The following is a 57,671-nucleotide window of genomic DNA, read 5'->3' on the forward strand; positions in this document are numbered from 1 at the left end:
GAGCGCCTGCTCCGCGCTCACGGCTTCGAGGTCAGGTCGTTCTCATCGGCCGAGGAGTTTGAGGCGGCGGCTGATCCGGCCAAGGCATCATGTCTCATTCTTGATATTCATCCCGACTTGGCGCACCCGACAGGATTCGAACCTGTGACCTCTGCCTTAGGAGGGCAAGCTTGCGCGGCGCTTTCAAACTTTTCCACTGCAAATTTCGCCCGTTCTCAATTTTTTGCCTTCATTTCTCGCGACTCAATTAGCATCCGCTGATGAAACGTCGTCACGCCCTCCGAAGAGTCACGAACGGGTTTTGGGAGGTCTATGATATAGATGACGACGAGGTTGTCTTCACAGACGGGGTAGCTCTGACAAATTTGCAGGGGGAAGAGGCACTCGACGCCCTGGAGCTACTAAAGGGCGGGTTCCTGATCCCGAGCAAGCGAAAGTATTCCCGATACTGACCCGGCGGTGAACTGCTGTCCGACAAGGTGCAGCATGGAATTGCCGCGCATTCCCGATGCGCGACAATTCCTGTCGGCGCTCAGGTGGCAAGGTTTTTCGCGCATCTTAGATGCGCGATATTCTTGCGCAGAGATCAGGCCGAGCGGAGCCCGCTCTCTTCGGAGATCGCGACAGCCAACACCGCTCGGATGCATCCTAACGCTGCTAGGAGTGCCCCGCCTGGTGTGAGCTTCACCAAAGCAAGTCTTGCTAAACTTCTGCTAGGCCGTTTCAGGGGAATGGAAACCGTGCCTATTGCCTGTGGACGTTGCGACACAGCAGCGATTGGGGCACATTCCAGGCCATGTGCACTCTCTACAATATCACGACCAGCCAGGAGGCCATCCGCCAGTGGACACGCGCGCTGCGCGACATCCTCGGCAATCTCGAACCCTCCATCGACATCTATCCCAACCAGCCCGGCCCGGTGGTGCGCAACGCGCCGGAGGGCGAACGCGAATTGGCCAATTTGCTGTGGGGCATGCCGACGCCACTGGAGCGCGTGAAGGGCAAGGCCGACTATGGCACCACCAATATCCGCAATCCGCAATACGGCCATTGGCAGCAATATCTCGGCATCGAGAACCGCTGCGTGGTACCCGTCACCAGCTTCGCCGAGCTCAGCCCGACGCCCGGCGACAAGGACCCCGAGACCGGCATTCAGCGCAACTACTGGTTTGCACTCGGCGAGGACCGCCCGCTGTTCTTCTTTGCCGGCCTGTGGACGCGCTGGCAGGGCATTCGCAAGGTCAAGGACGGCCCCGCCGATCACCAGGTCTATGGCTTCATGACGACCCAGCCCAACGCGCTGATCGCGCCGATCCACGAGAAGGCGATGCCGGTGATCCTGACCACGCCGGAAGAAACCGAGACTTGGCTCACCGCGCCATGGTCGGAGGCAAGACACCTGCAGCGCACAGCGCCCGACGATGCGCTGGTGATCGTCAAAAAACCGGCGACACAGATTAAGTTCGCGGCAGCGCTTGAACAGGCGTGCGCGCAAGGGTCGCTGTTTTAGGTGTGACACTCATTCCGCCCTTAAGCGAACCGGCCTATCGCGCCGTCGCGCTCGCCCTTTGGCGCCCTGTATGATCTCATGAACTAGCGGTGGTCGGCTGTTCGTGAATGCTTCCATGCAGTTGGCATACGTCACGCAACCAGTTCGCATGCATCGAGAAACGCTTGCACTAGATTGTCGGCAGAGCACCAACCAAGATATCCGTCATAGTGGCCGTCAATTCAAGGAAGTTCCTCCTATTTCGGAAGTGCAGGAACTTTTAATTGTTCGCGGGTTCAAGTATGCTTATTCGGTTGCCACGCGGAATGCGCGGCCAGGGAGGAGTAAGGCATGCTTCGGATTGCCACTCTTGCGACTTTCAGCATTGGCCTTGCCGTCTTCGTAACCCTATCGGCGCCGCAGTCCCAAGCCGCACCTTGCGGTATTGTGCACAAGCAGGCACGCCAACCGCTGAATGACCAAAATTTCTCGCTGCTCGCTGAACATGACGGCAAGGCCTTTGTTGACCAACGCACTTGCCTCGTCGCCAGGATAGACAGGCTTGATCAGCCTGCCACGCTGAGCGATGCGATGGGGTATTGCGCTACGCTCGGACAAGGCGGGCCGTACGGCGACATGGGCTGGCAACTTCCGACGATGGCGGAATTGACGAGCCTCGATTCGGCGGACTGGCCAAGGCAGCGCGAAGCGTTCGCGCAATACAAGCTGCCACCGCTCGCACGAAGCGAAACCGAATACTGGACCCGCACTGAATGGCCAGGGCTGGCAGGATCCTTCGCGGTCGTCACATTCAGTGCTCCCACGACTCTGGTGCGTCCGCTTGAAGCGACCAAGAAGGCAAGCGTATGGTGCGTTTTTGGGGTGCCGGCCACAGGCGTGGACTAGCTACATGGCGTGACTATTAAGCTTATGCGAGGCTGATATTTCCGCGATCGTGGAAAGTTGCTACCGACAATTCGGCCCCTCTGACGACAAGTTGAAGACAATTATGAAGTCGTTACGCACTTGCCAAATTGGCGATCGCCAGGCGATCGCTGGAGGTTGGTCTGCTCTCCCTCAACGCAGTTCTTCGGCTTTCTCAAACCAGATCGTGACCTTCCGCACTCGAACAGTAGGCGCCGACCGACGCTTGGACGAGGCCAAAAGAGAGCGGAAAAGACAATTCTTTACGATATGTTAACTGCCTCGACACTTAGGCCGGGTTTTCTGGGACGGAATGCAAAAAGTCAGCTGTATTGACAGACAAAACGTTTTAACTTACTTTATTGAGGCGTATTATAGCGAATGTGAGGTTGAATTGGCCACGCTTTCGGCGGCCAATTTTCGCTGTAACGAGCAAATACCAAAAGTAGCCTGCTAGATATTGCCAATAAAAAGCAATGGAGCCGCCGCTTCGGCGGGAGGGGAGGCTTTTGTGCATTTTCCTTTGGTCGTTATGTTGAAGAGATGTGTCTTCAATACAGCGATCATCTTGGCCGCGTCTCTTGTGTACGGCGGAGGGGTTGACCCCGCGGCAGCCCAGCAAATCTGCGGCCCCACGCTATCGCAGTGCGACCTGCAGACCGACCCCGCATGTGTTGAACGCACCTATGCGTGCGGCGAATATGATACCGTTATCCAGTCACTCTTCGTCGAGCGGTTCGAACCGACTCCCGACCAGAAATACTTCGTCGGCGCATCGTTCTACGGCCGCCACATTCGCGAACGCGCCGCCGGCGTGCAGTGCGAGATGGTGAAGTTCGCGCGCGAATACCTGACTGACTATCTTTCCGGCGTCGAGGCTGAGTTCACCACCAGCGGCTCGTTCGGCACGGTGCGACAGATGGATCAAATCTACCATGCCGCCCAGATGCTGACTGACCTCGGCGACGTCACCGGCTGTCCGGAATCGGCGCTGACACGCGCTACCGTCGAGGACATTGCCCGCAGCGAAGCCGTACGCTATGCGCGCTCGGTATTCCTGCAGCCGCCGCCGGAAGCCCGTTCCTCGTTCGACACGCTGCAACTGGCGCTGAGAAGCTTCGTCAGTCGAGCGTCCGATCTCGAAACAGGCATCGCTCTGCGCCGCGTCGAGATCAAATCGGCCGATACGCACTTGAAGGCGATCCGCGCCATTTTTGCAGAGATCTTCGGACCGGTGAGCGGTGCGGGCGCGACGCTGGTCGCCAACACCTCGATCCTCGACGGGCTGGCGGCGAAGACGACGCAGATGCTGCGTTCCGTCGAAGTCTCGGAGGGAGAGTTCAAGCGGGCGCTCGGCAACGTCACGCCTGAGCAATACGCCAATCTCAATCGCGACACTGTCGCAAACGCCGAGGACTTTCTCAAAATCTCTGCCTTCCACATCAACATGATCGGGGTGCTGCTCCCGACCGATCCGGCAAAGCCCTTCTGGGGACTGGACGCCGAGGTTCATGCCGACAACGCGGCACAGGGCGCATTCAACGATCTCGCCAAAATCAAGGCTGACTGGAAGGCGCACGGCGCGGCGACCGGCATCTGCGCCCAGGCTGGCGCGGCCGACAGGGTGTGGTACTGCCGATGACAAGCTTCCGAGCCATCGCGATGTCCCTGATCGTCAGTTGCCTCTTGGCCGGCGAAGCCGGCGCCGCATCGATCCTGGAGCGCGCTTACACATCGGAGAAACTCGACGGTTTCTGGAACGCGACGCTCTCGAACGCAACGCCCGACACCACCCGGTTCAGCCTGCTCACCCCCGGTCCCGCCGCCGTCGAACCGAGCCACGAGGCGACGCAGCCCGATTTCGGCCTGCCGTTCACAGGCGAGGTGGTCGGCGAGGCGTCAGGGACCTCCGGCAGCAGCCGCAGCGTCGGCTTTCCGGTCATCCCGCTTTCGGCCGATGACGCCTCGGTGCTGATGCGACGCCTAGCCTGGTCGGAGATCTACCTCAGCCGCTACCGCTTCTTCGCCCCAATCTCTACCGACAGCGCCGAAGAGCTCGCCGCGCTCGTCGGCCGACAATACGCCGCCGCCGTCGAGGCCTACCTGATTACTGGGCGGCTTTATTTCTCCGGGGCCGACTTGCCGGAGAAATGCCGGCACCTGACGCGGATGAACGAGATCAATGTCGGGCCTTTGTCAGGCGCCAGCCTGGATTCGCTGCCTTCGGCCTGGCGTCCGCTGTTCCCGATCGTCGAGGCGGTGCGTGCGCGGCTCGGCTCGGACGCTCTGGCGAAACTGGTCTGTTCGGTCAAGCCGATACGCGGGCGGGCCGAAACGACTGGCCTGATCGAGACACGGGTGCGCGCGCAAATCGTCAAGGCGGTCAGGACCAAGGTCGACGACACGCTCAACCTGATGAACGCCGCTTCGACCGAATACCAGTCACTGGTCAACGAGATGGACGTGTCGATCAAGTCGGCCGAGGTGATGGAGCTGGAGCGTGTGCTCGGCAACGCGCAGGCCAACATGGTTCTCGTCAAGGAGGATCAGTTGAAAGCAGCAGAGACGATCGCCACGCTGCAAGCGGTCGATCTCTCCAGCCTCAACCAGCCGGATTCGCTGAAGGAGTTCGAAGACGGCAAGGCAAGGATGGCGCAGATCGTCGGGCAGATCGAAGGGGTGATGACGGCTCTGTCGGGCCTCACGCATGTCGTCGACGATCCCGCGATCACCGCTGAGCTTTCTTCCTGCGCAGGACTGGGCGGAGCGTATTCGGCGCTCGACCTCACGCTCGACACTGGCGCGCTGACCGCGATGATCAATGGGCCCTACGAGGACTGCATCAACCATGCCCGGGCGGCGGTCGGACGGTTCCAGAATCCGTCGCTTTCCAAGGCGCAGATGGCCGAACTTGCCCGGCATGTTCGCCAGATTTCCGAGGTCTTTCTGACGGCGGGGCAGCCATGAGACGGTTCTTCCTGTTTTGCGGGCTGGTCGTCAGCATCATCTTTGGGGCTGCCGGAATGGCGCGCGCGCAGGGCTGCATGGCGCTCGATGTCGACGCGGCGGCCGGCCATGCCGGCGAGCTGACGACGCTGCTCAAGATCGCCAACTTCCGCGCCGATGTGAAATATATGGGTGAAGTCGCAACCGAACTCGAACAGTTCCTGACGACCTGCGGCGACGAGACGACCGGACGCCTGGCGATCGTATGCGATTTCGACTGCCACCTGCAACTGGGGCGCTATCGCCTGTTCCTCGCGGCCGACATGCCCTTCCTGTCGTCGGCGAGCGGCGTCAGTCGCAACGATACGCCGGTTTCGCCGCAGGCGGCGCAGGAATTCGGCCGGCAAGGCATCGAGATCGTTGATCGCGGCCTTCGCATTCTCGCCCGACAACAAGGGGGTGACCATGGTACCGCGGCGGGAGAGGATGCGAGCTACCGCACCTTCGTGCGGCAGCTCACGGGGCTGTCTTCGCTGAAGATCCAGCTGCTGATGAATACCGGCGACGTCTGGTACCAGACCCTCTCGGAGGCGCGCGTCAAGGCGCTCGACTTCCTGGTCAGCGATACGCTGGGCGCCGTTGGAGGCGCTGGTCTCAACAGCCAACCCAACCTCTCCAAGGCCTACACCAATTACGAAGCCGCTATGTGGGTGCTGGTCGAGACGCAGATGGATATTCCGGGCGAGTCCACCTACGACGACCTGCGCGCCGACCTGCTGCTGCAGCAGAGCGACCTGAACGCGCGCATGGAAAGCGTGCGCAAGGGTTTCCTGTTCCTCAATATCGACCCGATGCAGTTCACGACGATCCCGTTCGAGGAACTGCAGCAGGCACTGATCGAGAGCGAACAGCGGCTGATCGATGTTGAGCGCAATGTCGAGACGCTGGTTGACCGATGGTACGCCGACAAGGCGGGCGAAGCGACGCGCGCGATCGACGAGGAGCGGACGATCCGTAGCCAGGAAGTCAACCTGATCGCCCATAAGATCGGCAAGCTGGAGCACGAGGCGCAGACCTTCGCCACCACCGTCCAGCAAGAGATCAGCGCGATCGACGCCGAGAAGGACACGTTCGGCTACCGCCAGCAGATCAGGTCTCTGGAGATCGAGCTCGCCACCAAGATCGCCGAGTTCGAGAACCAGCGCCGTCAAATCAACGACCGGCAGGAACTCGACCTGATCGTCCTCTCCAAGGAGGCCGAAACCGAGCGGCGCAACGAACTGCGCTGGCTGCTGAACTGGGAAATGACGCAGATGAACCTCGATCTGCAGATTTCCTCGCTCGAAAGCCAGATCACCGAATATGCCCGCCAGACCGAGCGCAATGCCAACCAGCTCGAACAGGCGGTTCGCCAGCGGCAGATCCTCCAAACACAAATCACCAACAACCAGGGTGCGATCGCTCGCGCGAACGGCGCAATCACTGAACTGCAATTGCGCCAGACCGATCTCTATCAGCGCCGCCGGGCCGTCGACCGCGAGCAGCTTTGCGGTATCGAGAACCAGCTTGCCTTGATCGGAGAAACGCCGGCCCATCCGTTCACTCCGCTACTGCCGGGTGAACAGCCGTGCCAGACAGTAACGCCGGCCTTCACGCGCAACCAGTACGTGGCCCAGATGTGCGGCCCGGACGGACAATCAGGCCTCAGGGCTCAGCTCCTGACCACCCAGACCCAGGCCAGGGCTTTTCTGATGAAGTGCGTCATCGGTGACGCCGATTTCGCCGACGTCGAGCCGCTGATGTCCGATCAGCAGATGATCACGTCGAACATCTCGCTGCCGCAGGAACTGGCGAACGTCAGTTGCGGCTCGTTCACCCAGACGGAAACCGACTTCGCCAAGAAACTCTACCAAGCCGAGCGTGACGTCTACACTAAGAGGAAGGCAGATCTCGAGGAGGCACGTGACCAGGTCGACGGCCAGCTCACCGAGGTGATCGCCTGGTTCGCCGCGTTCAACGGCACGACGCAGGCCGCGCAGATCACACTCACCTCCATCCAGGCCGCCTACGCGATCTCCGCGGCGATACCCGAGGTCAATGTCTGCGCCTGCGGGCTCGCTAGCGGCGCGGCGACCAAGATCGACACCTCCAAGGTCGTCAAGGCATCGCTCGAAGCGGCGCAGTCGATCCTGTCGACGATCATCGCGACCGGCCGGGTGACGCAGGAAAACATCAACCAGATCAACGGCCTGAAGCAGCGGATCACGCAGCTTCGCCAGACGAACGAGGAACTCGACCTCGACAAGGCGCTCAAGGCCCGCGCGCTCATCGACACCCACTTCCAGCTCGCTGGTCGGCTGGCGCAGGGAGCCGAGGAGATCAAGGAACTGACGCTGCAGGGCTCGATGGCGGCGGTCGACTGCCAGAGCCAGGATCTCGGCATCGACGAGCAGGTGGCGCGTCTCACGTCAGACCATGCGCGCATACTCGCCGGGCTCGATCTTCAGGGGCGCGAGAACGACTTGCTCAGTTTCCAGATCACCGACCAGCAGCGCACGATCGACCGGCTGACCAACGAGATCGCGATACTCAACCTGGAACTCGACAAGCTGTCCCTGTCGGAAGCTCAGCTCAACGAGGACAATGCACGTGTCGCCGAACTGGTCGCGGCAACCAACGGTCGCATCGACCGCGTTCGCGCTGCGCAGACGACCGTGGCCGGCCTCGCCGAGGAATCAAATGCCTCTACCAACCTGATCAACGAACTGCGCGACCGGCAGAAGGATAAGATGCTGGCGCTGAATGATGCCGAGCTCGCCTTCGTCGAGCAGCGCATTACGCAGTCGCGCGGCAATACCGAGGAACTTGTCGCGGGGCTGAACCAGGCCAAGGACCTCGCTCTGAAGAGCCGCGCGCTGCAGGACAGCATCCTGAAGTTCCAGAGCAACGTTCAGGCCGAGGTGACAAAGCAGCAGGAGGACATGACGAAGCTGGTCACCCAGATCGACGATCCGGCGAGGAGCAAGAACCTGTTCATCGCGACCCAGGACACTGTCGCCGAGCTGATGAAGGGCATCCCCGAATATCTGGTGACCAAGCGCCGCGTGCTCGAGACCGCCAACCGGCTGATGCACCTGATGCGCCGCCGCTTTGAAGTGGTGCAGGCCTTCACCGGCGAGGACACGACTGTGCCCGTGGTCTATGTGCGCAACGCAACCCAGCTCCAGGCGATGATAGACGACATTGTTGCCAAGCGCTTCTTCGACGAGCGGCAGATCAACATCGATGTCGCCCAAATCGTCGTGCCCGCCAATTCCGGTTTCGCCCGCAAGCTGGCGCTCGATGAGAATGTCGAGTTCGAGGTTTCGCCGTTCGCGTCGACCGACGCGCTGATGAAGGCAACCGGCTATTTCGCGCTGTGGGCGCCCAACAAATTCCGTGAACGCAAGAACCTGACCCTGATCGATGTCTTCGTCGGCACCGACTATCAGTGCACTGGGGCGCAATGGAACCGCTTCGCGTTGCAACACCGCGGCAGCGGCTTCGTCCTCAAGCCGCTGACCAAGGGGTCGAGCGAGGTTAGCGCCGACATTTCGATCGGGCCGGAGCGGGTCGCTTTGCAGACCTTTTTCAACCAGGCCGACAGCGGCGACGAGATCACCCGGATCATCCGCTACTGGGTCCAGGATCGCTACCAGGCGCGCAAGTTTCCACGCGCGCCCGGACCGTCGAACGACACCAGCCTGATCCTGCCCTATCTCGGCGCGCCGCTGATCGGTTCGTATCGGTTGTCGCTGCAGCCGAGCGACTGCCCGTTCGACGGCGCTGTGTTCACCCTCTATTTCATCTTCGCGAGCGCGCCGTGAAAGCTATTGTAGCCACGGCAGTGCTCGCTCTGGCGCTAGGCGCGACGGGAGCGGTTGCGCGCGACCTGTTCGTCGACAATCTCGCCGGGTATACGATCGAATCGCGCGTTCTCGAGGCTCCCAACTGCGAGGGGCCGGCCATTGCGGACGGCACGCTGAAGACCTTCGAGCAAGGCCTCTGCGTCTTCCACCGCCCGGCCCGCAGCCCCGACGACAGCCAACGCGCGGCCAACCTGATGCGCGAGGCGCAGACACGCGGACTGCCGCCTGTCCACCAGCAGCTCGCCGGCCTGATTTCGGGCTTGGCCAACTGCGCCGAGGCGACGCGTCATCTCGACGCCTACCGCGCTTCGGGCAACCAGAGCCGGATGGAACAGACGCTGTTTTGCCGCGACCGGCGGCACAGCCAGGCCGACTTGAATGCGATCGAATGGAATCATGCGTTGTTCGAGTATGCCGACAGGCTCGGTTCGAACCGGACGCTAGACCAGAGGCTGGCCGAGATGAGCGCTTGCGAGGCCGGCCCCTTGAGTGCCGATTTCGACGGCCAGTGCGGCCTCATCTCCAATTTGTCCGACACCGAGATCGATGCCTTTTCCGACGGCGCGGCCGGCAAGGTGATCGAGAGCTACTTCGCCAGCGTCGAGAGCCCGATCACGGCGATGTTTTCCCGCAAGCTGAAGCGTGCCGAGGGCCTGGTGCAGAGTTCGCGTGCCGGCATCGACGACATCAAGGCGGGTGCCAACGCAGTGAACAAGGAATACGCCGCGCTAAACCAGGTCTACGAGGCGGCGCGCGACACCAAGATGGGGCCGATCTACATCGCCTACCGCGAGGCGATCCTGAGGGCGACCTCGATCCTTGACGAGTTCGACCGCTGGAAAGGCGGGCTGTTCATAACGTCGGAAAACATCAACCTGATGCCAAAGATCACCGAACGGTCGGGTGAGATCGCGGGCGAAAAGACGCGCGTCGAAGGCCTCGCCTTCGAGGCCAAGGCGAGCGCGCTGGTTGCAGACATCAAGCGTATTATCAATGCCGACGCCGAGAACCGCGCCACGGTCGCCGCGCTCTGCCGCATCTACTTCTGCGAACTGACCAACCGTCGCGCGATGGCCGACGTCATCCGTACCTGCCGTCGGCCGGCGCTTGCCAACAATCCGCTATGCGTCGGCCAGAACGGGCAGATCACCAATGGAAATCTTACGGTCGACTTCCAAGGGCCGCACTCGGTCTCGGTCAAGGAGTTGTGCCAGTCGGCCGGCCTCGATCCGTTGATGACCGAGGTCAACATGGACCCAGCCCGCGCAGCAAGCTGCCTGAGCGAATTGCGATGAGACAGGCGGCCGCCTTGCTCGCCCTGCTTCTCGCGGGCGCTTCAGCGGCCCGCGCCGAGCCGCAGCTTGCCGCTTTCGTCACCGACCAGAACAGGGACGTCTATGTGGCCCTTTTCGACGGCAAGGCGGTGGAACTCGCCGGCTGCGCCAGCGCGGGCCAGGCGAAGCGGCTGCTGCACCTGCCCGACACCGCCGCTGTCTCGCCGGCGACGCTTGCCAAGCTCCAAGCTGAAAACGGCTTTGGGGTGCAGCCGCGGCTGCCATGCCTTGGCACCGCATTTGACGTCGACTGGCCGGCGACAACCGCGATCTGGGCCGATGTCGAGGCATCGGGCAATTATTATCTCCCCTCCCCCTCGGGCAGCGGCTATTTCGCTGTGCCCACCGCCTGCGCGGAGATCAAGGCGGCGCTCGCCATCCGCGAGCGACTGCAACTGCCGGGGGTGCTCCAGGGCTTCGTCGCGCCGCCCAGCGTTGGAACACCGTTCGTACTCGATTGCGGCCGCGGAGATCTCGGCGGCCCGTCGGACCTCGCGGTGGCGAGCGTGGCCCGCTGGAGCCTGCACCGGTTTGAAACCTTCCTCAGCGCCGACAGCATCGGCGACACGGTCTATGTCGTGCGCTACACGCCGCCCGGCGAAGGCGCGCAGCCCTCCTATCTGCCGGTTGTGCGCCTCGACGGCAGGGCGACGCGCGACATCATCGTCGATGCGGCTGCGGCGGAAGCGGCAGAGAAGAAGTTGCGGGCATTCTTCGGAATCGCCGAGGCCGAGGCCGTAACCCTACTTGGTGCCGACGCGGTGGCCGCGCTTCGTTCGGCGCCCTTCGTCGACCTGTGTCTGTCGAATTGCGATGGCTATCAGCGCGAGCACGCGGCCTTCGCGCAGCCCGGCATCGACCTCGGCCTGTCGCTGCTGCCAGCCGGCCCGTCCATCAGCTCGCTTGACCCCCTCGGCAATGCACGGCTGGACTGGACCTTCGCGGAAGGGCGAAGCCTGTCCTTCACGGGCTGCCCGCTTCTCACCTCGGCGCTCGGCCTTTCTGTCCCCGGCATTGGCGACTGGATGGGCGAGACCGATCGCGCGCTGACAGCCGCTCCGCTTCCGGGTACCGGCTTCGACTGTCGGGGTTCGGCCAACGATACGTGCGTTCGCCGCATCAATGATGGCGGCACCCTGACGCTAGAGCAATTCTCCGCCGAGGGCGATTGCGCCGGCCGGGCCAATCTCAGACTCGAACTGCCCGCATCGGTCCAGACGCCGCACACCCTGATACTGAAGGGATTGCCGTTCAAGACGGTGCACGTGGCGCCTGCCGCCGGCGTCGCCCGCTCGCGGCTCGTCGGCACCGCCAACCGGGTGCCAGCCGGCACGTCGTCATGCATCCTGTCGGCGACTGGCGTCATTATCGTCGCGGATGGGTTGCCGCGGCTCGACCTCGAACGGATCGACCTGGCGCGGGCAGCCGATCAAACGACCGACGAGGTCGTCGCCATCATCGCGCAGAATGGTGCTGTCGCGCTCGACGATGTGACTATCGGCACCGTGGCGGAGGGACTGTCGCCGATGGCGCGCGGCGCGTCGCTGTGCCTGGCTGACCTTTATGCGCGCGGGCTCCGGGTTGAAGCAGACATGCTGGCGATCCAAGGCGTTCGGGCACGGCTGCTGATCTCGGCCCAAGCGCCCGCCCGGTCCAGCATTGTCCGCGCGCGCTTCGGCGCGGTGCTTACCTCCGACAGCCTGATGCGGATGGACTTCACCGACATCGCTGCGGCCAATCCGCTGGTTCTGCGCGGGGCGGTCGTGGCCGGCCGCTCGGACGGGTTCGCACCGACGGCCGCTGGCCTTGCGGTCGGCTCCGCCATCCAGCTCGAGCGTGGCTCGTCAGCGAATTTCACCACTTCGACGGTATCCGGCTTTCGCTGTGCGGTCAGTTTCGCAGACAGCGGCTCAAGCGCCAGTTTCCTGCTGCCGGGCAACGACATCGCACGCGACAATACCAGCCGGGCTTGCGGGCCAGGCCGCTTCAGCCTGGTCGAATAGAGCGGAAAGGAGAAACCAGATGAACCGCATCGCCCGATCGCTGCTCCTCCTGCTGACGCTGCTCGTGGCGATCGATGCCGGTCTGGCCCGCGCCGAGGAACCGAAGGTCGTCCTGTTGGAGGACCCGACGCTGAACGCCACCCGCTTGCACTATCCCCTGCTCATCTCCGAGGGACGCGGCTACCGCATCCGCTGCAACGACCAGGCTGACGAAGAGGCGGTGATCCGTGGACTGGGCTTCGCCACCGTTCCGTCGCAGGTGCTGACGGCCGTCGACAATGCGATCATCGCGGCCGACCCCGCCGCCAATCCGCTGTTGTGTCCGTCCGACGAGAACTACCCGATCAAGGTCTTTGCGCACGACGGCGGCAGTGGGCTCGTCTACTACCTGCAGTTCCCGACCGATTTCGGGTCAACATCCTTTTCCGACCAACTCTACATTCCGGGCTGCGCGCCCCTGGTCGCGGTACTGAAACTTAACCTCAATCAGGCGATAGACGCCGACCCCGCCCCATTCTTCGCCGGAAAGGTCCATACTATCGCATGCGTGGCCGGCGCGCCGCTTGTCGGCAGGCCGACGACCTTCGTCAGTTGGTGCGTCAAGGATGACCTTGATCCAACCCAGCAGACGACGGTCGAGGAACTGCTTGCCCTGACACCCGGCGGTGCCTCAGCGTTAGGCAATCCGGCGGCGTGCGCAAGCGCGCAGGATTTTCTCGCGTCGAGCACAACGCTCGACCTTGCCGGACGACGACTGACAAACCTTGAGCCGCTGGCGACACTTACCCATCTGACGAGCCTGACCTTGTCCGGCAATGAAATTGCCGACACGCGTGATCTCGAAAAACTGACCGAGCTCACGTTCCTCGATTTGTCGCGAAACAGGATCAGCAACATCAACGTGGCGGCGGTGATGAAGAAGCTGGCCGACGTCGACCTCAGTTCCAACCAGATCGCCGACCTGCGGCCGCTCGCCTCGGCGCGGGCTTTGATGCGGCTGGTTCTGGCCAACAACAAGGTCACGGACGTGTCGCCGCTGCGGTTTCTGCAAGAACTCACGGTGCTCGACCTGTCGAAGAACCGGATCGCGGATGCACGCGCCTTGATGGGCTTGACCAAACTTACCGCTCTGAACCTGCGCGCCAACCGCCTGGCCACGGTGCAGTCCGTCAGCGCCATCCTGCCATTCAACCCTTCGCTGGACGGCAATCCGGTCTGCATCAGTCGACCGGAGCATTCAACCGTCGCCTCCGGGAAGATTTTCGAAGCCTGCATCACGGCAATCAAGGAGGCCGACGTGGTGCTGGCAAACATGCAGACCGGCAAATGCCTGGCCGTTGCCGAGGGGCGCCTCGACAACAACGCGCCGGCCGTACAGTTCAACTGCGACGACGACCAGTGGCGACGCTGGAAGCTGGTCGAGACGGACGACGGTTTTCAGCTGCAGAACGTGCGGTCCGGAAAATGCCTGACCATTGCCGGCGGGGTCAGCACCGACAACAATATCCCGGCCCTTCAGTTCAACTGCGACCGCGACCCGTCGCGACGCTGGAAGCTGACCGCGACCGGCGACGGCTTTCAGGCTGAAAACGTGCAGACGAAAAAATGCCTGACAATTGCCGGCGGGGTGAGCACCGACGACGACATCCCTGCCCTCCAGTTCAACTGCGACCGCGATCCGGCACGGTTCTGGAGTATACGGGCGGCCGACGCCGAGGTGGTGCTGGTGAACCGGCAAACCGAAAAGTGCCTGTCGGTCGCGCAAGGAAGAACCGACAATAACGCGCCGACGGTGCAATTCGAATGCGACGGTAGTCAATGGCAGCGCTGGAGGCTGGTCGAAACAGGCGATGGTTTCCAGGTGGCGAACGTCCAGACCGGCAAGTGCCTTACGATTGCCGGCGGAGTCAGCACCGAAAACAATATCCCGGCCCTGCAGTTCAACTGTGACGGCGATCCTTCACGCCGCTGGAATCTAGTCGAGACGCGCGACGGAGTTCAGGCGGAGAACGTCCAGACAGGCAAGTGCCTGACGATTGCCGGCGGGGTTAGCAACTTGAACAACATCCCGGCCCTTCAGTTCGCCTGCGACCGCGATCCGTCGAGCTATTGGACCCTCAAGGCGGCGGACGAGAGGTAGCGTCGCTAGTGGTTCGAGCTGATTGAGCCGCATCGATCAGCTGGAGCCTCGAAAGGAGAAACCAGATGAACCGCATCGCCCGATCGCTGCTCCTCGTCCTAATCCTGCTCGTGACTGCCGGCGCCGGCCCGGCCCGAGCGGACCAGCCCAAGGTTGTGCTGTTCGAGGATCCGGCGCTGGAGGCGAACCGGCTGCATTATCCGTTGCTTATTTCCGACGGGCGCGGCTACCGTATCCGTTGCAAGGACCAGGCTGACGAGGAAGCAGTGATCCGCGGACTTGGCTTCGCGACAGTTCCCTCGGAAGTGTTGACCGCCGTCGACAGCGCGATCGTCGCCGCGGATCCCGCTGCCAACCCGCTGCTGTGCCCGTCAGGCGAGACATATCCGATCAAGGTGTTCGCGCACGATAATGGCAGCGGCCTAGTCTATTACCTGCAATTCCCCTCAGATTTCGGCGCGACGACATTTTCCGACCGGCTCTACATTCCCAGCTGCGCGCCGCTGGTCACCGAGCTGAAGCTCAATCTCGACCAGGCTCTGAACGCCGATCCGACGCCGTTCTTCGTCGGCAAGATCCACACCATCGCGTGCCTCTCCGGCGCGCCGCTGGTCAGCAAGCCGACGACCTTCGCGAAGTGGTGCGTCAAGGGCGACCGCACGCCGGCTGAAACGGCGACCGTGATGGCGGTGCTCGATTCAACGCCCGGCGGGGTGTCGGCGCTCGGCAACCCCGCCGCATGCGACGCCGCACAGACCTTCCTGGAATCAATCACGACGCTAAATCTCAACGGCAAGGGCGTACAATCGCTAGAGCCGATTGCGGTTCTAACGAACCTCGCCAGCCTGTCGATCGCCGAGAACTCGATCGCCGACCTGGGGCCGCTGACCAAGCTCAAGGCGCTGACCTTCCTTGACATTTCCGGCAATCACATCAGCAACATCAACGCGCTGACGCCGCTGACCGCGCTGACCCGGGCCGACCTCTCCGACAATGACATCACCGACATCCGCGCACTGTCAGCGCTGGCGCTGCTCACAAACCTTTCGCTCGACAACAACAAGGTCGCCAGCCTTGAGCCGCTGCAATTCCTGCAGGCGCTCTCGACACTGTCCATTGGCAACAATGGCCTTACCGGCGACATGCTCGAACCGCTCAGCGCGCTCGGCGGCCTGACCAGCCTCAACCTTGCCAACAACAAGATCGAGACCTTCGCCAATCTCGGCAGCTTTCCCTCGACGCTAGCCATCAATCTCAGCGGCAATCCAATCGTAGCGGGCGGCGGGCAAAGCTTCGTTGACCTGTGCGTGCTGCACCGCGACGCTGCGACCCCGCTTGGGCAGACCATTCGCGCCATGGTCGAATTGGAGGGCGGCGGAACATGCTCGGCGGTCGGCAACAAGCTGCTGGCGACCACGGCGCTCGACCTGTCGTCCAAGATCGTCAGCGACCTGCGTCCGCTCGCCACATTGCCGCAACTCACTTCGCTCAACCTGTCGAGCAATGACATCACCGACATCGCGCCGCTCGCCGGTCTGACCAATCTCGGCATACTCAACCTGTCAAAGAATTCGATTGCCAATGTCAGGCCGCTGGCGGCGCTGTCGGGCCTGATCAATCTCGATCTTTCCGACAATCCTGTGCAAGCGACCGATTTCCTGTCGGCATGCCTGATGCGCAACCAGACCGACTTTCTGACCCCCGCGCAAGCCGCAGAAGTGAACGCGCTGCTGTCTATCTCGGGCAAGACTGTCTGCGGCAGAGCCTATGACGATCTCAGCTCACGCCAGTTCGCCGATGCCAAGAACCGCGGCTTGACCAGCGTCTCCCTCTTCCCGGTGATGGGCAATCTGACCTCCATCGACCTGTCCGACAACCAGCTGTCCGACGTCTCGGTGCTGTCGGCAATACCGGGGCTGACAAAGCTTTGGATTCGCAACAACCAGATCTCCTCGATCCAGGGGATATTGCAACTGCGCCGCCTCGAACAACTGAATGTCGAGGGCAATCCAGTGTCGAACCTGATCGGCATCGGGCTACTCAACAAGCTCACCAAGCTCTATTTCTCGAACACCCAGGTGCAATCCGTTATGCCGTTGGCGGACCTGCCGTTGCTCGACGACGCCGGAATTCGCAACCTGCCGCTGCAGTACGCCAGCTTCGCTGAATACTGCATCGTCTACCGGTTCGATTCGATCGCGCTCGGCGACTCGCGCGGCTTCATGGCGGCACTCGACAGCCGCATGCAGGCCGACCACGTCGACAGCACCGATTGCAGCGCAGTGCAGAACTGGGCGCAGTCACTGACCAGCCTGACGCTGAACAAGAAGTCGATCATCGCCGTCAACCCTGTGGTCTATTTCCGGGCGCTGGGCGAACTCAACCTGTTCGACAACCTGATCACCGACGCGTCGCCGATCGCATCGCTCACGGGACTTCAGAAGCTGAACCTCGCCACCAACCGGCTGTCGGCCATCCCGCGCTTCGGCTCGAGCGGGCTCAAATACATCTACCTGAATAACAACCAGATCACCAATGTCGGCAATCTATCGAGCATGCCAGCGTTGTCGGATGTCGATCTGCGCAACAACCGCGTTTTCAATGCGCTGCCGCTCGGCACACTTCCGGCGCTGTCGGTCGTCGATCTGAGGGGTAACCGGGTTGAGAATTTCGCTCAGGTCCATCCGGTGATCGGAAAGTCCTATCTCGGCAACAACCCGATCTGCTCGTTCCCGCAGCCGCTCCTCCAGCAAGTCGCCGAAGCCTGCAAGCGCGAGCCGTTGCGCATCTTCGATGGAAACATTCACCTGCAAGACGCGATCGCCGTCCAGCCCTCGGTCATCTGTCCACGCCCGAACTGCTTGCAACTCATCATCGTGAGCCCGCACATTCATCAGTAATGCCTGCATCCGGAGAGGTAGTCCCATGTTCGCAAAGACCTTTGCCACTCTCGCAGCCCTGACCGCCGGCGCCGCAGTACTCGGCTCCCCGGCTCGCGCCGAAGACAAATCAGCGACGTCAATCGTGCAGTTGCCCGCGGCGGGCGGCACCGTCTCGCAAGAGGAGGGCAGCTTCTCGCTTAACAACAACACGGGATCGGCGAACTTCACCTTGCCGCTACCCAACCTGCCGACGCGCGGCCAGTTCGGGCCGCAAATCAGCCTCACCTACAGCCAGTTCGCGGGCGATACCGGCAACGGGCTCGGCATCGGCTGGCAGTTCAACACCCAGGCGATCGCCGTCAATGACGATCTCGGCACGGCCTTGCCCGGCACCAAGCCGGGCGGCGATTTCTTCTCCCGCCTGTCATACATGGGCGCGCGACTCGTCTTTCTCGGAAACCACAACGGCGTCTGGGAGTACAAGCCCGAATACGCCGAGGATTTCGTCAAGATCCTCTACCACACTGGCGCGTTCGACGTCGTTTCGCTCGACCTGACGGGCGGCCTGCACACCGATACCATCCCCTCGGGCTTCGAGGTGATCAATGCCAACGGAATGCGGCTGATCTTCAGCGGCGATCCGTCCGTGGCGGAGGGCAATTTCGATATAGCCGCCCCCTACGTCACGAAATGGCCGCTGGTTTTGCAGCTCAACGCCAACCGCGAAGCCGTCCGCTACGACTACCAGCGTTTCGGTGGACGCAGCTATCTCACAAAGGCCAGCTTCGCCGGCGGCCAGAGTAGCTATCAGTTCGACTTGATCGAGACACAATCGACGCTCGTCAGCCACACCAATGGCAGCAGACAGGAGAACGCCCGGCTCTACGGTAAGATGACAGCCAAGTTTAAGGACACCGTCTACGGCCAATGGTGCATGGGATATGTCGGCCGTGATACCAGTGACACGTCGAAGTTCATCGTCCGGGCGCATCCGGACTGCCTGGCGAAGGCTCAGGCCGACCTGACACCGCTCATCGACACACAGTCTGTCAATGTGCTCGACCAGCTGCGCGTGCTTTATCGCTATGGCGACACTGGCGGCGAGGCGCTGGCGCAATCGACGCTGAAGTTCCCGGATATCCATTTCGGCTATTCGTCGTGGACGAGCGCCGAGCTTGCGTCGCGCCCCGTCGTGTTCGAAGCGCCAAAGATGGCGTTCGCTGGCGACATCCCCCCGCAGAATTTCGAGTTGGCCGACCTCAATATGGATGCGCTGGTCGACATCGTGCAGAGCAAGGATGATGGCGCGACCGTGCATCTTGGCAGCGGCGACCTGAACAGCGCCTTCGGCGACACGACCCAGCTCATCCTGTCGCGTCCGACCGAGGCTGGACTGATGCGCCAGATCGCGCCGCGGCTCACTGACAACCGCTTCGCTTTTGCCGACATCCTTGGTGACAGCTTCGTCGACATCGTCGAAATCGAAGATGGGTTGATGCACGTCTATGACGGCAAGGCCGACGGGACTTTCCCCTATCTCGGCCGCTCGATCCCGCTGCCTGGCGTCTCGCCGACGACATTCGCTGGCGGCAACGGCCGCTTCGCCGACGTCAATATGGACAGCCTGTCTGACATCGTCACGACGCGCCTCAACGCCGATGGCCGCACCGAATGGCGGATATTCCTCAATCTGACACGGCGACAGGCCGATGGCGGTTACAGCGTCAATTTCGGCGCGCTGACCAAGGCGTTCCCATTCAACAGCCAGGACGGCCAGATACTCGGCCGCAACAATGTGCGGATGGTCGACATCAACGGCGACCGGCTGCCCGATCTCGTCGTCATCCGTCCAGCCGACCAGGGCTTCTGCCTCTACGAGAACCAGGGCAACGCCTTCTCGAGGGACTCGAATGCGTTGCTGTTCGGCGATGCCGGGATCAGCGATCCGGTCTGCGGTCACGGCACCTTCTCGAAGATTGGCGGCATGCTGGCCGGCGATAGCCTCGCCACGATGTGGTACATCGACGCCAATGGGGACGGCATCATCGATTTCGCGTCGATGGGCGAGCGCACCGACCAGATGCGCATCTGGCTCGGCTTTGGCGACGGCACGTACCTGAAAGATCCGCTCAGCATCACGCTTAATCTGCGGGTTCAACTAGGCACGTCGACGCAGACCTTCGGTTCGCGCGTCGCCGACATCGACGGCGACGGTCAGAGCGAAATCATCGTGTTCCAGAAGCCGTCCGGCGATGAGGTGAAGCCCGTCGTCGTCATTGACTTCAACCGCACCGACACGATGCAGCTCGTCAAGGCCAACCTGCTCACGGTCGTCGACTTTGATTCCGGCCGGCGGCACGACATTCGCTATGCGACCTCGATCGACGAGATGCTGCGCGACCGCGCCAACGGCCAGCCGACGCGCAACTTGCACTTCCCTGTTGTCGTCGCCAAGCAGCTCGTCACGTCGCAGGGCATACCGGGCCAGGCTCGCGACCAGGTGCAGACGGACGAATATTTCTACCACAACCCATTCTACGATGTGATCAATCGCCGCTTCATCGGCTTCTCGGACGTCGAGAAGGTCGCTTACGGCGACGAGAACGCGGCCGGCCAGCGCGTCACGCAGCGTTCAAGCCTCGATCGAGAACAATATTACACCTTCGCCGAAACGGCGGCTGACCTGAACCTCGCCGGCAAACTGAAGATCCGCAAGACCTATGAAGTGAAGCCCGAGGCGACACTCGTTGCGAGCGCGGAGACAACCGAGACGCTTGATCCGTCGGCGGCGGCGCTGCACTCGCTGTCGACTGCCACGCGCAGCCAGAAGCTGCCGACGACCGGCATGATGCTCAAATGCGAGGCTTCGATCTGGGAAGCCCACCCGAACGGCGATGGCTCGTCCTACCTCAGAAAAGTCAAGGAAACTCTAACCGCGTCCGCCGGCGAGGCCGAACAGCAGGAGCCGGCGGATCCCGAATGCAAGGATCCCGTTAAAACCCAGACCTATACGGATTTCGACGAATTCAATATGCCCGCCTCGGAAACGGTGCAGGTTCGCGATATCCCGGGACCCGCGGGTTTGACCGTCCAAGGCTTTAGCCGCACCACCCAGACCGGGTATGCGCAATCGCGGACCGATCTTGCCGCGCTCGGCATTGTCAACGCCGCCTCCGAGCGCCGCATCCTTACCGGAACGCGACTGCTCAGCCGTGAAAGCTTCACCTATCTAGCCGACGCGGGCGGTCGCATGGGCACCCGCACGCTCGAGGTCTTTTCAGGCCTCAGCAGCTTGCCGGCGTCGCTCGAGCAGTTCCGCAATGCCACCCGCACGCTCACCAAGAGCATGGCCTATGACGTCTTCGGCAACACCACCGCTCTGTCGGACGACCTAGGGCAGACAGAGGCCGTTCTCTACGAGCAGACCGGCACCCTGCCGCTGAGCCACACCAAAATGGCGGGCGGTGCGTCCGAGCTCAACCAGGTCACGTTAATGACCTATGACGGACCACGGGCCGGAGCTGTGCGGACGATGACGACTCCCCTCGGCATGGTCGTCACCAACGACTATGATGCGCTCGGTCGCAGGACGCACGAGGCGGCAGCCGACGGTGCGGAGAAATTCTACAGCTATAAGATCGGCGAGAGCGGCCTGCCCTCACTGATCCTGACATCGAAGCGCCGCTACAAGAGCGCAGCTGAAACGCCGGAAGGCGAGAGCGAGTTCATAGCCGAACTGGCGGCATATAATGCGCGCGGCAACCAAATCGCCGAGCTGGAAAGCGTTGCCGAGGGGGGCGTGCGGGTCCGCAACTTCGCGCTCTACAATCGCAACGAGAAATTGGTGTTCCGCTGGACGCCATTCGTCGTCAGGAGCTTCGGCGGTGTCGAGGACCTGAACCTGCAGAAGGTCTTCGACCTCGGCGACGTTCCGCGCCCGGATCACGAAATCGGCAACGCATATACATACGACGCGGCAGGCCGCATGGTGCGCGAGTCCTATCCGTCGGGTAAGCTTTCCGAGATGACCTTCGGGCCTTGGGGCACCCACACAATCACGACCTATGCCGATCAGTTCGACGGTACAGTGCGGAGCGAGGAATACTCGCTCAGCAACGAGAACGGAGTGACCGGCTTCGTCGCCGCCAACGGCGACGGCGTAATGCATATCTCGCGCTTCGTGCGCGATTCCTTCGGCTATTTGAGCGAGATTTGGCTGCCGGGCGAAACCACTCCTCGACGGCTAGTCTACAATTCGGTCGGCGACATCGAATTCCAGTCAATTCCCGGAATGGGCGACCGGTACGCGTTCTACGACGCGCGTGGCCGGCAATCAGCGATCGCGCGCGTCGGCACGAACGGCGAAGCTTCCGTGCAGACGTCCACGTACGACTTCCTCAACCGCAAGCTCACTGAGGTCGACGATGGTGTCCTCCATCTTGAATACCGCTACGACCGGGGCGTCGACATCGCCTCTGCGGACGGGTTCGAACTGCCGATCGCCTTGCCGCTCGACAAAATAACCGAGGTCATAATCCACGATCCCAATGGCCTGTTCGACGCGGTCGAACGCTACGCCTACAACGCGAATGGCCGTATGACGGCCAACGAGGTGGACATCAACCACGCAAAATATGCCGATCGCTTCCATCACACGCTCGATGGCCGGATTGACTCATCGATCGGCCCACGCGGCCTCGCGTCGAAATTCGCGCTTGGACCGGACAAGAACCTCCGCTCCGTGACGGTATCCCATCCAGACTTCGCCGGCCCGCAGAAAGTGATCGAGAACATCACCTACAATCCGGAAGGACGCATCGAGCGCGTCGACTACCGGCTCGGCGCCTTCACGCAGATGACCTACGATCCCACGACGCTGTTCCTGACGCATATTGTCTCGCAAGCGGGAGGCGTTCCGCTGCAGGACCTGGCGATGGCGTTCAATTCGAACGGCTCGATCACACAGATCGTCGATGCGCTGGGCAGTGGTGCCGGCGGTGCGACCCACGTCGACCGCTCCGGCAGCTTTCACTACGACTTCAAGAACGAGCTCGTGAGCATCGATCGCTACGGCAAGCACGCCGAATTCGGATATTCGCCGGCCGGCACCTTCGCCCGCAATGACGAGCTCGATCCCGGAGCAGGGATTGTCCCCGCGGCAGCCAGCGCGACCGGCCTCATTCCAGCCGGCAGCGCGTCGAAGTCATATGGTTTCGACGGCTTCGGTCAGCTGGCGACGTCGCCGAACCTTACCGGCACTGTCTTCGACATCAACGGCAGGCTCATCCGAGCGCAGACCGCAGCGAACGACGTCTTCTACGGCTACGACCAGACCGGTCGGCGCCTATACAAGAAGGTCGTCACTCCGGACGGATCGAAGCCTGACCAGCTCTATCTCTATCCGGTGGAGACATTCGAGGTCGGCCCAAAGGGCGAGGAGAGCTACGTCAACATTGCCTCGACGAAATTGGTGCGGCTTGAGCACGGTACCGGTAAATGGTTTTACTACCTCAAGGACCATATCGAGAGCAGCGACTATGTGATCGCCTCGGGCGGCACCCCGGTGGAGCAGATGCTCTATCGGGCATACGGAACCGAGCACAAGCCGGAGGTGCTGGCTCCCGCCTGGGCCGATCACCTGACGAATGTTTCGGGTGAGTTGCCGCGCGAAAAGACCCACCATCGGTTCACCGGCAAATATCTCGACGACGATACCGGGCTCTACTACTTTGGTGCCCGCTACTACGATCCGGCCCTTGGCCGCTTCGTCTCACCCGACCCGCTCTATGTCGGCGATCCTGAGCGCTGCACCGGCAACCCGACATCATGCAATCTCTTCGCTTATGCCAACAACAATCCGATGGCCTATATCGACCCGACAGGTCTCAAGGAGATCGTCGCCGGCGATGCCGCCTATCGGCGGCAGGTTGAGGAGGATATCCAGCGTACCGACCCGACTGCCCGAGTCGACAGCAAGACCGGCGAGGTTTCGCAAAGCTGGCTCCACGGCGCCTGGCTCGACGTCAAGGACTTCTTCGTGCCCGGTACTGGAATGGATACAGGGCGCGAGCTCACCAAAAGGATTGTCGACAGCCCAGAAACGGTGACGATTCAGAACGTCGCCGGCCGTACGGGAACCGATCTCGCCGACCCCACGAAGAACCCGATGACGACACCGGGAGGGGCGATCATATCTTACGATCCGGCCGCCGCCCGTATCCGCACGTCGAGCGAGTTCGACAAGTCGACCGGCACGGTCGCGAAAAACCCGGCCGACCCTGGCATCGTGCTTGCCCATGAGCAGATCCACGCTTCCCACATCCAGGCGGGGCAGATTTCCGGCATGGGGCCAGCCACCTACAACGGGCTTGATGGAAAGCCGCATACCTCTATGGACGAGGAAGCGCGGACCGTCGGTGTCGGCGGAACGCCGCGGCCTGACGACATAACAGAGAACCAATTGCGCGACATGCTCGGCATCAAGCCGCGCAACCACTACAACTGATTCGCGGCAACGTAGAAGGACGGAGGCATGACATGCGAAACTTCCCTCTCCTTACGGCGGCCCTGGCCGGGCTGGCGATGCTCGCCACCGCGGGGGCCCTCGCCCAATCCATGAACCCGCAGCTGAAGGAGCCGCAAGCGATTCCGCTCGATTTCCTGACCTGGATCGATCGCGACGCAGATTGGCTGCAGAAGCAAATTGCAGCACTTGGCGGGACTGGAAAGCTCACCATCAATGGCAGCATTCTGGAGACGACAGACCTTGATACCTTGAGGGCAGCGAACCGGATTCGTGCCTTTGCCTACCTCGCGACCAAGGGCCTAAGGCCTCCCTATTTCGATCTGACGATCGCTGCGGGTGATGCGACGGCGCGGTGCGTCACACAATTTCCCCACAGCATAGCGCCAAGCATCGGTCCCATGGATTTCGCAAGGAAGAGTTTCCCGGCTGACGCTGCCGACCAAACCGAACTGAAATCCTGCACCGTCGCGGGTAAGGGCGGAGACTATGCAGGGCTTGACCGGGCGAGCTTTCGAGATCGTTATTTTGACGCGTCAGGCACATTAAAGCCGGAATTCCAGGACCTGGGCTCCGATCCCGCTTTCAAAGCCAAGGCGATCGATGAGGGCTTCTTCCTGACGACGGAGGACTATAGCGGCCAGTTGCAGTTGGACCTGCGGTAGACGGTTGTGGCTGGCCGCGACGGCGAAGGGGCTAGCCAGGCGGCGCGTTCTGGCTGGTGGCTTGCCTCCTGCGCCAGGCACCGCATGGCTCGGCAACCTGTGGACTCTACTGGGTAACAGGTCACTAATATGGCGAGCTGAAGGTGCCGCTCGTGGCATCTCGACTTAACGCGAATGGCGCTTCTAGCCACACTCGACGATGAGCAGCATGTTGGCCTTGGCGCGCCCCAACCTGTCCATCGGCCCCGCTGTGGTCATTTCCGCGTGGAGTAGTTCTCCGGGAGTGGTAGAAGACCAATGTTCGGCATGCGGTAGTCAGGCTCCTTCTCCGCGACAGTGGCCAGCACCTCGTGCAATTTGTCGACCAGCCCACAAAGTTGCCAAAACAACGGGCCGTTTGCTTTCAGGTTGAGTTGCGCAGAAAGCACCGCGTCGCGGAGGCTTAGTGCCTCCCTTATGATCTCCTCAGCGTCCCGAGCAAACAGTCTATCGTACCGGCTTTTTCGTCTGCCCATGCGGCTCTCCTTGGCTGTAAGCACCCGCCCTACGCGCCGTCAAAAAAGGAATATATTCCTCGACAAGTCAATTCGCTATTGACTTTTTGTTCCGTTTTTGTTCTCTTAGCAAAGAAGTTTTGGAGCAACGGCCATGGACACCATTGTGAGACTGGACAGCCGCCGGGAGGCTGCGCTGCAGGCGATCGCCGACAAATTCATCGCCCAGCACAAGGGCGACGCGGTGAAGGGGCTCAAGGAAATGATCGTCAATGGCCGCCTCCAAGACCGTCTTGACGAACTCTCGGCTCCGCGTCGGGCAAACATTAGGAGGAACGACAATGGGCATTATTCGCCTAGACGCTGAAGCCAAAGCTGAACTTCATTCTGAGGCGGTCAAGCTCATCGCTCGATACGACAGCCCCCTTGAGACCGTTAAGGCGCTCATGGCGTATAACTGCCTAGCTTGAGACTCAAATTCTGGCTCTCGCTCACCGGCACCCTGGACTGATAGCGTTCGGGTACGACGACACGCTGCCAATCTTGGGATGAGCCATGGACGTCGCAACGGCCGCCATGCCGCCCGACCGGTATGGTGATGACGGCGAGTGACTCAGGATCTTCGAGGTGAATGAACCCGGACGATTCGCGGCAAATATGCCAACCGGGGCAGCCGAGCCAGACGGTGACGATAGCTCGCTTATTAGCAGCACGATGGGGTCGAGTTGACCATGCAGGATCTTATCAGCTTTTTGGAAGCCAACTCCGCGCTGATGCTGGCCAACCCGGCCGTCTTTGCCAGTTTTGCGGTTCTTTTCGGAGGAGGCGGATTTGCGGTCGGCCGCTATTTGTTGACCGAGCGGCTCGCCAATCTGGAAAGCCGCATTGCCAGGCGTGACGAGGAAATCGCTGAGCTAAAGACTGGGAGGAAAATGCAAGATGACGAGCCGGCCATGGTGCCTATAGTCGGCACTGCTGCAATTAGTCCAATCAGTCGAAGCGACCCTGGAGCTCTGGCCATCGGATGGAGCCCAACGCACCGGCCCGGCAACGGCAAATGAAGAACGACGAGCATACTGAAGGCCAGCCATCCTCTCTCTCCAAAAAGCGCCGAAACTTGTTGTGTCCTTATTGCCTTAGACCCGATGAAAGCCGCGGCCTTGGCCAATCACTATCCAACCGAGCAGCAGGGCAAAGGCCGGATGCCATGCACCGAGTGATACCAATGACACGCCGATCTGTTGCTGAAGATCTCGAAAGCGCAGCTGAGCGCATAGCCGACATGTCTCGCGCGGATTTGCAGATCCTCCTGCGTCGCGCTGCTTTGATGCTCCGAAACGTCGGTGGCGTGCCGCTGGAGCCCGCGACCGCAGATGCACTCGATTCCGTAGCAGCAGAGATGAAAATCGGCAGGCCAGACCTTATTCAGATCATTTTGCGAGAATGGCTGGAAACCAATGCCTATTTGCCGGTTCGGGCGATCGACGAGGAAAGCGAGACGGACGGGAGCGCGTAGCTACCCTCAGCTAAACTCGACGTCCGATCGCTGACCGATTTTCCGTGTCTTTCCAAGTGTCCTGTTCAAAGCGACCGAGAGGTGGAACGCGCAAGCTCTCACCCCGCTGCCGTTCCAGTCCACATAGGAGGCGAAAACGCGATCGAGGCTTTCAGGCTTGGTCCAGTCCTTGGTCCAGCGAGGTTGCGATTGCCTTTGGACGTCAACTTAACTTTTGGCCGTGGGCGGGGCGGATCCGATATCCCCGTTGGCCACTGTCCGTGCAAAGGTTGCCCGCCGGTGGCGCCGCCACCACGGACCCGGCGCTCGAAAAGGAAGTCACGCCCAGTTCAAGACAATGCTAAGTCGGGCCGGGTGACAGTTCCGCATCCCAGGCGAGACATCCCGATCGGCACTCTCAAAAGTATCGAAAAACAAATCCGGCGTGAAGCTGAGGTAGAGAAATGCGCAACTACATCGGACTGATCCACAAGCAAGCGGACAGCGACTTCGGCGTCTCCTTTCCCGATTTTCCGCGCCTGCTGACAGCTGGCGTCAGCCTGGATAATGCCGGCGCCATGGCCGAGGAAGCACTGGCCTTTCGTGTCGAGGGGTTGGCCAAGGACGGCGAGGCCATTCCCGAGCCGTCGTCCCTCGAGAACGTAATGTCTGACAAAGACAATCTGAGCGGTGTCGCCATCCTGGTTCCCTTGAAAGCCGAAGCGGCGAAAGTCGTGCGCGTCAATGTCACCATTCCCGAAGATGTCCTCGATCAGCTGCGCATCAAGATCGATTTCCTGCCTTAGATGGGAGTCTATTGGCAATGAGAAGATTCGTCTCGTCTCGTGATACGTTACTATTGACTGGTCTGAACGTATCATGCGATGATGCTTTAGCTGGAGATGGCAGTTGATACGTTCGTTCAAAGATAGAACCAGCGAGGCTGTTCGGGAGGCAAGGCACCGAAAGGTTTCCCGTCGGACCTCGTCCGTCCCGCTCAGCGGAAGCTGTTCATGATCGACAACGCTGCTGATTGGCGGACCTTAAGACGCCGCCAGGAAACAGGCTTGAGGCGCTGAAAGGCAATCGTGCCGGTCAGCATTCAATCCGCATCAATGATCAATTCCGTGTCTGCTTTCGGTGGGTAGATGGGGCGGCAGAGGATGTAGAAATCACCGACTATCACTAAGGATATCGCGACTGTCGATGCCCTTGGCAAACAACCTAAGCAAACCAACCTATCGCTCACTGCCAGGAGCTTAACAATGTTGAACCTCGACACCCCGATCCATCCGGGAGAAATCCTTCGCGAGGAATATCTCGCACCACTTGGCCTGAAGCCCTATACGCTGGCGAAGAAGCTGCATGTACCGCGCACCCGCATTGAGCGCTTGACGCACGAGGCGACCCCGGTCACTCCGGATACCGCTCTGCGCCTGGCCAAGTTCTTCGGCACCACGCCGCAGTTCTGGATGAACATGCAGGCCAGCTATGACCTCGCCGTCCAAGGCAGAGCGAAGCAGGCCGAGATTGCTGAGATCGAACAGCTCGAAGTCGCGGCCTGAACAGTTTTGCAGTCGCGGCACCCTACTGGAGACGAAGCGGCCTGGAGCCGGCATGGCGCGCACAGCCAACTAAGCGAGGCCGCATCTTAGGCACAATATTCGCCTTCCGGTCTGCAGCAGCCGTGGATGTCATCGGTCAATCCAGCGCGCGCAGATAGCGGATGGGGCGCCCACCAGCAATCCGTTCCCCGGCTGTCGCTATGGAATTGGCGTCGATTCCGAAGTGCCGGTAAAGATCACCGATTGTCCCCGACTGGCCAAAGTGCTCGACGCCGAGACTACGCGTGCGATGGCCGTACACCGAGCCCAGCCAGCCGAGCGCGGCCGGGTGGCCGTCGGCGACGGTGACGATGGCACAATGGGCTGGAAGGTCGGCGAATAGCCGTTCGACATGGCTTCTGGCATGAACAAGCCCGCGTTCGCGTGCGCGGCTTGCCGCCGTCCAGCCTGCGTTCAACCGATCGGCCGAAGTCACTGCCAAAAGACCGACGTCGCGACGATCCTCGGCCATCATGCCGACCGCCTCGATGGCTTCCGGCGCGACGGCGCCTGTATAGGCGACGATGACTTCGGCATTCGGACCCGGATGTCGCAACCAATAGCCGCCGTCGACAACGTCCTGCTCGACGTCCTGCGTCATGGTACGAATGATCTGCTCAACCGGGCGCGTCGAGAGCCGCAGATAAACCGAGCCGCCGGTCTCGTCGCGCAGCCAGGTGCGCTCCGACTGCACGGCGTCGCCGTCGCGCTGCATGTAATCCAGTGCAAAACGCATGATGACGCTCAACTCATCGACGAATGCCGGCTCGTAAGCCGCAAGCCCGTCCTGCGCCATGCCGATCAACTGGGTGGCGATCGACTGGTGCGCGCCACCCTCCGGCGCCAGCGTGACGCCCGACGGGGTGGCAGCAAGGAGAAAGCGCGCATCCTGGTAGCAGGCATAGTTGAGCGCATCGAGGCCGCGCTGGATGAACGGATCGTAGAGCGTGCCGATCGGCAACAGCCGTTTGCCGAAGACCGAATGCGACAGCCCGAGGGCCGACAGCAGGATGAACAGATTGTTCTCGGCAATGCCGAGCTCGATGTGCTGGCCGGATGGGCCGAATTCCCACTTCTGCGCCGACGCTATGCGTTCACTGCGGAACGTATCGGCGAGCGAGCGACGCGCAAAAAGGCCGCGCCGGTTGACCCAGGGTCCGAGATTGGTTGAAACGGTGACATCGGGCGATGTCGTGACGATAGCGTCAGCAAGCGGCCCGCCCGCCCGTGCAATCTCGTCCAGGATCCTGCCGAATCCGACCTGGGTGGAAATGCTGCCCTTGGCTTCCGGGCCGAGGCGATCGGGGACGAGGATGCGTTGGGCGTGCCGGCGGCGTCGGCCTTTCGCGGCAAAAGGTACCGCATCGAGGAAACGTCTGAGATCAAGCTTGCCGATATCCAAGCCCTCGAACGCATCCCACTCCCGCCCCTCACTAATCGACATCGAGCCGCGAAAGACTGCCATCTGATCCCTGGTCATCAACCCCGCGTGATTGTCTTTGTGGCCGGCCAGCGGCAGGCCGAAACCCTTGATGCTATAGGCGATGAAGCAGGTCGGCTGGTCATTGCCGCGCGCCCTCTCGAAAGCTTCGATCAGGCACTGCAGGTCGTGGCCGCCGAGATTTGTCATCAGCGCGGCGAGTTCGGCATCGGACCGCCGCTCGACAAGCGATTTCAGACCCGGCTTTTCGCCGATGTCGGCAAGCAGCCGCTTGCGCCAGGCGCCGCCGCCTTGAAAGGTCAGCGCCGAATAAAGCTGGTTCGGGCAGCCGTCGATCCAGGCCTTCAGCGCCTCACCGCCCGGTTCGTCGAAGGCGGCCCCGAGCAGCGAACCATATTTCAGGATGACCACATCCCAGCCGAAATTCCTGAAGACGCTTTCGAAGCGTTCCCAAAGGCTTTCGCGCACAACGGCATCGAGGCTCTGGCGGTTGTAGTCAACGATCCACCAGCAATTGCGCACGCCGTGTTTCCAGCCTTCCAGCAGCGCCTCGAAGATGTTGCCTTCGTCCATCTCGGCATCGCCGAGCAGCGCCACCATGCGGCCCTCGGACATGTTTTGGTCACGAGCGCCAAGATAATCCTGCACAAGGGAGGCAAACAGCGTCTGCGCGACGCCGAGACCTACGGAGCCGGTGGAGAAATCGACGTCGTCGACATCTTTGGTCCGCGACGGGTAGCTTTGCGCGCCACCGAAGGCGCGAAACGCTTCGAGCTTCTCCCTCGTCTGATTGCCCAGAAGATACTGGATGGCGTGAAACACCGGCGAGGCATGCGGCTTCACCGCGATGCGGTCGTCCGGCCTCAGCACAGAGAAATAAAGCGCGGTCATGATCGTCACAAGCGAGGCCGAGGACGCCTGGTGTCCGCCAACCTTCAAGCCGTCCGTGTTTTCGCGTAGGTGATTGGCGTTATGGATCATCCATGTCGACAGCCAGAGCACCTTTTTCTCCAGCGCCGAAAGTGCCTCCAGTTTTTGTTTGTCCATGCTGCAAGACTCCCGGTTGCGATCGTCGCAATCATAGGGCTGAGCAGAAACCAATTGTCGCTAAACTTGAATGAGATTGGCAGCTGCGTTAGCTGGTTTCGGCAATATCGACCAATGGAGTAAAGTTCCATGCCAAAACGCCGACTGGACGATATCGACCGAAAGATCATTGCCGCGCTGCAGGTCGACGGCAGGATGACGGCGCAGCAGCTTGCCGAGCGGGTCGGCCTTTCGGCCTCGCCCTGCGCCCGCCGGGTCCGCCTGATGGAGGATATGGGGGTGATCACCGGCTATGCCGCGCTGATCGACCAGGACATGGTCGATCTGCCGATCTCGGTGTTTGCCTCAATCAAGCTCGAGCGCCAGCGCGAGAACGAGCTGAAGCGGTTCAATGCGGCAATCGCGCGCTGGCCGGAGGTGGTCGATTGCTATCTGATGACTGGCCAGCGCGACTATCTGCTGCGTGTGGTGGTGCGCGACCTGCACGCCTATGAGCGCTTCCTGAAGGAAAAGCTGACGCGGCTCGATGGCGTCTCCTCGATCGAGTCCAGCTTCGCGCTTGCGCAGATCAAGCGGTCGAACCGGCTGCCGGTCGAGGCCGTCGTTGAAAATTGATGGGACGGCGGTCGCCTGTGGGCGAAAAATGACGCTCCCACAACTCGGGTTCTGACCGTCGTCGCGAGCATCGTCGTGACTTGGCCCATCGCATAGGGTCAGACTAGTTCTGTCCAAAGGCCGACTGAAAGTCCTTGGTGTTGTTGCGATTGGGATAGGACTGGTCCGGTACTGGCACACGGAGATGCCGACAGAGCCGCGTCCATCCATCTCCCAGATCGTGGACGAGCAGCCGACCCGGCGGCACTGTCGCAATGACCGCCCTTACATTGGCTTCGTAGACGGCGATTGCATTGGCGCGATCGTGCGGCCGGCCGCCGAAGACCTGCCTGGAGATCAGGAAGTAAGGCCTAGCGACTCCTGATCCTTGCTCTGGCTGATGCCTGCTAGGATCGTTTTCTCGAAGCTTTGCCACCAGCTTTCCGGCGATCGGTATGTCAAGATGACCCGGGCGTCCGGATAGAATTCAATCAGATCACGCCGATAGTGCGCCGAAGGCCAGTCCATGCAGGACGCGTAGCCCGCAAACAGCTGGTTCCAGTCTGGTGCCGCGCCCTCGCCAGCGCACGCCAAAGCCGCTTCTGGTCTTCATTGGCCATGACTTCGAGCATGTGGTGACAGAGGCCGAAACCAAGGATCGTCAGCGCCTCGCGCATCGAATCCGTTCCTGTCCGGCCAAAGCCCGTTCCGATTACCCTCATCATCACAGTCCCCCGGTTCATGTCTGCTGCCGTCAGATCAGTCGCTTGCGAGCACCATCCGCAGGCGGTTTCCCTCAGGGTCGGAGAGGTCCACCGCCCTGTTCGTTTGCAGCGAGGCACGTGCGCCTCGCCGAGACGTCGCGCGACAGCCCCGAGGTGTTCCCGGCTGGGAAGCACGACGGTAAAATGCTCCAGACCTGCCGCGCCAAGTGGTGGCTGCTTCAGCTCGTCGAGAGCCCAGATGTTGAATGCCACCATGTGCGGACGTTCCTCGGTGCCGCAGTCGAACAGGCCAAACATTGCAGACTGGATATGTGGCTTGAAGCCAACCACGCCGACGTAGAACGCCATCAGCATTTCGGGCGACCGCGCGCGCATATGAATGTGACCGATGAAGGTGTCCGCCGCCAGCGGAACTCTGACACGGTCCCCCGGGTCGAGCTCCTGCAGCAATCGATCGATATCCAGAGGTTCCAGCCCGGAATTCCTTGTTCCGTCCTTGGCGACAAGCGAAACACCGCCGCCAGCCATCTCTTCCGTGGAGGCGAGGCGCCCGGCCGTATCGAAGCAGATCTCGATGCCGTTGCCTGAAGGGTCAGAAACATAAAGGGATTCCGGATCAAATGATCCTGGGCGCTGTGCCTCAGGCCGGAGGCACGCAGCCGGGGGCGACCCGGGCCAATTCCTTGCGTGTCGTGACATGAATGGCGACATGAACCAGATCGCGGGACTTTGACGGCAGGAGGGTTGTTGCTCCGGCGTGCAACACGATAAGGGTCTTGCCGTCGACGCCGAGTTCGGCGATCCGGCCGTCCTTCGTCAGCGTCGAGAGGCCGACCACGTCACTCCAGACCGACAAGGCGGCTGGAATGTCGACCACGCGCAGATGAACCGGGCCGAGACCGGTGTTGTTGGCCAGTATTTCCTGGCTCTTCATCGGCGGTTGTCTCCCTGCAGCGCTGGAACATTAGCTGTGAAAAATATGCCTTTCTTGCGCATAGTTCGGGTCGACCGCTCCAGACGCGCCTGCGACATCCGGCGCGGCCATGGGGAAGGACGAGCAGTGCACTGCCAGGCTCTGTTCACTTGCTATGCCTAGAAATGTGCATATATTGTGCCTATGGGAGAGGTCGGAGATTTGTCATGGCCCACGCGCAGTTCGCACGTTCGAAAGTGATCTCAGGTTTTGTCGACAGCCTGCAGGAGCCGCGAACGCCTTATATCTCGCCGAAGCGCCTGTCGCAGGCGCTGGGCGTGAAGGTGGCCAACCTGGCGCAGTTGACCGGCGTCCATCGCAACACGCTCCGTAACCCATCATCGGAGCGACTGCAGGGTCGGATGCGTGAGATGGTGAAGGTGATTTCGGCCGCAACGGAACTCACCGACGACGTCAAGAAGGCGATCTTTTGGTACCGCAATGAACCGATTGCCGACTATGGCCATCGTACGGCTGCCGAACTCGTCGCGGACGGCCAGGTCGAGGCGGTTCTGGCCTTTATCCGGGATCTCGAGAATGGAGCGCGTGGGTGAAGATCACCCGACTCGGTCCAGACGAGATCTTCCATCGCTATCTGACACCCAAATGGGCTTTCCTACCCACGAGTGGCGCAGGAGCAGCGATCGACGGCGGGCGCTTTAATCGAGCCGGCGTCGAGGCGCTTTACCTGTCCCGCGCGCCTCAGACGGCGTTGGAGGAATACAAGCAGGGCGCTAGCATCACCCCGCCCGCCACCCTTGCCGCCTACAAGATCACGCTTTCCGAGATCGCCGATCTTTCGCAGGGGTTCGATCCAAATGCCTGGGATAGTGTCTGGAAGGAATGGGATTGTGCCTGGCGCCAGATCGCTCGCATTGACAGAAATATACCTCCATCCTGGAAGCTTGCAGACGTGGTCATTACGACCGGGCTTCGCGGTATCCTGTTTCCGTCGCTGCGCCATGCCGGCGGCACCAACTTGGTGATCTTTTCAGCCAACCTTCTCGAAGGCGACAAGGTCGCGGTCCATGATCCCGATCACCGGCTGCCGCACGATCAGTCATCGTGGCCCTGAGTTGTTAGCTATCGTAAGCAACCCGTTTTTCGATCAGTCCAGGGCGCCTCATCCTCAACGACGCCTGTCGTTGGCTCGCCCTCTTCGCTGTCGCCCTCCCCCCGGCCAAGACCGGTCGGTATATCCTCGGCCAGCAGTGTCTCCTTCGACAGCAGCCCTGCGTCCTCGAGCGCCTCGAGATCCGGCAGCTGGCGCAGCGTGTCGAGCCCGAACTGCGACAGGAACGTCTTCGTCGTGACATAGGTGTGTGGCGCGCCTGGCTGCGGGCTGCACGCTCCCGAGGCGGTAAGGTCCTGCGCGCGCAGCACGCCGATCAAGTCGCGCGACACCTCCTTGCCGAAAAAGCTCGACAACTCGCCCATGTTCGTTCGAGGCGTGACGCCTCAAAAGCGGACGGCCCGCGGTCAGGCCAGCCGCTTGAATGGCGTTTCGGCCCAAAGCACTGCGTCAGTTATGCGATAAAATTGTTGCGTCGCGGCCAAGGCAGACGGGCCGACGTCGACCATCACGCCGATGATGGTCATGTCGTCGCATTTGAATGAAGGTCCAAGCTGCCTTGGGCACCAGCCGATCGATGCCAGGCGGTCGAACCAGTAGTCCTCGCAGACAATCGTCAGATTGCTTATGCCGCTTTGAATGCAGAATTCCAGAATTCCGCAGTAGATCACGCCGGCGGCCTGGCAGGGTCGGCCGGGCTCGCGAAAATCCCGGGCTACGAAGAATCTCGTCCACTCATAGATATCGGCTCGGCGCGGAACGCCACCGTCGGCAAGTTGTGGAAAAATTTCGCTCATCAGATGCGGTCTGACGCTCGGCACCAGGCGGGATCCGGCAACGACACCTCTTCCCGGCTGGATGCCGAGCAGATGAATTGCTTTTGGCGTATCAAAGAGATCGATCTCGCGACTGTCGGGGCGCCTCAGCTCGTGCCAGCCACGTTCATCGACGTAGATTTCATGTCGCAGGCGGAAGTAACTGTCGAGATCTCCTCGATAGGCAAAGCTGTTTAACGCGTCGACGACGTGGACCTGAATCATTGCGGTTCCTCGAGATGGAACCCCATCCGATCACGCGACGATTGCCCATGAAATACCCAGATACGAGGATGGATCAAAGTTCGATTTCGCGCCTGCGATAAGCCTCGACGATGGCGTGCACGACATTGGCGGTGCTGAGCTTTTGCTTGATGTTGCGCAGGTGGGTCGTCACTGTGTTTTCCGAAATGCCAAGTATTCGGGAAACTTCCCATGCGGTCTTCCCTCCCGCGACCCACTGCAGGATTTCACGCTCCCGTTGGGAAAGCTTTTGTCTCGGCCGCCTGAGCGAGCTGCCAACGAGTCGTTCGGCAGCTGAGTAGGCATGGCGCGCAAGGGCATGAACGGTGCAGCGCACCGTCGGCGCCAAATCAATTTCGCGTCCGGCAACCGTTACGCAGGCCGGATCGCCAAATGAAGCCTGGATTGGGATGCAGATCCCGTCCCAAAGCCCAAACTCTTTTGCCTCATCCATCACCTTCCTGGCATTGCCGTTCGTCAAGCCGTGATGGACGTCCCTCCAAAGGAACGGCCCGATCGCACCACGGCACAAAGCAACGCAAGGGTCATGACGATAGTGCCCGGCAGCCATGTAGTGGTCGTACCATTCCCCCGGCCAACCGTTGACGAGGATGTGTCCATCCAGAGATCCGGTGTCCTGGCGTGGCAATTCGGTGACGAGACAGGCTGCGTAGCCGTGACGTTCGATGCTCTTGCGCAGTTGCCGAATGATTTCGGCGACGCTGCTTGCACGATCAATCAGCGCGGTTGCTTCAAAGATTTGCGTTAACTGGTGCTGTAAGACGCTCCCATGAACTGCCGGCATTTCACGCCCCTTCAATGTACTGAGACAAAGAAAGAATAAATGAGTTAGCCCCGACCGCAACATGCGGCATGACGTTTGACTACTATAGTAGGTGGCACTAAAGGGCACGTTCTGACTGCCTCGCCGCATGAGGCTGAGGTCGGTTTTTGCCCGCAATCTGAGGTTGCTTCGCCAAGGTACCGGCTTGTCGCAGGAACAGCTCGCGGACCTTGCCGGCCTTGATCGCAACTATGTCGGAAAGCTCGAGCGAGAGGAGAACTCACCGACCCTCGATACTTTGGAGGTACTGGCGTTGGCCTTGCAGGTTGACGTGGAGCAGCTCGTCCGTCGCAACTCGCCGTGATCCACCGGCCAGGAGGCCAGGGAAGGATCAGGATTTTCTGCTGCGTCGGCCGCGTGGCGTCACGACTGGAGCGTCCTTGCCTGGCCGCTTGGTCAATTCCTCGAGGTCGACGCTCAATGCAGTGGCAAGCTTTGCAAGCGACAGAAGTGTCGGATTGCGCCGGCCGGCCTCCAGACCACTCAGATAGGCGCGCGTGAACCCTGAACGGAACGACAGTTCCTCTTGAGAGAGGGCTTGTGCGCGCCGAATCCTCTGTACGTTCAAGCCGACAACCACCCGTAGGTCCATGACGGCATGGTCGTCGCTGCGTACACTTTAGGACGACACACTATAGTGAACATTCGTCATTGACAGACGCCGCCATTGCTGCTTTTCTCATCATATTACGGAACACCATTCCGAAATAAGGAACGCTAGTGACAGGAAATCTTTCGTTGGAACGTGGCCTTGCGGTTCTCAATGTCCTCAAGGAAGCGGACGAAGCAGTCGGGGTGCGCGAACTCGCCCGCCGGCTTGAGCAGAGTGCTCCCGCCGTGCAGCGAATTCTGAATACCCTGGCAGAGCAGGGCTATGTCGAGCAGTCGCCAGACTCGCGGCGCTACCGGCTCGGTCACTCCGTCCTGGCGCTGGCGCGGAAGGTCATGGGCAGAGATCGCCTGGTTGGCTTGGCAGAAATCGAACTGCAGGCGCTGGCCGCCGAAGGCTGCTTCAACGCATTCCTCGGCATCAGACGGGGCAATCGCGGAATTTATCTCCTGACCGTGCAAAGCAAGAGTCCGGTCGTCATTCGCTCGTCACCCGGCGAAACGTTCCCCTTGCACTCCACCGCCTTGGGCAAGGCACTCCTGATGGAGCTGAGCGGCGAAGCAGTTGTCGGAATTCTCGGACGGGGTCCGCTGGAGCAGGTTGCCGTACGCACCGTCACGGACCCGCACAAACTCGTGGCTCAGATCAGAGCCTCCGAACCTATCGGCTACACAACCTCCCTTGACGAGAACTTTACCGGGCTGATCGCGGTCGGCGCACCACTTCGCGATGCATCAGGCATGATCATAGCAGCGATAAGTGTGGCCTACCCCCGGTCTGTGGGGCCGCATGTGGAGATCGCCGACGTTGGAGAGGCAGTAATGGCGGCTGCGGCGCGCATCTCTGCCGGTCTCGGCTTTCCGGAAGCAAAACAGGCTCGGGATTCCCACCATGCTGCTTAACGAGGCCCGCCTGAAACAATGCATGACGGCGGCCAGGCTTGATGCCGTAATAGCCACGACGCCGGAAAACGTGACCTATATGAGCGGCTTCTGGGCTCTGCCGCAATGGATCCGTCGTGGCCCGCAGGCCTATGTGGTGTGGCCGGGTCCTGAAAAGGGCACGCCTGAAATCATCGCCAGCACCAGCACCCTTGACCTCCTTGCCGATCAGGAAGTCTGGGTAAGCAAAGTGCGGCGCTACGGCGACTTTTACGCCGATGTCGGTTCCTCGACCACCGGTGACCGCGCGAATGAACGACACCTCGAGCTTCGCGACCTGCCGAGGCATGGCGATGCCATTGCGGCCTTGATCGCCGCATTGGAAGAAACCCAGCTCGGCCGTGGGCGGATCGGCATAGACGAGGCGGGGCTCGCGCCAGGATACCAGGAAACCCTCAGAGCCCATTTTCCCAATGCGTCGTTCCTGCCAGCCACCGCGTTGCTTCGCGAGGTTCGCGCCGTAAAGACGGCAGCTGAAATCGAACGGCTCGGCCAAGTTGCCCAGATTGCCGAACACTCCATTCAAGCAGCACTCGCCGTTGCTAAGGAAGGCGCCACCGAAGCAGATCTGGCGCGGGCTTTTCACGTCAGGACGGTAGAGGAAGGCGCCCTGCCCGTCCTGGGATGCATCGGCTTTGGCGAGCGCAGCGCTCTCATGAACGTCCAGCCGTCTGAGCGCAAGTTGCGTGCTGGAGAAATCATCCGCTTCGACGTAGGTGGCCGGTTTCGGCACTACCGCGCCGACATTGCCCGCATCGCCACGCTTGGCGAGCCGCCGCCGCAGGCGCATCGGCTTCAGCAGGCGCTGCTGCGCGGCGTTCAGCATGCCTGCGACATTATCCGGCCCGGCATGCCGGCAGCACAGCTCTTCGAGACGGTGGTGCGCGTGGTTCAGCGCGAAGGAATTGCCCAGTACGAGCGCGATCACGTCGGCCATGGCATTGGCCTTGATGGTTATGATGCGCCAACGCTCTCGGCGCGCAGTACAGACGTGCTTGAAGAAGGAATGGTGCTGTGCGTGGAGACCCCCTACTACGAAATCGGCCGCTGGGGACTCCAGGTGGAGGACATGGTGGTTGTTCGCCAGGGCGGAGTGGAGCGGCTGACGCAGACGAACGATGCAATCACCCGGGTGCCGTCATGAGCCGCGCGGCAGGCTTTTCCTGTATTCGATGCGGCGCCTTGTTCCGGATCGATACCAAAATCGACTCACGCGGCTGCCCGATATGCTGCGCCGAGGCGCCGGCCAATCTTAAGGTCGTCTACGATCCATCCGCAGCCACATCGGCCGCTTCCGCAGCGGGTGCCGCGCTGCCCTCGCTCTGGCGCTATGCCGACATGCTTCCTTGTGGGCTCAGCGATGCAATCTCCCTGGGCGAGGGCCTGACGCCGCTGCTGAGCGCCGAGAGGCTGGGAAAGCAGCTAGGCGTCCCCAGGCTTCTTATCAAGGACGAGGGCGCAAACCCTACGTGGTCCCACAAGGACCGCTTCTCGACCGTGGCGGTGTCCATGGCACGTTCGAGTGGCGCACGCGTGGTGGCGACTGCTTCGTCGGGAAACGCCGGGGCCTCACTTGCCGCCTATGCCGCACGGGCGGGCCTGAAATGCGTCGTTGTCACATTCTCAGGCACCGCCGGCGCAATGCTGGCGCAGATCCGCAAATACGGCGCAAGCGTCGTATCCCTGGCCGACAAGTCCCATCGCTGGCCATTGCTTGCCGCTGGTGTCGAGCGCCTCGGATGGTTTGCGACATCCCCGTTTCACGGCCCCGTGGTCGGCAGTCATCCGGTCGGAATCGAAGGCTACAAGACCCTGGCTTACGAGATCGTCGAGCAGATGCACGGAGCCGTGCCGGACTGGTGCGCCTTGCCTGTTTGCTATGGCGACGCGCTTGCCGGGCTCTGGGCGGGATTCAAGGATCTTCTCAGCCAAGGCAAGATCGATCGGTTGCCGAGGCTCTTGGCGGCGGAAGTGCACGGATCTTTGGCCAAAGCGCTTGCCGGCAAGGCCGATCTGGTCGCCGAGGTTCCCGCGGGTTTCGACACGCTTGCCATCTCGATCGGCACCACACGAAGCACGTTTCAGGCGCTCAAGGCGCTGCGTGAATCCGGCGGCATGGCGATGCCGGTCGGCAACTTCGGCCTGATAGACCTGCAGCGGCAGCTTGCGGCCAGCGAGGGAGTGTTTGCCGAGCTTGCCTCGGTGACGCCATTTGCAGCTATTGAGTCCTTGAGACGCGAGGGCACGATCGCGCAGTCGGACAGCGTCGTTGCCATCGTGACAGCGAGCGGGCTCAAGGATTTGGATCGTTCGACCGGCGCGGACCAAGCACAAAAATCGTTTTGGTCAGTTGCCGACGCGTGGAAACACCTTACCGGGGACTGTAACTATTTCACGCCCTCTCATGAACAACGCGCGACCAAGATGTCCTGAAGGGAAGATAGAGACGATCATGAACAGATGCGATTTCTGATCGACTGATCTCGTCCACCACTGGACGGCATTGCGACTTCCAAAAGCTATCCACGAGAGGCAATCAACTCGCTTAGCGAGCGGACCTCGATTCAAACATGATGAAAGGGGAATTTTCATGCTTCGCAAAATGCTCATCGGCTGGCTCGCAGCCATCGGTATCGCAATGGCAACTCAGGCGATGGCTGAGGAAACGCTCAGAGTGGGCGTCACGCCAACCGGGGTGCCATTCACGTTTGTCGACACCGCAACCCGAAAGCCGACTGGCGCGATGGTCGATCTGGCAAGCGCGATTGCCGCAAACCTTGGTACCACCGCCGACTTTCAGGTAAACGCTTTTCCCGCCCTGATCCCGGCATTGACGACCGACAAAATCAATCTGATTTCCGCCAGCATGTTCATAACCGACAAGCGCAAGCAGGTGATCGATTTCAGCACGCCGGTTTACGCCTATGGCGAGGCGATGTTTGTTGCTGCCGGCGACAGCAAGAATTACACGATCGAAGAGCTGAAAGGTGAGACCGTCGGGGCGCAGATCGGCTCGACCTACGCTGAGGCTCTGGAAGCGCTTGGCGTCTTCGGTCAACTCAAGCTCTACGACTCAATCGCTGACATGATGCGTGATGTGGTCCTGGGCCGCATCAAGGCCGGCTTTGGTGACGCCCCGATCGTCGCATATCAGCTTTCAAAGAACCCTGAACTCGGTGTTCGCCTCGTCGACGGCTATCGGCCGATGAAAAAAGGCGAAGTCGCGTTGGCGGTTGCCAAGGAAAATCCACTGCTTCTCGAAAAGGTGAATGCCTCCATCGCCAAGCTGAAGGAAAGCGGCGAATTAAGCCGAATATTTGCCAAATATGGCCTCTGAAGCCATCCCGCATTGACCTAGAACAAGCGCCGGCTGGCAGGACCACAGGATCGCATCGAATGACCGGCTGTGACGGCCGGGGTACGTGCCAAGAGGAAGCCGGCCATGACCAAGTTCATCGCGCACGCAACGGAATATCTACCGCTTCTTCTTCAAGGCGTTTGGCTGACCGTCATGATAACGCTTCTTGCGCTGTGCCTTGCGACGGCGCTCGGCCTTGTCTGGGCGCTGTTCAGGACATCGGGGATACGCTGTCTCAGCGTGCCGACGCGGCTCCTTGTTGACTTCGTGCGCGGCATACCACTGCTGGTGGTTCTCTTTTATATCTACTTTGTCGCGCCTGAGATCGGCATCAATCTGACTGCGCTCCAGGCTGGCACGATCGGGCTCGGCCTTGCTCACTCCTGCTATCTCGGGGAAACCTTCCGGGCGGGCATCGAGGCGGTCGACAAGGGTCAGGTCGAAGCGGCAAAATCGATCGGGATGAAGCGTGCGTTGATGATGCGCCGCGTCGTGCTGCCGCAGGCGGTCAAGATTATCCTGCCGCCTTACGCCAACAACATGATCATGCTGCTGAAGGACTCCTCGCTTGTGTCGGTGATTTCGGTTCAGGAGTTGACCATGCAGGGTAAGATGCTTGCGTCGTCCACATTCGACAACATGACCGTGTTTACCTTGGTGGCACTGCTCTACCTGTGCCTGACGGTTCCGCTGAATCTGTTTATGCGCAGAGTCGAGAGCTATCTTGGGGCGGCGGGATGATCACCTTCGAGGACGTGCACAAGTCCTTCGGCGCCCATGAAGTCCTTAAGGGAATCAACGCCGAGATCGCCAAGGGACAGGTCGTATGTTTGATCGGGCCCTCGGGTTCCGGCAAATCGACGCTTCTACGATGTGTGAACGGGCTTGAGACCTATCAGCGCGGTCGCATCAGCATCGACGGTACCGTGGTGGATGCCGCCTCGCCCCACGTTCACACCATCTGCACCCGCGTTTCCATGGTTTTCCAACGCTTCAACCTGTTTCCGCACCGCACCGCCCTGGAAAACGTCATGGAAGGTCCGCTCTACGTGCTGAAGGAAAATAGGAACCAGGTCCGCGAGCGGGCCATGGCATTGCTCAATCGCGTCGGCTTGGCCGACAAGACGAATGCTTATCCCGCGTCACTGTCGGGCGGCCAACAGCAGCGCGTGGCCATCGCCCGCGCCCTGGCGATGCGCCCACAGGCCATTCTTTTCGACGAACCCACCTCCGCACTTGATCCGGAAACGGTCGGTGAGGTCCTGCAGGTTATGCGCGCGCTCGCAGACGAGAACATGACCATGCTCGTGGTTACGCACGAAATTCAGTTCGCCCGCGAGGTTTCCGATAGCGTCCTCTTTCTCGACGGCGGCCGGATCGTCGAGCAAGGCCCGGCCAAGGAGCTCCTTCGACATCCGAAACACGAACGCACTAGGGATTTTCTTCACCGGGTTATGCACCCTGTCTGAGTCCTGGCCGATGTCGGTTTATCGCCTAGCCTGAATTCGAACCTGTCACTGCGTAGGGGACAGGCCGTCCAGCCCTGCGAGGATGGCGTCTAAAGTTCTGCGGTCCCAAGGCAATCTCGTCCATGCCGTCTCTTCGGCCGGACGAATTTGCGTGAGAACAGTTGGTTCAAGAGGAATTGAGATTGGCCAATCCTTCAAACCGGCGAGCCAGTCGGGGTTGTAGACCGTATCGGAATGACGATGCCCTTCATCTGGCATTATCACGACGGTGGAGGCTTCCGGATTTTGCCTGGCGAACCAGGCGCCGACCAAGGCTGCGGCGCCGCTGGTCGGACCCATGAAGAGCCCGTGATCGCGAAACAGCCCATGCGCCATCGCGTAGGCCGGCAATGCGCCCACCCAATGAATATCGTCGATCATCTCATGACGAACATTTTCCGGCAAAACACTGTTGCCGAGCCCGCGCAACATGCGACGTCCGACAGGCTGGCCAAAGAGCATGCTTCTGTGGGTATCGACAGCAATCATCCTGAGATCAGGAAAGAGCTCACGAAGGAAGCCTCCGGTTCCACAAAGCGATCCCCCAGTGCCCACGCAGCCGACGAGGCAATCGATGCGGCCTAATGATCGAACGATGAGGTCGGCCAAGCGCGCGTAGGCAAGGCGGTTTTCCGGACTGTCGTATTGCCGAGGCCAATACGTGCCCGGGCTATCTTGCAGGGTCTGCTGAAGATACTGGAGCCGACCGCGCTGATTGCCGTCTCCTTGAGGATCGTCGATGGCCATGACTTTGGCACCAAGTTGTTCCAGTCGCCGCCTGAGTTTCAGGTCGATGAGGCTGGAGGCCGTGACAAGCGTAAGCCCATAGCCACGAGCCGCAGCCAGCATGGCGATGGCGAGGCCGAATGTGCCCGATGTCGTTTCGATGATGTGACCCTCCCGCCTGAGGCGCCCTGACGCTTCCGCCTGATCGACCATGAACCGGGCGGGGATCAGCTTCATGAGGGAAAAGCAGGCGGCGTTGAGGTTAGGTGCGAGTTGGGCAAAACGCGGCGTCTCGTAGGCGCGTAGATAGTCTTGCGCCGCGCTCACTGGATTAGCCCCGTTTCGGCATTAAGGGCAAACGTGTGGACGCCTTGGAGGCCTGCGCCACTCACCTGCCTAGCGAGTTCAGCAGCGCGCATGGCCGCCTTGGGCGCAGCTGCATCCAGAAGGATGCCGATCAATGTTCCGCTGTGGGCCACCTGCACACCGCACGCGTCATGCGCCCGTGCTATATCCAAAACGGTATTGAAGGATGCCTTCGGCAGATGCCTCTGACTGATACTGGCGCTGATGGTTGCGACACGTCCAAGCAGGCGGGGATCTTGCTGCCGGATGGAGCGGTTCGCCAGCCCGCGCAGAACACGGAACAGCCCGATTTCCTCACCATCGTAGCGTGCCCGCGGCATGGTTAGCGTATCGATCGGCCGGGCACTGCCGTCCCTGAAACCTACCAAGACAAGGGGCGGGAACTCGCCACCGAAGTGTTCGATCGTACGGCCTTCCCGGTGGGCGAACAGGATAGGTTGGTCGCCGTAGGCAATGGCGTCGCTTGCCCCTTCGGCGGCCACCGCCAGTCCCGCAACCGTTGATTGGCGCAGCGTGAGGCCCGCTGCAGCTGCTACCGCACGAATCGCCGCAATGACGTCTGCGGTCGAGGAACCATAGCCATGCCCTATCATAATAGGGCTTTCGATCGTAAGCTCTCCGCCTCCTTCAGCCATTCCGATATGCTCGAGCGTGAGGGCTGCCGCGCGAGCCGCTTTGGTCCGGTTTGCAGGCCGCGGTCGAATCCCATTTTGTTCATGCGGCCAGAAAGTCGCTAGCGACTCTTGCGACGTGAGCGGCAGAGTTACGAGTCCGCGACAAAGCCTTCCGTTTTCCCCTTCAAAGACGCCCTGGAGGAATTCCCCGTGATGGGCGTGCGCTCGTCCGACTCCTACCGCCAGAGGCAGCCTAATAGTCTCGTTGTTGATGTTGTCCGAGCTTGTCCGATGGCCGGATCTCGGCATCTCCGTCTTCATCACCACGTCATCTCCTCACCTGGAATTGGCAGATGATGCGTATGACTGATCCATTCTGTCACTCGCCAAATCTTGGTAGTGCCACTGGCAAGCGCATCATGCAAAGATAAGGGCAAGATCGACACCACAAATTGGCGCGCCCAATACTGTACTAGACACAGCAGCAGCGCCGAGCGCGGTTGGCCATGCGGACAACCGTTCCAAAACCGGTGCGCTATGCACCGTGTCTTCATTATTGTTCTTGTTAAGGAGGGTTGGACTGCTCACCTTGTGTCAATACTGAGATTTGGCGATAGCCGGCAGCGGCCAAAAGCGCTCAAACGCATTTTGTCGCCAACTTCACTTTGAGCAGAGATGCGGAGCTCCATCCAACTTGCGACCCTCAATTATGCACTTGTGGTCGCGGAGGAGGGCAGCTTTCTTCGCGCCTCGCGACGTACAGGGATCGATCACACCGCGCTCAGCCGGCGCATCCGCGATCTGGAATACGCGGTGGGTACGAGGATATTTCATCGCCATGCCCGCGGCGTCGGCCCAACCCCGGCCGGCGAGCGGTTCCTGGAGCGTCTGCGCTCCGTGCTGCTCGAGCTCGACAACACGCTCGCGCTGGCCAGGTCCGGCACCAGAGATGACCAACAAAAGCTTTCCATCGGCTCCAATGGGATCATTCTTGCCGGGCGAGCCCTGGATGCAATCATCGAGTTCGGGCAATCTCATCCCAATGTGACCGTCAGCTTGACAGAGAGTCCTTATCCTTCGCCTGAGGCTGCTCTGGGTGCCACCCAGGTCGACCTGGTCGTGACCTCCTCCTCCCGGTTTACCGGCGGCGCGTTCGAATTGACGTTATGGAAAGACACTCTGGCTGTCGTTCTTGCCTCAAATCATTCTCTCGCCAGCCGCTCCGTGATCGAGTGGCACGAGTTGCACCAGGAAACGTTACTGGTGCGCAGGGGCGAAGCATTTCAGCTCGCCGACGCTGTTGGACGCGGGGTGCAGCTTCCTCCAATCGTCGAACATCACGTCAGTGCGGGCATCCTTTTGCGCCTTGTCGGAAACGGGCTTGGCGTCGCTCTGATCCACGACCGAGATGCCGACAGTGTTCCTCCGGATGCGGTCTGTCGTAAGCTGCGGATCGGGGGCAAACCAATCCAGATCTCCAGTTTAGCCCGTTGGCGCCCCGACAACGCCAATCCTGCCCTGCCGACCTTCATCTCTTTCCTGCGCGATCGGTATTCGTCCTGACAGTCCATCCGACCGGCATGACCCGAACGGTCACCCCGTCTCAGAGTGCGTTGGAGCCTAGCGACGCTCTGTTGTTGTCATGAACCATATCAGCATCGGTTTGGAGCGGTTCGGGGCCAATCTCACCAAGGCGTCGGCGCTTTAACGCCGCTTCCTCTGCCGACCGCCTCGCACAGCCTGCCGCGATTCTTCCTTGCAAAACTGGAATTGTACTCCATAACTGCAAGGATGATCGAACGCCGCATCAGCACAGAACTGACCGAGATGCTGGACAGCATGCCCGCCGTGGCGCTGCTCGGGCCGCGTCAGGTCGGCAAGACAAACGTGGCGCTGGAGATAGCCGAACGGCGTCCTTCCATCTATCTCGACCTCGAATCGGATGCTGACCGCGCCCGGCTTGCCGAGCCGGAGCTTTACCTGGCCGAGCATCAGGACAAGCTGGTTATCCTGGACGAGGTCCACCGGCTACGAACCTGTTCCAGAACCTACGCGGGCTGATCGACCGCGGTCGGCGTGGCGGCCGCAAAGCCGGCCGCTTCCTGCTCTTAGGTTCGGCGTCGATCGATCTCATGAGGCAGTCCGGCGAGACCCTTGCCGGCCGCATTGCCTATCTCGAAATGCATCCGATCGACGGTCTCGAGGTCGGCGCTGCCGACCTTGGGCCGCTATGGGTACGCGGCGGCTTCCCCGACAGCTTTCTGGCCGCGAGTGACCGCGCCAGCCAGCGATGGCGGCTGGATTTCATCCGCACCTATCTGGAACGCGACATCCCCCTCCTCGGTCCGCGCATCCCGGCCGAGACGCTGCGCCGCTTCTGGACTATGCTGGCGCACCACCAAGCCGGCCTGCTCAACGCTGCCGAGTTCGCGCGCGCACTTGGCGTCGGCGGCAAGACAGTTGCGTCCTATCTCGACCTGCTCCTGATCTCCTGCTGGTTCGCCGGCTGGAACCCTGGCATGTCAACATCGGCAAGCGCTTGGTTAAATCTCCGCGCGTCTATGTCCCCGACAGCGGCATCACCCATGCACTGCTTGGTCTCGCCACGCAGGAAGACGTGCTTGGGCATCCAGTGGCCGGCGCCTCCTGGGAAGGCTTTGTGATCGAAACCCCTGACCGCCGCCGCCCCGCCGGCACGCTGAGCAATTTCTATCGAACAACCGCAGGCGCGGAGATCGACCTGCTGCTCACGTTGCCGGGCCAACGCCTCTGGGCTATCGAGGTCAAGCGCAGCCTGACGCCGAAGGTGGAAAAGGGTTTTCATCAGGCCTGCGAGGATCTTGCTCCGGCACGGCGCATCGTCGTCTTTCCCGGATCGGAGCGGTTTCCGCTCCAGCATGGCGTCGAAGCGATGCCCGTGCAGGACCTAGGCCGGACGCTGCTTGGCGAAGCATGATGGGATAGCTGTGGCATTCATCCCGTCACGGGGGCTCAAAAGACCCTCTCGTCCCACGCTCGGCGCCATGGTGAGGTCGACGGTTCTCTGACGATTAGGCCACCTACAGGTCCGTCGGTCCGCTGTTCTGCTGTAGCTCTGCCAGGTCTTACAGTGTTCGATGCAATCTTGACCTCCACCCGGACAGCAACGCTGATCTTGACCAGATGCGGGTGGCCCTCAGTGCGGACCCTTCAGGCCGAGCCGACAACCATCAGGCCGATCGCTGCCTTTGACTACCCTGACTTCGTGTGGGAACGCATTCGGCCAAACGCCCTGTCCGTTGCCATGAATCGTGCCAGCATCGGCGCGATCAGCTTTGCCGGATCTGCGATTGCCTGGCCGCTTTCACGGCCAAGCACATCGGCATAAGCGACAAGGTCGCGATGAACGGTGCCAGGCAGTTCGACCGTGATCTTGACCGGACGGTCATCGGGAATGGCGGAAAGTTTCAGCTTGGTCATGATGGATCCTTCGGCGTGTCGTAAGGCACAAGAACAAGGTCGCGATTGACAATCACGCGAACCGGGAAACCGGGCCGCACGGTGAGCGTCGGCTGGACGTTGAGCTGATTGCGCACGAGCTGCTGGCCAATATCGGAGGCCGAATCCTGCGTGCTTTCGCGGATGGCCTTGGCGATTTCGCTTTCATCGTCGCTGGACCCAAGCGATGTCCCAATGCCCAACAATGTCGAGAGTGCTGCGGCACGGAACATCTGGCCCCAATGATGGTCAACCTCGTCTTCAAGTCCGGAAAATCCTTGCGCGTCTGCGCCCTGCTGGCGCTCCAGCACGATCGAGGTGCCGTCAGGCATGATCAACCGATTCCACACCAGCAGCACGCGCGACTGGCCGAAGGCAACGTGGCTGTCGTACTGGCCGATCAGCCTCGCACCCTGCGGGATCAGGAGATGGGATCCTGTCGGGCTGTCGTAGACATTTTCGGTCACCTGAGCGGTGATCTCGCCGGGCAAGTCGGAGCGGATGCTGGTGATAAGGGCCGCCGGTATGACGGTACCGGCTTGCACCACATAGGGCGAGGCCTTCTCGGCGAGCCGATTGGGACTGACGGTGCGGCGGTCTGGCTCGGCATTGACGAAGGCGAGCTTGCGATCCTGCATGTTTTGCGCGGCTCCAGGATCGATCGGTGGCGGCCCTGAGGGCAGAGTCAGACCAGATTGGGGGTCCGGTTCAATAACTCTGCTGCCAGCATCCTGTCGTGCGGGACCAGCTGGCGTGTTCGTATCGGTGAAGAGCTTCGCCACTCGTGCGGCCTCGATCTCGGCCAGTCGGCGCTGCTCCTCCGGATCGGCGCGCGGTCCACTGATGTTGGACGCCCCAACCGGCATGCCGCGCTCCTGGGCACGCAAGATCGGCCGACCCAAATCGCCAGGCAGCGCGGGGCCGAGTTGCGGAACACCGGCATAGTCCTTCGGCAGCTTCTGTAGCCCGTCGGCCGTTGAGCGGTTTTCGGTGGTGAAGAGCTCGGGCGGCTGTTCGGTTCCGCGCCGTCCGGTGTCGAGCGCCCAAATCGACGTGCCGAGGATCGCAGCGCTGGCAACTCCACCAGCGCCTATCAGCACCTTGCGCGACAATCGCGTGACCCTGGCCGGTTCGGGCCGCAGGCGCAGTTCCGCTCGAATGTCCTGGTTGGGTGCATTTGCAGGGTCGCTCATCGGAACAGCCTCGTGCCAGGCGAGGATCGTTTGCCGTCCGTGCGCACGATGCGGACGCGCTTTTCGCTTGTTTTGTCGCCGAGCCTCAATTCAGCGGCGGCAAACAGCCGATCAACGACGTAGTAGTTCTGGCGAGCACGGTAGTTGACCAGTTCCGAGCCGCCCGATGGGCCGATGACAAAGAGCGGCGGCATTTCGCCCTGCCCGATTCCTGACGGGAACTCGATGTAGACTTTTGCACCGTCGTCGAAGGCGCGAAGCGGCCGCCAGGGCGCCGTGTCGCCTTCGATACGATAGCGGAAATTCAGCTTCTGGATGTCGACGCCGGAGGCGACCGGCTGTGCGGCGGAAGCCTGCGCGTTCTGGCGCCGCAGCGCAATCAGCTGGTCCTGCGGATACTGCCAAGAGACGGAAGCCATGTAGGTCTTTTCGGTCGAGCGCAGCTCGAGATGATACGTGCGGCGGTCGCTGTTGATGACCAGATTGGTCTGGAGATCTGGCCGTGTCGGCTTCACAAGAATATGGACCTGCTGGCGCTCTCCTGCCCCGCTTTGTGTGTCGCCGATGATCCAGCGCACCGTGTCGCCGGCGGCAACAGGCCCGGCGCCGATAAGTTGCTCGCCGGGCTGCAGGGCGATGTCGGTGACCTGGCCGGGCGCGGTATAGATCTGGTAGAGCGCGCCCTCACTCCAGGGATAAAGCTGGATGGCATTGACGAAACCGTCGCGAACCGGCTGCATCCTTGCTGCCTCATTCGCCTGGCTGATCCGCTGCTTCGGATCGGTGGGCTCCGGCTTCACCTTCCCGGCCTCGACCGGTTTCAGCTGACCCGGCAGCGGAAGCGTTTTCGGCACTTCCACCACCTTGACCGGACCGGGCGGGTCGACCCTGGGCACGGCAGGCACCGCATCATCGTAGGCGATTTGCGGCGGAATGTATTTCTTCGAAGCACAGCCGGCGAGCGCCGTTGCCGACAGCAGTACCAGGACAAGCATGCGTGCCTTGGGCCGATTGCGCATGGCCGGTCTCGCGGATCTTCTTGCTCGTGCCGCATGCATCATGAAAGCTCCTTCGACCAGTTGATGGCGTTGACATAGACGCCGAGCGGATTGGCTTTCAGCCGATCGGCGTCGCGGGGTTGCCGAATCACGATTGTGAGGATTGCCGTCCAGCGCTCGGTGCCGGCCAGGTTGCCGTTCTCGTAGCGGCGCTCGATCCAGGCGACGCGGAAGGAATCGGGCGAAGCACGGATGACGCTGGAAACCTCGATCGCGATCTGGAGTTTGCCCAGTTTGGCAAAAGGATCACTCGAGCGAGCGTAATCGTTGAGGGAAGTCGCGCCTCTGTCCGTGGTGTAATCGTAGGCGCGCAGCCAATTTTGGCGGACGATGACCGGGTCGGCAGGAATGCTTCTGACCTGTTCGATGAAGCGGGCCAGATGCCAGGCGATCTGGGGATCCGTCGGCCGATAGTCGGCAACGGCCGGGCCGACAAGCTGCGCCTCGCCAAACTTGTCGACCTGAACCACCCAGGGAACAACCGAGCCGCGTGTCGATTGCCAGACCAATGCGGACGCAAAACCGCCCGCCAGGACGAGCGAGCTGAAGGCCATCAGCCGCCAGTTCTTCGCCTGGACGCGAGCCGAGCCGATGCGCTCGTCCCAAATCTGGGCTGCACGCTGATATGGCGTCTCAGGGTGAGGCGTTTTCGCGTAACGAACGAAAGGGCGTCTAAAGGGGGTCATCGGCGGTCGTCCTGATCGAGGGAAACATTCATCGAGCCGCCGCCATCGTGGCTCGAGTGGACCGAATGGGCGGCGACGCTGGCGCCATGGCTCATGGCCTGGCTACGCTTCATGCGTTTTGCCCATGCGGGCGGAGAGTCGGTACTGGCCTCGGTGGTTGGCCTGTCACCGGAGGAAGCCGTGCCCGACGAGTGCTCTCCACTCGCCGCAGTCCAAGCCGCAAAGCGCCCGGCCTCATAGCTGTCGGACAGGGCCGACGCAGCACGCGACATGGCCTGCCTCACCGGTCGAACGGCAGCGCTGGCACCAGCCTTTGCGACCCCCGCCATGCCGGCGGCGACCGAGCCTGCACCGCCTCTTCCAGATGCCGCTGCGCCAAGTTCCCAGGCGGCCGAAGTGCTGCCGGCCAGGTGTGCGCCGCCGCGTGCGGCTGCTGCCGACATGCGCCCACCGGCACCGAGTGCGCCTGCAGCACCGGCTATTGCGGCGTGGGCACCCATAGCGCCGGCCGCGCCAAGGCCGCCAGCGACGAGGCTCGTGCCAACAGCGGCACCTGCGCCCAGTTGCGGGGCACCGGAGACCAGCCCCGTCGCAATGCCGGGACCGAAGATCGACAGCCCCATCAGCGACAGGGCGCCGAGGACAAGCGACAGCGCATCCATGATTGTGGGCTGTTCGGCGCCGAACCCTTGAGTGAACTCGCCGAACAGGCCCGAGCCGATGCCGACGATGACGGCAAGGACCAGGATCTTCACGCCGGAGGCAACGATGTTGCCGAGCACTTTTTCGGCAAGGAAGGCGGTCCGGTTCAACAGCGCAAAGGGGATCAGCACAAACCCGGCAAGCGTCGTCAGCTTGAATTCGACCAGAGTGACGAAGATCTGGACGGCCAGAAGAAAGAACGCAATCAGCACGATCGCCCAGGCGATCATAAGCACTATGATCTGGACGAAATTCTCGAAGAACGAGACGTAGCCCATCAGCTGGCTGGCGGCCTCGAGGATCGGATTGCCGGCATCGATGCCGACTTGCGCGACGCGGCCCGGCTGCAGCAATGCCGAGCCTGAAAGTGCCGAGCCTCCGGCCTTCAGGCCGAGCCCGGAGAAGCTCTCGAAGACGATGCCCGCGAGACGGTTGAAGTTGCCGATGACGAAGGCGAAGAAGCCGATATAGAGCGTCTTCTTCACCAGCCGATGCAGCACGTCCTCGTCAGCCCCCCAAGCCCAGAACAGGCCGGCCAGTGTGATGTCGATGACAATCAGGGTCGAAGTGAGAAATGCAACTTCCCCACCGAGCAGACCAAATCCGGAATCGATGTAGCGAGTGAAAGTCTCGAGGAAGCGGTCGATGACGCCGGTGTCGTTCATGGCGCCACCGTTTCCGGATAAAGCCGGTCTTCCGCCGGGGACGGCGTTGGCGGTTGGAGCGGCGGCAGGCGGCTCGTGTCCTCTTCGATCGACGGAGCCGCGTTTGGCACGATCGGGCGGGATGGCCTTAGGAAGCGTCGGCGGCTTTCAGCCCAGGCTTTCCTGCAGGCGTCGTCATCAATCGCCGCCATGCCAATATCCCGGCATCGGGCAAGCTCGACCCTTGCCGGCTCGCCGCCCGGATGTGCTGGGCGCGGGGAGGACGCGTCCTGCGAGCCGTCGCCGCGCAGCGCCATGAAGGCGGCGGTCATGGCGGCGCCAAGGGCGAGAACGGCTGTCATCCGGGCGACGATCTTGAGATCCATGCGGTCTTCGCATCAGTCGTGGAACATTTTTACGGATGACGGGCTGTAGCTGCTGCCCGTCATGAAGCGGCTGAACTGTTCCCGTGCCTGCTCCTGGGCGGCAGCCCTCCTCGCTTGCTCAAGGGCCTCGGCTCTTCCTTGTGCCGCCAGCATCGCGGTGAGATGGGCAACTTGCTTGGCCTGAACGGCAAGGAGTTGATTGCCGGCCTGCATCGCCTGCAGCACGCCGACAGCCGACTGGCTGGCGCTGACCAGCGAACTCGTCTGCTCCTGTGTCCCCGCGATGTTGTCGACTGCGACGGCACCGGTTTTCAGCGAATGCTCAAAGGCAGACACCGAGGTCTGCCAGCGCTGACGCGCGCCCTCGACAAGCTGCTGGCTGGAGAGTTCCGAACCGAAGTTCTTGTAAGTCGACGTAAACTGGCTCTCGATGTCCTGGACGCTATAGGCTAGCTTCTCGGCCTCGCCGAGCAGGGCTCTCATCTCGGAAAAGTTGCCCTCTATCTGCCCAAGCAGCGAGGTCGGCAGCGACGTGAGATTCTTCGCCTGATTGATCAGCATCTGCGCTTCGTTTTGCAGCGAGGTGATCTGGTTGTGGATCTGCTCCAGGGCACGCGATGCAGAAAGTAGGTTTTCGGCATAGTTCCTGGGATCGAACACGATCAGCGCTGATGCTGGTGCCGATGAGAGCGCCATGGCGACGGCGATCGCGCCGGCTGCCGCCATGCGACGGATTGGGCTGCCTGCAAGAATGGAATTCATGACGAAATGTCCTCTGTGGATTGGTCGATCACGTTGGTCAGACCTGGGACGAGGTCGGCCGCCCAGGAGAGATCGCGCTCCGCTAGCCAAGCCTCGAGGAAATGGTCTCGTCCGGCCTCGGCGACTATCCGGTCGATCGCGGCCTGGTCCGATTTGGACGATGTGGCGCAGAGCGCCAGCGCGATCGGACCGAGTCCCAGTTCGAAGAGACGGTTGCCGCGGCGGCTTTGACAGTAATAGTCGCGCTTCGGTATCGCCCGGGCGATGATCTCGATCTGGCGATCGTTCAGACCAAAGCGTCGGTAGATCTCGGTGATCTGCGGCTCGATGGCGCGCTCATTCGGCAAGAACAGCCGCGTCGGGCAGCTTTCGATAATTGCCGGCGCGATTGGCGATCCGTCGATGTCGGAAAGCGACTGCGTGGCGAAGACCACGCTGGCGTTCTTCTTTCTCAGCGTCTTCAACCATTCGCGCAGCTGGTCGGCGAAACCGCCATCGTCGAGCGCCAGCCAGCCCTCGTCGATGAGCAGCAGTGTCGGCCGGCCATCCATCCTCTGCTCGATGCGGTGGAACAGATAGGCAAGCACCGCGGGAGCAGCACCCGTGCCGATCAGGCCCTCGGTTTCGAACGCCTGGATGGAGGCTTCGCCGAGACGCTCGTGCTCGGCATCAAGCAGCCGGCCAAAAGCACCGCCGATGCAGTAGGGACCAAGCGCCTGTTTCAGCGGGGCGGACTGCAGCAGCACGGACAGGCCAGTCAGTGTCCTCTCCTGAACTGGCGCAGAAGCCAGCGACGTCAGCGCCGACCACAGATGCTCCTTGACCTGCGGCGTGATAGCCACGCCTTCGCGCAGCAGAATGTCGAAAAGCCAGTCGGCCGCCCAGGCCCGCTCTGGCGTATGATGGATGCGGGCAAGCGGTTGCAGCGACACGGTATGAACGTCGTCAGACAGATCGGCCAAGGTGAGCAAGGGCAATGGATCGTCAGACCCCTGCCCGTTTTCAGCATTGCTTCCGAGACTGTGCCAATCACCATTCATGGCGAGCATGGCAGCGCGGATTGAGCCACCGAAATCGAAGGCAAAGACCTGGCTGTTCTCGTAACGCCGGAACTGAAGCGCAATCAGCGCCAACAGGACAGACTTGCCGGCGCCCGTCGGGCCGATGACGAGGGTGTGGCCGACGTCTCCAACATGCAGACTGAACCGGAACGGTGTGGCGCCCTCCGTCCTGGCGAAGAACAGCGGCGGGGCTCCAAGATGCTCGTCGTCGATCGGACCTGCCCAGACCGCGGAGAGCGGAATCGTGTGCGCGAGGTTGAGCGTGGAAAGCGGCGGCTGGCGAATGTTGGCATAGACATGGCCAGGAATACCGCCCAGCCAAGCTTCGACAGCGTTAACGCCTTCGGCGATACAGGTGAAGTCCCTGCCCTGAACGACCTTTTCGGCCAGACGCAGCTTTTCGTCGGCAATCGACGGATCGGCATCCCAGACCGACACGGTAGCGGTGACATAGGCTTCGCCGATCCGGTCAGAGCCCAGCTCCTGGAGCGCCGCGTCCGCGTCGGCCGCCTTGTTGGCGGCGTCCGTGTCGACGAGAACGGACGCCTCGTTGGTCATCACCTCCTTGAGGATCGCGGCGACGGATTTCCGTTTCGCGAACCATTGACGGCGTATCTTCGTCACCAACTTGGTCGCGTCGGTCTTGTCCAGCATGATCGCCCGCGTCGACCAGCGGTAGGGGAAGGCAAGCCGATTAAGATCGTCGAGAATCCCCGGGAAGGTCATCGTGGGAAGTCCGGTGATGGTGAGTGTGCGCAGATGCGCATCGCCAAGCCTCGGCTCTAACCCGCCGGCCAACGGCTGATCCACAAGCAGAGCGTCGAGATGCATCGGGGTTTCTGGCACGCGAACGCGATGCCGCTTCGTCGAAATGGTTGAGTGCAGGTAACTCAGCGACTCTCCATCATCGAGCCAGTCAGCTTCGGGAACGAAGCCTTCGATGAGGTTCAGCACGCGGTCGGTGCGATCGACAAAACTCTTCAGGAGCTCCCAAGGGTCGACGCCGGTCTTTTCCCGGCCTTCGTAGAGCCAGCTCTCCATGCGCGACACTTCCTCGGCCGGAGGCAGCCACACGAAGGTGAGGAAGTAGCTGCTTTCGAACAGCACACCGGAGTCTTCGAACTGTTCGCGACGCTCGATGTCGAGAAGTGCGGATGCGCAATCAGGGAACCGGCTGTCTGGGTAGCCGCTGGCAGGATTGCGCTGCGCTTCGACAAAAATTGCCCAGCCGGAGCCGAGCCGGCGCAGCGCACCGTTAAGCCGCGCGGTCGTGCCGACCAGCTCCGCCGGCGTGGCGGAGTCCAGATCCGGCCCGCGAAAACGCGCCGTCCTTTGAAAACTGCCATCCTTGTTGAGCACCACGCCCGGCGCCACCAGGGCGGCCCAAGGCAGATAATCGACGAGGCTGGCACTCTTCTTTCGGTATTCCGCGAGGTTCATCATGGCGAAAACGTCAACATCCGAAATGCGAGGGATAGCGAAGGTGCCGGCGGGCCACGTCGAGGAACTGGGCATCGCGCCTTGCCGCCCAGACGGCCGCGAAATGCCCGACCGCCCAGATGACGAGTCCGGCGATCCATAAACGAAGCCCCAATCCGATCGCGCCGGCCAGCGTGCCGTTGGCGATCGCGACCGCACGCGGCGCGCCGCCGAGCAGGATCGGTTCGGTGAGTGCGCGATGCACCGGCGCGAAAAAGCCACGGATCTCCTCCTCCATCAGATCAGCGCTCCGCCGCCGAAGGAGAAAAAGGACAGGAAGAACGAACTTGCCGCGAAAGCGATCGACAGCCCGAAGACGATCTGGATCAGCCGGCGAAATCCGCCCGATGTGTCGCCGAAAGCGAGCGACAGGCCGGTGACGATGATGATGATCACCGCCACGATCTTGGCGACTGGCCCCTCGATTGATTCGAGAATTTGCTGAAGGGGCTCCTCCCAAGGCATGGAGGAACCGGCAGCATGGGCGGGCGCCATCGTCATGATGGCGGCGGTCGCCGCATACGACAGCTCCACGGCAAGTTTGCGGATAGCCGATGAATTGAAGCGGATCGGGGTCATTCTGAAGCTCCAAAGGGCGAGTGGTGATTCACGGTCATTGTGGTCTCGAGATTTGCTTCCAGGGTGCGGTAGTCGCCGGTGGCCGGATCGAGCCCGTCGACCATGGCGATTTCGACGAGCCGGCGCGCGGATCCGCGGCCGACGAGGACGGCGATGAGATCTATGGTTTCGGCAATGAGTGCACGCGGAACCCTGACGACGGCCTCCTGCACGAGCTGTTCCAGTCGCCGCAGTGCGCCAATTGCAGAATTGGCGTGAATGGTGCCGATGCCGCCGGGATGGCCGGTGCCCCAGGCCTTCAGCAAATCGAGCGCTTCGGCGCCTCGTACCTCGCCGATCGGGATGCGGTCGGGCCGAAGCCGCAATGATGACTTCACTAGATCGGACAGCGAGGCGATACCGTCCTTGGTGCGCAGCGCTACGAGATTGGGCGCGGCGCACTGCAGCTCGCGTGTGTCCTCGATCAGCACGACGCGCTCGGCGGTTTTAGCCACCTCCGCCAAAAGCGCGTTGACCAGCGTGGTCTTGCCCGTCGATGTGCCGCCGGCCACCAGCACGTTCTTCCGTGTCTCCACGGCAAGCTGCAGGACGTCGGCCTGGCTTTCGGTCATGACGCCGGCGGTGACATAGTCTTGAAGGGTAAATACCGCGACTGCCGGCTTGCGGATGGCGAATGTTGGTGCCGTGACGAGAGGCGGCAAGAGGCCTTCGAACCGTTCACCGGTCCCGGGCAGTTCTGCCGAAACGCGCGGCGAGCCCGAATGCACCTCCGCACCGACATGGTGCGCGACCAGCCTGACGATCCGTTCGCCGTCGGCCGCGATCAGTGTTTCGTTGCTTGCAACAAGTCCTTCGGTGAGCCGATCAAGCCACAGGCGACCATCGGGATTGAGCATCACCTCGATGATGGCCGGATCGTCAAGGAAGCCTGCAATGGCCGGGCCGAGAGCGGTGCGCAGCATGCGCGCGCCGCGCGACACTGCTCCCTTGCCGGCATGATGATTGGTGGCCACGATGGTCCCCGTTTTCTCGCGGCGGACTGGTTGGTGCCGCGCTGGGGATAATTAGAAAGGGCATGAACATCGAGCCCGCAACAAGTAAAACCGGCTATCGTGGCATGACGTGCAGAGACTTGCGAAATTCGGTGCCACGATTTCGACAGGTCAAGCAACCCGGTGCACGACAGTACATCGCCGCTTCAGCAGAACAGGCGACCGTATCTACGAGAAGGCAGACTTACTGCTCGGGATCGACCAACCCGGATGGCTTTGGCCTAGACCACCGACCAGTGTCATCGAGGCTCCCACGCTTCAAGCATGGCGTCCGCAACGAGGACTAACGGCTCGTTAAGCATGTCTGG

At 61.4% G+C, this 57,671-nt stretch carries 48 protein-coding genes and 6 pseudogenes; 32 read left to right on the forward strand and 22 right to left on the reverse strand.

What is annotated here, in order from left to right:
* The 12 genes and pseudogenes from AC0L2P_RS15665 to AC0L2P_RS15720 all read left to right on the forward strand — a co-directional run.
* A pseudogene (locus AC0L2P_RS15665) lies at window positions 1-261 on the forward strand (hypothetical protein); the annotation flags it as partial.
* 535 nt (window positions 262-796) lie between these two features.
* Window positions 797-1,510, forward strand: a complete 714-nt coding sequence (locus tag AC0L2P_RS15670) for an SOS response-associated peptidase (RefSeq protein WP_473502227.1) — start codon at window positions 797-799, stop codon at window positions 1,508-1,510.
* 330 nt (window positions 1,511-1,840) lie between these two features.
* Complete coding sequence (locus AC0L2P_RS15675; protein ID WP_473502229.1) at window positions 1,841-2,395, forward strand: Lcl domain-containing protein; 555 nt, start codon at window positions 1,841-1,843, stop codon at window positions 2,393-2,395.
* A gap of 586 nt (window positions 2,396-2,981) precedes the next feature.
* The gene (locus AC0L2P_RS15680) at window positions 2,982-4,055 is read left to right on the forward strand and encodes a hypothetical protein (protein ID WP_473502231.1); all 1,074 of its coding nucleotides are present in this window, start codon (window positions 2,982-2,984) and stop codon (window positions 4,053-4,055) included.
* Window positions 4,052-5,380, forward strand: a complete 1,329-nt coding sequence (locus AC0L2P_RS15685) for a hypothetical protein (protein WP_473502232.1) — start codon at window positions 4,052-4,054, stop codon at window positions 5,378-5,380. The genes AC0L2P_RS15680 and AC0L2P_RS15685 overlap by 4 nt, the downstream gene beginning before the upstream one ends.
* The gene (locus tag AC0L2P_RS15690) at window positions 5,377-9,225 is read left to right on the forward strand and encodes a hypothetical protein (RefSeq protein ID WP_473502234.1); all 3,849 of its coding nucleotides are present in this window, start codon (window positions 5,377-5,379) and stop codon (window positions 9,223-9,225) included. Before AC0L2P_RS15685 ends, AC0L2P_RS15690 begins: the two co-directional genes overlap by 4 nt.
* The gene (locus AC0L2P_RS15695) at window positions 9,222-10,562 is read left to right on the forward strand and encodes a hypothetical protein (RefSeq protein ID WP_473502236.1); all 1,341 of its coding nucleotides are present in this window, start codon (window positions 9,222-9,224) and stop codon (window positions 10,560-10,562) included. Before AC0L2P_RS15690 ends, AC0L2P_RS15695 begins: the two co-directional genes overlap by 4 nt.
* Window positions 10,559-12,604: a hypothetical protein gene (locus AC0L2P_RS15700; RefSeq protein ID WP_473502237.1), complete on the forward strand. Its 2,046-nt coding sequence runs from the start codon at window positions 10,559-10,561 to the stop codon at window positions 12,602-12,604. Before AC0L2P_RS15695 ends, AC0L2P_RS15700 begins: the two co-directional genes overlap by 4 nt.
* A gap of 19 nt (window positions 12,605-12,623) precedes the next feature.
* On the forward strand, window positions 12,624-14,744 hold the full coding sequence (locus tag AC0L2P_RS15705) for an RICIN domain-containing protein (protein WP_473502239.1): 2,121 nt from the start codon (window positions 12,624-12,626) through the stop codon (window positions 14,742-14,744).
* A 65-nt stretch (window positions 14,745-14,809) separates the two neighbouring features.
* Complete coding sequence (locus tag AC0L2P_RS15710; RefSeq protein ID WP_473502240.1) at window positions 14,810-17,644, forward strand: leucine-rich repeat domain-containing protein; 2,835 nt, start codon at window positions 14,810-14,812, stop codon at window positions 17,642-17,644.
* 25 nt (window positions 17,645-17,669) lie between these two features.
* The gene (locus tag AC0L2P_RS15715; RefSeq protein WP_473502242.1) at window positions 17,670-24,131 is read left to right on the forward strand and encodes an RHS repeat-associated core domain-containing protein; all 6,462 of its coding nucleotides are present in this window, start codon (window positions 17,670-17,672) and stop codon (window positions 24,129-24,131) included.
* A gap of 32 nt (window positions 24,132-24,163) precedes the next feature.
* Window positions 24,164-24,814, forward strand: coding sequence for a hypothetical protein (locus AC0L2P_RS15720; RefSeq protein WP_473502243.1), 651 nt, complete (start codon window positions 24,164-24,166; stop codon window positions 24,812-24,814).
* A gap of 254 nt (window positions 24,815-25,068) precedes the next feature.
* Here AC0L2P_RS15720 and AC0L2P_RS15725 read toward each other — a convergent pair whose 3' ends face one another.
* On the reverse strand, window positions 25,069-25,329 hold the full coding sequence (locus AC0L2P_RS15725; protein WP_473502244.1) for a hypothetical protein: 261 nt from the start codon (window positions 25,327-25,329) through the stop codon (window positions 25,069-25,071).
* Between the two features lie 133 nt (window positions 25,330-25,462).
* On the opposite strand from AC0L2P_RS15725, the gene AC0L2P_RS15730 reads away from it, so the two are divergent.
* The 7 genes and pseudogenes from AC0L2P_RS15730 to AC0L2P_RS15760 all read left to right on the forward strand — a co-directional run bounded on the left by AC0L2P_RS15730 (window position 25,463) and on the right by AC0L2P_RS15760 (window position 28,368).
* Window positions 25,463-25,675 (forward strand): hypothetical protein, encoded by a 213-nt coding sequence (locus AC0L2P_RS15730; protein WP_473502245.1) that lies wholly within the window; start codon window positions 25,463-25,465, stop codon window positions 25,673-25,675.
* 364 nt (window positions 25,676-26,039) lie between these two features.
* Window positions 26,040-26,369: a hypothetical protein gene (locus AC0L2P_RS15735; RefSeq protein ID WP_473502246.1), complete on the forward strand. Its 330-nt coding sequence runs from the start codon at window positions 26,040-26,042 to the stop codon at window positions 26,367-26,369.
* Window positions 26,370-26,533: 164 nt separating this feature from the next.
* A complete protein-coding gene (locus AC0L2P_RS15740; protein ID WP_473502387.1) occupies window positions 26,534-26,824 on the forward strand; it encodes a hypothetical protein in 291 nt (96 codons plus the stop codon).
* A 304-nt stretch (window positions 26,825-27,128) separates the two neighbouring features.
* Window positions 27,129-27,263: pseudogene (locus AC0L2P_RS15745) on the forward strand (type II toxin-antitoxin system HicA family toxin); the annotation flags it as partial.
* Window positions 27,264-27,267: 4 nt separating this feature from the next.
* A complete protein-coding gene (locus tag AC0L2P_RS15750; RefSeq protein WP_473502248.1) occupies window positions 27,268-27,609 on the forward strand; it encodes a type II toxin-antitoxin system HicB family antitoxin in 342 nt (113 codons plus the stop codon).
* 103 nt (window positions 27,610-27,712) lie between these two features.
* A pseudogene (locus AC0L2P_RS15755) lies at window positions 27,713-27,992 on the forward strand (type II toxin-antitoxin system RelE/ParE family toxin).
* A gap of 76 nt (window positions 27,993-28,068) precedes the next feature.
* Entirely contained in the window at window positions 28,069-28,368 is a 300-nt protein-coding gene (locus AC0L2P_RS15760) for a HigA family addiction module antitoxin (RefSeq protein ID WP_473502250.1), read from the forward strand.
* A 136-nt stretch (window positions 28,369-28,504) separates the two neighbouring features.
* Here the strand turns inward: AC0L2P_RS15760 and AC0L2P_RS15765 are convergent, their stop codons facing one another.
* The gene (locus AC0L2P_RS15765; protein ID WP_473502252.1) at window positions 28,505-30,895 is read right to left on the reverse strand and encodes a transketolase-like TK C-terminal-containing protein; all 2,391 of its coding nucleotides are present in this window, start codon (window positions 30,893-30,895) and stop codon (window positions 28,505-28,507) included.
* A 129-nt stretch (window positions 30,896-31,024) separates the two neighbouring features.
* Between AC0L2P_RS15765 and AC0L2P_RS15770 the strand changes: the two genes are divergently transcribed.
* Window positions 31,025-31,510 (forward strand): Lrp/AsnC family transcriptional regulator, encoded by a 486-nt coding sequence (locus AC0L2P_RS15770; protein WP_473502253.1) that lies wholly within the window; start codon window positions 31,025-31,027, stop codon window positions 31,508-31,510.
* A gap of 103 nt (window positions 31,511-31,613) precedes the next feature.
* Here AC0L2P_RS15770 and AC0L2P_RS15775 read toward each other — a convergent pair whose 3' ends face one another.
* From AC0L2P_RS15775 to AC0L2P_RS15785, 3 genes and pseudogenes are all read right to left on the reverse strand, one after another.
* A complete protein-coding gene (locus AC0L2P_RS15775; protein WP_473502254.1) occupies window positions 31,614-31,925 on the reverse strand; it encodes a sulfotransferase in 312 nt (103 codons plus the stop codon).
* Window positions 31,847-32,925, reverse strand: a pseudogene (locus AC0L2P_RS15780) (sulfotransferase). Before AC0L2P_RS15780 ends, AC0L2P_RS15775 begins: the two are co-directional and overlap by 79 nt.
* Window positions 32,855-33,148: a VOC family protein gene (locus AC0L2P_RS15785; RefSeq protein WP_473502255.1), complete on the reverse strand. Its 294-nt coding sequence runs from the start codon at window positions 33,146-33,148 to the stop codon at window positions 32,855-32,857. Before AC0L2P_RS15785 ends, AC0L2P_RS15780 begins: the two are co-directional and overlap by 71 nt.
* A 206-nt stretch (window positions 33,149-33,354) precedes the next feature.
* On the opposite strand from AC0L2P_RS15785, the gene AC0L2P_RS15790 reads away from it, so the two are divergent.
* Entirely contained in the window at window positions 33,355-33,741 is a 387-nt protein-coding gene (locus AC0L2P_RS15790) for a hypothetical protein (RefSeq protein WP_473502258.1), read from the forward strand.
* Complete coding sequence (locus AC0L2P_RS15795) at window positions 33,738-34,262, forward strand: RES family NAD+ phosphorylase (protein ID WP_473502259.1); 525 nt, start codon at window positions 33,738-33,740, stop codon at window positions 34,260-34,262. The genes AC0L2P_RS15790 and AC0L2P_RS15795 overlap by 4 nt, the downstream gene beginning before the upstream one ends.
* Window positions 34,263-34,270: 8 nt before the next feature.
* Here AC0L2P_RS15795 and AC0L2P_RS15800 read toward each other — a convergent pair.
* From AC0L2P_RS15800 to AC0L2P_RS15810, 3 genes and pseudogenes are all read right to left on the reverse strand, one after another.
* Window positions 34,271-34,621 (reverse strand): annotated as a pseudogene (locus AC0L2P_RS15800) (SMC-Scp complex subunit ScpB); the annotation flags it as partial.
* A gap of 45 nt (window positions 34,622-34,666) precedes the next feature.
* Window positions 34,667-35,299, reverse strand: coding sequence for an acyl-homoserine-lactone synthase (locus AC0L2P_RS15805; RefSeq protein ID WP_473502260.1), 633 nt, complete (start codon window positions 35,297-35,299; stop codon window positions 34,667-34,669).
* A 73-nt stretch (window positions 35,300-35,372) separates the two neighbouring features.
* A complete protein-coding gene (locus AC0L2P_RS15810) occupies window positions 35,373-36,122 on the reverse strand; it encodes an autoinducer binding domain-containing protein (RefSeq protein WP_473502261.1) in 750 nt (249 codons plus the stop codon).
* Window positions 36,123-36,249: 127 nt separating this feature from the next.
* Between AC0L2P_RS15810 and AC0L2P_RS15815 the strand changes: the two genes are divergently transcribed.
* Window positions 36,250-36,465, forward strand: a complete 216-nt coding sequence (locus AC0L2P_RS15815; protein ID WP_352595442.1) for a helix-turn-helix domain-containing protein — start codon at window positions 36,250-36,252, stop codon at window positions 36,463-36,465.
* A gap of 27 nt (window positions 36,466-36,492) precedes the next feature.
* Here the strand turns inward: AC0L2P_RS15815 and AC0L2P_RS15820 are convergent, their stop codons facing one another.
* A complete protein-coding gene (locus tag AC0L2P_RS15820; RefSeq protein WP_473502262.1) occupies window positions 36,493-36,729 on the reverse strand; it encodes a helix-turn-helix domain-containing protein in 237 nt (78 codons plus the stop codon).
* 170 nt (window positions 36,730-36,899) lie between these two features.
* Between AC0L2P_RS15820 and AC0L2P_RS15825 the strand changes: the two genes are divergently transcribed.
* From AC0L2P_RS15825 to AC0L2P_RS15850, 6 genes are all read left to right on the forward strand, one after another.
* Complete coding sequence (locus AC0L2P_RS15825; RefSeq protein WP_473502264.1) at window positions 36,900-37,673, forward strand: IclR family transcriptional regulator; 774 nt, start codon at window positions 36,900-36,902, stop codon at window positions 37,671-37,673.
* Window positions 37,663-38,856, forward strand: coding sequence for a M24 family metallopeptidase (locus AC0L2P_RS15830; RefSeq protein WP_473502265.1), 1,194 nt, complete (start codon window positions 37,663-37,665; stop codon window positions 38,854-38,856). Before AC0L2P_RS15825 ends, AC0L2P_RS15830 begins: the two co-directional genes overlap by 11 nt.
* A gap of 194 nt (window positions 38,857-39,050) precedes the next feature.
* Window positions 39,051-40,145 (forward strand): threonine synthase, encoded by a 1,095-nt coding sequence (locus tag AC0L2P_RS15835; protein WP_473502388.1) that lies wholly within the window; start codon window positions 39,051-39,053, stop codon window positions 40,143-40,145.
* Between the two features lie 169 nt (window positions 40,146-40,314).
* The gene (locus tag AC0L2P_RS15840) at window positions 40,315-41,049 is read left to right on the forward strand and encodes a substrate-binding periplasmic protein (RefSeq protein WP_473502266.1); all 735 of its coding nucleotides are present in this window, start codon (window positions 40,315-40,317) and stop codon (window positions 41,047-41,049) included.
* A 105-nt stretch (window positions 41,050-41,154) separates the two neighbouring features.
* Window positions 41,155-41,811 carry an amino acid ABC transporter permease gene (locus AC0L2P_RS15845; RefSeq protein WP_473502267.1) on the forward strand — a complete coding sequence of 219 codons (657 nt, stop codon included), beginning with the start codon at window positions 41,155-41,157 and terminating at the stop codon, window positions 41,809-41,811.
* The gene (locus tag AC0L2P_RS15850) at window positions 41,808-42,539 is read left to right on the forward strand and encodes an amino acid ABC transporter ATP-binding protein (RefSeq protein ID WP_473502268.1); all 732 of its coding nucleotides are present in this window, start codon (window positions 41,808-41,810) and stop codon (window positions 42,537-42,539) included. Before AC0L2P_RS15845 ends, AC0L2P_RS15850 begins: the two co-directional genes overlap by 4 nt.
* Before the next feature lie 45 nt (window positions 42,540-42,584).
* On the opposite strand, the gene AC0L2P_RS15855 is transcribed toward AC0L2P_RS15850, so the two are convergent.
* Together AC0L2P_RS15855 and AC0L2P_RS15860 are read right to left on the reverse strand one after the other, a co-directional pair.
* Complete coding sequence (locus AC0L2P_RS15855; RefSeq protein ID WP_473502269.1) at window positions 42,585-43,631, reverse strand: cysteine synthase family protein; 1,047 nt, start codon at window positions 43,629-43,631, stop codon at window positions 42,585-42,587.
* On the reverse strand, window positions 43,628-44,305 hold the full coding sequence (locus tag AC0L2P_RS15860) for a GHMP family kinase ATP-binding protein (protein ID WP_473502270.1): 678 nt from the start codon (window positions 44,303-44,305) through the stop codon (window positions 43,628-43,630). The genes AC0L2P_RS15855 and AC0L2P_RS15860 overlap by 4 nt, the downstream gene beginning before the upstream one ends.
* A 654-nt stretch (window positions 44,306-44,959) precedes the next feature.
* Between AC0L2P_RS15860 and AC0L2P_RS15865 the strand changes: the two genes are divergently transcribed.
* The 3 genes and pseudogenes from AC0L2P_RS15865 to AC0L2P_RS15875 all read left to right on the forward strand — a co-directional run bounded on the left by AC0L2P_RS15865 (window position 44,960) and on the right by AC0L2P_RS15875 (window position 47,240).
* Window positions 44,960-45,847: a LysR family transcriptional regulator gene (locus tag AC0L2P_RS15865; protein WP_473502271.1), complete on the forward strand. Its 888-nt coding sequence runs from the start codon at window positions 44,960-44,962 to the stop codon at window positions 45,845-45,847.
* Between the two features lie 276 nt (window positions 45,848-46,123).
* Window positions 46,124-46,707: pseudogene (locus AC0L2P_RS15870) on the forward strand (ATP-binding protein); the annotation flags it as partial.
* Window positions 46,708-46,823: 116 nt separating this feature from the next.
* Window positions 46,824-47,240, forward strand: a complete 417-nt coding sequence (locus AC0L2P_RS15875) for a DUF4143 domain-containing protein (RefSeq protein ID WP_473502272.1) — start codon at window positions 46,824-46,826, stop codon at window positions 47,238-47,240.
* 275 nt (window positions 47,241-47,515) lie between these two features.
* Here the strand turns inward: AC0L2P_RS15875 and AC0L2P_RS15880 are convergent, their stop codons facing one another.
* The 11 genes from AC0L2P_RS15880 to trbB all read right to left on the reverse strand — a co-directional run bounded on the left by AC0L2P_RS15880 (window position 47,516) and on the right by trbB (window position 57,273).
* Complete coding sequence (locus AC0L2P_RS15880) at window positions 47,516-47,743, reverse strand: DUF2274 domain-containing protein (protein ID WP_473502273.1); 228 nt, start codon at window positions 47,741-47,743, stop codon at window positions 47,516-47,518.
* Window positions 47,740-48,954 (reverse strand): TraB/TrbI/VirB10 family type IV secretion system protein, encoded by a 1,215-nt coding sequence (locus AC0L2P_RS15885; RefSeq protein WP_473502274.1) that lies wholly within the window; start codon window positions 48,952-48,954, stop codon window positions 47,740-47,742. The genes AC0L2P_RS15880 and AC0L2P_RS15885 overlap by 4 nt, the downstream gene beginning before the upstream one ends.
* The gene (gene trbG, locus AC0L2P_RS15890) at window positions 48,951-49,973 is read right to left on the reverse strand and encodes a P-type conjugative transfer protein TrbG (RefSeq protein WP_473502275.1); all 1,023 of its coding nucleotides are present in this window, start codon (window positions 49,971-49,973) and stop codon (window positions 48,951-48,953) included. Before trbG ends, AC0L2P_RS15885 begins: the two co-directional genes overlap by 4 nt.
* Window positions 49,974-50,011: 38 nt before the next feature.
* Complete coding sequence (trbF, locus tag AC0L2P_RS15895; protein ID WP_473502276.1) at window positions 50,012-50,698, reverse strand: conjugal transfer protein TrbF; 687 nt, start codon at window positions 50,696-50,698, stop codon at window positions 50,012-50,014.
* Window positions 50,695-52,065 (reverse strand): P-type conjugative transfer protein TrbL, encoded by a 1,371-nt coding sequence (trbL, locus tag AC0L2P_RS15900; protein WP_473502277.1) that lies wholly within the window; start codon window positions 52,063-52,065, stop codon window positions 50,695-50,697. The genes trbF and trbL overlap by 4 nt, the downstream gene beginning before the upstream one ends.
* Window positions 52,062-52,430 (reverse strand): putative entry exclusion protein TrbK-alt, encoded by a 369-nt coding sequence (trbK-alt, locus tag AC0L2P_RS15905; protein WP_473502278.1) that lies wholly within the window; start codon window positions 52,428-52,430, stop codon window positions 52,062-52,064. Before trbK-alt ends, trbL begins: the two co-directional genes overlap by 4 nt.
* Window positions 52,431-52,442: 12 nt before the next feature.
* A complete protein-coding gene (trbJ, locus tag AC0L2P_RS15910; RefSeq protein ID WP_473502279.1) occupies window positions 52,443-53,156 on the reverse strand; it encodes a P-type conjugative transfer protein TrbJ in 714 nt (237 codons plus the stop codon).
* Window positions 53,157-53,188: 32 nt separating this feature from the next.
* Window positions 53,189-55,696 carry a conjugal transfer protein TrbE gene (gene trbE / locus AC0L2P_RS15915; protein ID WP_473502280.1) on the reverse strand — a complete coding sequence of 836 codons (2,508 nt, stop codon included), beginning with the start codon at window positions 55,694-55,696 and terminating at the stop codon, window positions 53,189-53,191.
* Between the two features lie 10 nt (window positions 55,697-55,706).
* The gene (locus AC0L2P_RS15920) at window positions 55,707-55,970 is read right to left on the reverse strand and encodes a VirB3 family type IV secretion system protein (RefSeq protein ID WP_473502281.1); all 264 of its coding nucleotides are present in this window, start codon (window positions 55,968-55,970) and stop codon (window positions 55,707-55,709) included.
* Complete coding sequence (locus AC0L2P_RS15925) at window positions 55,970-56,233, reverse strand: TrbC/VirB2 family type IV secretion system protein (protein WP_473502389.1); 264 nt, start codon at window positions 56,231-56,233, stop codon at window positions 55,970-55,972. Before AC0L2P_RS15925 ends, AC0L2P_RS15920 begins: the two co-directional genes overlap by 1 nt.
* A gap of 74 nt (window positions 56,234-56,307) precedes the next feature.
* Window positions 56,308-57,273 carry a P-type conjugative transfer ATPase TrbB gene (trbB, locus tag AC0L2P_RS15930; protein WP_473502390.1) on the reverse strand — a complete coding sequence of 322 codons (966 nt, stop codon included), beginning with the start codon at window positions 57,271-57,273 and terminating at the stop codon, window positions 56,308-56,310.
* Between the last annotated feature and the right edge of the window lie 398 nt (window positions 57,274-57,671).

This window comes from Mesorhizobium sp. WSM4836, assembly GCF_055811815.1.

Bases quoted from the DNA above. Each gene is read 5' to 3' on its own strand.
- AC0L2P_RS15670 (WP_473502227.1), top strand. From the start codon at position 797: ATGTGCACTCTCTACAATATCACGACCAGCCAGGAGGCCATCCGCCAG.
- AC0L2P_RS15675 (WP_473502229.1), top strand. From the start codon at position 1,841: ATGCTTCGGATTGCCACTCTTGCGACTTTCAGCATTGGCCTTGCCGTC.
- AC0L2P_RS15685 (WP_473502232.1), top strand. From the start codon at position 4,052: ATGACAAGCTTCCGAGCCATCGCGATGTCCCTGATCGTCAGTTGCCTC.
- AC0L2P_RS15690 (WP_473502234.1), top strand. From the start codon at position 5,377: ATGAGACGGTTCTTCCTGTTTTGCGGGCTGGTCGTCAGCATCATCTTT.
- AC0L2P_RS15700 (WP_473502237.1), top strand. From the start codon at position 10,559: ATGAGACAGGCGGCCGCCTTGCTCGCCCTGCTTCTCGCGGGCGCTTCA.
- AC0L2P_RS15705 (WP_473502239.1), top strand. From the start codon at position 12,624: ATGAACCGCATCGCCCGATCGCTGCTCCTCCTGCTGACGCTGCTCGTG.
- AC0L2P_RS15710 (WP_473502240.1), top strand. From the start codon at position 14,810: ATGAACCGCATCGCCCGATCGCTGCTCCTCGTCCTAATCCTGCTCGTG.
- AC0L2P_RS15715 (WP_473502242.1), top strand. From the start codon at position 17,670: ATGTTCGCAAAGACCTTTGCCACTCTCGCAGCCCTGACCGCCGGCGCC.
- AC0L2P_RS15720 (WP_473502243.1), top strand. From the start codon at position 24,164: ATGCGAAACTTCCCTCTCCTTACGGCGGCCCTGGCCGGGCTGGCGATG.
- AC0L2P_RS15725 (WP_473502244.1), bottom strand. From the start codon at position 25,329: ATGGGCAGACGAAAAAGCCGGTACGATAGACTGTTTGCTCGGGACGCT.
- AC0L2P_RS15730 (WP_473502245.1), top strand. From the start codon at position 25,463: ATGGACACCATTGTGAGACTGGACAGCCGCCGGGAGGCTGCGCTGCAG.
- AC0L2P_RS15735 (WP_473502246.1), top strand. From the start codon at position 26,040: ATGCAGGATCTTATCAGCTTTTTGGAAGCCAACTCCGCGCTGATGCTG.
- AC0L2P_RS15740 (WP_473502387.1), top strand. From the start codon at position 26,534: ATGACACGCCGATCTGTTGCTGAAGATCTCGAAAGCGCAGCTGAGCGC.
- AC0L2P_RS15750 (WP_473502248.1), top strand. From the start codon at position 27,268: ATGCGCAACTACATCGGACTGATCCACAAGCAAGCGGACAGCGACTTC.
- AC0L2P_RS15760 (WP_473502250.1), top strand. From the start codon at position 28,069: ATGTTGAACCTCGACACCCCGATCCATCCGGGAGAAATCCTTCGCGAG.
- AC0L2P_RS15765 (WP_473502252.1), bottom strand. From the start codon at position 30,895: ATGGACAAACAAAAACTGGAGGCACTTTCGGCGCTGGAGAAAAAGGTG.
- AC0L2P_RS15770 (WP_473502253.1), top strand. From the start codon at position 31,025: ATGCCAAAACGCCGACTGGACGATATCGACCGAAAGATCATTGCCGCG.
- AC0L2P_RS15785 (WP_473502255.1), bottom strand. From the start codon at position 33,148: ATGAAGAGCCAGGAAATACTGGCCAACAACACCGGTCTCGGCCCGGTT.
- AC0L2P_RS15790 (WP_473502258.1), top strand. From the start codon at position 33,355: ATGGCCCACGCGCAGTTCGCACGTTCGAAAGTGATCTCAGGTTTTGTC.
- AC0L2P_RS15805 (WP_473502260.1), bottom strand. From the start codon at position 35,299: ATGATTCAGGTCCACGTCGTCGACGCGTTAAACAGCTTTGCCTATCGA.
- AC0L2P_RS15810 (WP_473502261.1), bottom strand. From the start codon at position 36,122: ATGCCGGCAGTTCATGGGAGCGTCTTACAGCACCAGTTAACGCAAATC.
- AC0L2P_RS15815 (WP_352595442.1), top strand. From the start codon at position 36,250: ATGAGGCTGAGGTCGGTTTTTGCCCGCAATCTGAGGTTGCTTCGCCAA.
- AC0L2P_RS15830 (WP_473502265.1), top strand. From the start codon at position 37,663: ATGCTGCTTAACGAGGCCCGCCTGAAACAATGCATGACGGCGGCCAGG.
- AC0L2P_RS15835 (WP_473502388.1), top strand. From the start codon at position 39,051: ATGCTTCCTTGTGGGCTCAGCGATGCAATCTCCCTGGGCGAGGGCCTG.
- AC0L2P_RS15840 (WP_473502266.1), top strand. From the start codon at position 40,315: ATGCTCATCGGCTGGCTCGCAGCCATCGGTATCGCAATGGCAACTCAG.
- AC0L2P_RS15845 (WP_473502267.1), top strand. From the start codon at position 41,155: ATGACCAAGTTCATCGCGCACGCAACGGAATATCTACCGCTTCTTCTT.
- AC0L2P_RS15850 (WP_473502268.1), top strand. From the start codon at position 41,808: ATGATCACCTTCGAGGACGTGCACAAGTCCTTCGGCGCCCATGAAGTC.
- AC0L2P_RS15860 (WP_473502270.1), bottom strand. From the start codon at position 44,305: ATGGCTGAAGGAGGCGGAGAGCTTACGATCGAAAGCCCTATTATGATA.
- AC0L2P_RS15865 (WP_473502271.1), top strand. From the start codon at position 44,960: ATGCGGAGCTCCATCCAACTTGCGACCCTCAATTATGCACTTGTGGTC.
- AC0L2P_RS15880 (WP_473502273.1), bottom strand. From the start codon at position 47,743: ATGACCAAGCTGAAACTTTCCGCCATTCCCGATGACCGTCCGGTCAAG.
- AC0L2P_RS15885 (WP_473502274.1), bottom strand. From the start codon at position 48,954: ATGAGCGACCCTGCAAATGCACCCAACCAGGACATTCGAGCGGAACTG.
- trbG (WP_473502275.1), bottom strand. From the start codon at position 49,973: ATGCGCAATCGGCCCAAGGCACGCATGCTTGTCCTGGTACTGCTGTCG.
- trbF (WP_473502276.1), bottom strand. From the start codon at position 50,698: ATGACCCCCTTTAGACGCCCTTTCGTTCGTTACGCGAAAACGCCTCAC.
- trbL (WP_473502277.1), bottom strand. From the start codon at position 52,065: ATGAACGACACCGGCGTCATCGACCGCTTCCTCGAGACTTTCACTCGC.
- trbK-alt (WP_473502278.1), bottom strand. From the start codon at position 52,430: ATGGATCTCAAGATCGTCGCCCGGATGACAGCCGTTCTCGCCCTTGGC.
- trbJ (WP_473502279.1), bottom strand. From the start codon at position 53,156: ATGGCGGCAGCCGGCGCGATCGCCGTCGCCATGGCGCTCTCATCGGCA.
- trbE (WP_473502280.1), bottom strand. From the start codon at position 55,696: ATGATGAACCTCGCGGAATACCGAAAGAAGAGTGCCAGCCTCGTCGAT.
- AC0L2P_RS15920 (WP_473502281.1), bottom strand. From the start codon at position 55,970: ATGGAGGAGGAGATCCGTGGCTTTTTCGCGCCGGTGCATCGCGCACTC.
- AC0L2P_RS15925 (WP_473502389.1), bottom strand. From the start codon at position 56,233: ATGACGATGGCGCCCGCCCATGCTGCCGGTTCCTCCATGCCTTGGGAG.
- trbB (WP_473502390.1), bottom strand. From the start codon at position 57,273: ATGCTGCGCACCGCTCTCGGCCCGGCCATTGCAGGCTTCCTTGACGAT.